At 33.1% G+C, this 50,151-nt stretch carries 51 protein-coding genes and 1 tRNA gene; 13 read left to right on the top strand and 39 right to left on the bottom strand.

What is annotated here, in order from left to right; translation table 11 throughout:
• Positions 1-164 precede the first annotated feature (164 nt).
• Positions 165-1,637 carry an endonuclease gene (locus KZH69_RS18515; RefSeq protein WP_255558502.1) on the bottom strand — a complete coding sequence of 491 codons (1,473 nt, stop codon included), beginning with the start codon at positions 1,635-1,637 and terminating at the stop codon, positions 165-167.
• A gap of 13 nt (positions 1,638-1,650) precedes the next feature.
• Positions 1,651-2,007 (bottom strand): endonuclease, encoded by a 357-nt coding sequence (locus KZH69_RS20605; protein WP_255558501.1) that lies wholly within the window; start codon positions 2,005-2,007, stop codon positions 1,651-1,653.
• A 415-nt stretch (positions 2,008-2,422) separates the two neighbouring features.
• Here KZH69_RS20605 and KZH69_RS18510 point away from each other — a divergent pair, with 415 nt between their 5' ends.
• Positions 2,423-4,513 (top strand): response regulator, encoded by a 2,091-nt coding sequence (locus KZH69_RS18510; RefSeq protein WP_219318962.1) that lies wholly within the window; start codon positions 2,423-2,425, stop codon positions 4,511-4,513.
• Between the two features lie 41 nt (positions 4,514-4,554).
• Here KZH69_RS18510 and KZH69_RS18505 read toward each other — a convergent pair whose 3' ends face one another.
• Positions 4,555-6,066, bottom strand: coding sequence for a right-handed parallel beta-helix repeat-containing protein (locus KZH69_RS18505; RefSeq protein ID WP_219318961.1), 1,512 nt, complete (start codon positions 6,064-6,066; stop codon positions 4,555-4,557).
• A 118-nt stretch (positions 6,067-6,184) separates the two neighbouring features.
• On the opposite strand from KZH69_RS18505, the gene KZH69_RS18500 reads away from it, so the two are divergent.
• The 5 genes from KZH69_RS18500 (at position 6,185) to KZH69_RS18480 (ending at position 9,035) form a co-directional block, all read left to right on the top strand.
• Positions 6,185-6,613: a PaaI family thioesterase gene (locus KZH69_RS18500; RefSeq protein ID WP_219318960.1), complete on the top strand. Its 429-nt coding sequence runs from the start codon at positions 6,185-6,187 to the stop codon at positions 6,611-6,613.
• 1 nt (position 6,614) lies between these two features.
• Positions 6,615-7,673, top strand: coding sequence for a chorismate-binding protein (locus tag KZH69_RS18495; RefSeq protein WP_219318959.1), 1,059 nt, complete (start codon positions 6,615-6,617; stop codon positions 7,671-7,673).
• 54 nt (positions 7,674-7,727) lie between these two features.
• A complete protein-coding gene (gene bshB1 / locus KZH69_RS18490) occupies positions 7,728-8,444 on the top strand; it encodes a bacillithiol biosynthesis deacetylase BshB1 (RefSeq protein WP_219318958.1) in 717 nt (238 codons plus the stop codon).
• A gap of 77 nt (positions 8,445-8,521) precedes the next feature.
• Positions 8,522-8,595: transfer RNA gene (locus KZH69_RS18485), tRNA-His, on the top strand.
• Positions 8,596-8,705: 110 nt separating this feature from the next.
• Positions 8,706-9,035 (top strand): YegP family protein, encoded by a 330-nt coding sequence (locus KZH69_RS18480; protein WP_219318957.1) that lies wholly within the window; start codon positions 8,706-8,708, stop codon positions 9,033-9,035.
• An 83-nt stretch (positions 9,036-9,118) separates the two neighbouring features.
• On the opposite strand, the gene KZH69_RS18475 is transcribed toward KZH69_RS18480, so the two are convergent.
• From KZH69_RS18475 to KZH69_RS18455, 5 genes are all read right to left on the bottom strand, one after another.
• Complete coding sequence (locus KZH69_RS18475) at positions 9,119-10,222, bottom strand: PAS domain-containing sensor histidine kinase (protein WP_219318956.1); 1,104 nt, start codon at positions 10,220-10,222, stop codon at positions 9,119-9,121.
• Between the two features lie 239 nt (positions 10,223-10,461).
• Positions 10,462-11,478: a M28 family peptidase gene (locus KZH69_RS18470; protein ID WP_219318955.1), complete on the bottom strand. Its 1,017-nt coding sequence runs from the start codon at positions 11,476-11,478 to the stop codon at positions 10,462-10,464.
• A 16-nt stretch (positions 11,479-11,494) separates the two neighbouring features.
• Positions 11,495-12,274, bottom strand: a complete 780-nt coding sequence (locus KZH69_RS18465) for a dienelactone hydrolase family protein (RefSeq protein WP_219318954.1) — start codon at positions 12,272-12,274, stop codon at positions 11,495-11,497.
• 192 nt (positions 12,275-12,466) lie between these two features.
• A complete protein-coding gene (locus KZH69_RS18460) occupies positions 12,467-14,668 on the bottom strand; it encodes a penicillin acylase family protein (protein ID WP_219318953.1) in 2,202 nt (733 codons plus the stop codon).
• A gap of 236 nt (positions 14,669-14,904) precedes the next feature.
• A complete protein-coding gene (locus KZH69_RS18455; protein ID WP_219318952.1) occupies positions 14,905-15,357 on the bottom strand; it encodes an Lrp/AsnC family transcriptional regulator in 453 nt (150 codons plus the stop codon).
• A 240-nt stretch (positions 15,358-15,597) separates the two neighbouring features.
• On the opposite strand from KZH69_RS18455, the gene rocD reads away from it, so the two are divergent.
• The 5 genes from rocD to KZH69_RS18430 all read left to right on the top strand — a co-directional run bounded on the left by rocD (position 15,598) and on the right by KZH69_RS18430 (position 20,675).
• Entirely contained in the window at positions 15,598-16,848 is a 1,251-nt protein-coding gene (gene rocD, locus KZH69_RS18450) for an ornithine--oxo-acid transaminase (protein ID WP_219318951.1), read from the top strand.
• A gap of 73 nt (positions 16,849-16,921) precedes the next feature.
• Positions 16,922-17,884, top strand: coding sequence for an arginase (locus KZH69_RS18445; protein ID WP_219318950.1), 963 nt, complete (start codon positions 16,922-16,924; stop codon positions 17,882-17,884).
• 184 nt (positions 17,885-18,068) lie between these two features.
• Entirely contained in the window at positions 18,069-18,881 is an 813-nt protein-coding gene (cobA, locus tag KZH69_RS18440; RefSeq protein WP_219318949.1) for a uroporphyrinogen-III C-methyltransferase, read from the top strand.
• Complete coding sequence (locus KZH69_RS18435; RefSeq protein WP_219318948.1) at positions 18,878-19,114, top strand: MoaD/ThiS family protein; 237 nt, start codon at positions 18,878-18,880, stop codon at positions 19,112-19,114. Before cobA ends, KZH69_RS18435 begins: the two co-directional genes overlap by 4 nt.
• A 256-nt stretch (positions 19,115-19,370) precedes the next feature.
• The gene (locus KZH69_RS18430; RefSeq protein ID WP_219318947.1) at positions 19,371-20,675 is read left to right on the top strand and encodes a M20/M25/M40 family metallo-hydrolase; all 1,305 of its coding nucleotides are present in this window, start codon (positions 19,371-19,373) and stop codon (positions 20,673-20,675) included.
• A gap of 78 nt (positions 20,676-20,753) precedes the next feature.
• Here the strand turns inward: KZH69_RS18430 and KZH69_RS18425 are convergent, their stop codons facing one another.
• The 15 genes from KZH69_RS18425 to KZH69_RS18360 all read right to left on the bottom strand — a co-directional run bounded on the left by KZH69_RS18425 (position 20,754) and on the right by KZH69_RS18360 (position 35,054).
• A complete protein-coding gene (locus tag KZH69_RS18425; protein ID WP_219318946.1) occupies positions 20,754-21,689 on the bottom strand; it encodes a polysaccharide deacetylase family protein in 936 nt (311 codons plus the stop codon).
• Positions 21,690-21,733: 44 nt separating this feature from the next.
• Positions 21,734-22,669 (bottom strand): IS3 family transposase, encoded by a 936-nt coding sequence (locus tag KZH69_RS18420; protein ID WP_369410686.1) that lies wholly within the window; start codon positions 22,667-22,669, stop codon positions 21,734-21,736.
• Positions 22,639-23,064: an IS630 transposase-related protein gene (locus KZH69_RS18415; protein ID WP_219318945.1), complete on the bottom strand. Its 426-nt coding sequence runs from the start codon at positions 23,062-23,064 to the stop codon at positions 22,639-22,641. The genes KZH69_RS18420 and KZH69_RS18415 overlap by 31 nt, the downstream gene beginning before the upstream one ends.
• A gap of 208 nt (positions 23,065-23,272) precedes the next feature.
• On the bottom strand, positions 23,273-23,860 hold the full coding sequence (locus KZH69_RS18410) for a hypothetical protein (RefSeq protein WP_219318944.1): 588 nt from the start codon (positions 23,858-23,860) through the stop codon (positions 23,273-23,275).
• Between the two features lie 210 nt (positions 23,861-24,070).
• Positions 24,071-24,370 carry a type II toxin-antitoxin system RelE/ParE family toxin gene (locus KZH69_RS18405; protein ID WP_219318943.1) on the bottom strand — a complete coding sequence of 100 codons (300 nt, stop codon included), beginning with the start codon at positions 24,368-24,370 and terminating at the stop codon, positions 24,071-24,073.
• Positions 24,370-24,615 (bottom strand): type II toxin-antitoxin system ParD family antitoxin, encoded by a 246-nt coding sequence (locus KZH69_RS18400; RefSeq protein WP_219318942.1) that lies wholly within the window; start codon positions 24,613-24,615, stop codon positions 24,370-24,372. The genes KZH69_RS18405 and KZH69_RS18400 overlap by 1 nt, the downstream gene beginning before the upstream one ends.
• Before the next feature lie 103 nt (positions 24,616-24,718).
• A complete protein-coding gene (locus tag KZH69_RS20600; protein ID WP_255558499.1) occupies positions 24,719-25,561 on the bottom strand; it encodes a transposase in 843 nt (280 codons plus the stop codon).
• 35 nt (positions 25,562-25,596) lie between these two features.
• A complete protein-coding gene (locus KZH69_RS20595) occupies positions 25,597-26,091 on the bottom strand; it encodes an IS110 family transposase (protein ID WP_255558498.1) in 495 nt (164 codons plus the stop codon).
• Between the two features lie 1,249 nt (positions 26,092-27,340).
• Entirely contained in the window at positions 27,341-27,508 is a 168-nt protein-coding gene (locus tag KZH69_RS18390) for a hypothetical protein (protein ID WP_219318941.1), read from the bottom strand.
• Positions 27,492-27,668, bottom strand: a complete 177-nt coding sequence (locus KZH69_RS18385; RefSeq protein ID WP_219318940.1) for a hypothetical protein — start codon at positions 27,666-27,668, stop codon at positions 27,492-27,494. The genes KZH69_RS18390 and KZH69_RS18385 overlap by 17 nt, the downstream gene beginning before the upstream one ends.
• 617 nt (positions 27,669-28,285) lie before the next feature.
• Entirely contained in the window at positions 28,286-30,793 is a 2,508-nt protein-coding gene (locus tag KZH69_RS18380; protein ID WP_219318939.1) for a DUF7619 domain-containing protein, read from the bottom strand.
• Positions 30,794-30,982: 189 nt separating this feature from the next.
• Complete coding sequence (locus KZH69_RS18375; RefSeq protein WP_369410685.1) at positions 30,983-31,822, bottom strand: IS3 family transposase; 840 nt, start codon at positions 31,820-31,822, stop codon at positions 30,983-30,985.
• Complete coding sequence (locus tag KZH69_RS18370) at positions 31,819-32,229, bottom strand: helix-turn-helix domain-containing protein (RefSeq protein WP_219318930.1); 411 nt, start codon at positions 32,227-32,229, stop codon at positions 31,819-31,821. Before KZH69_RS18370 ends, KZH69_RS18375 begins: the two co-directional genes overlap by 4 nt.
• Before the next feature lie 191 nt (positions 32,230-32,420).
• Positions 32,421-33,236 (bottom strand): HNH endonuclease, encoded by an 816-nt coding sequence (locus KZH69_RS18365; RefSeq protein ID WP_219318938.1) that lies wholly within the window; start codon positions 33,234-33,236, stop codon positions 32,421-32,423.
• Between the two features lie 174 nt (positions 33,237-33,410).
• Positions 33,411-35,054 carry a S41 family peptidase gene (locus KZH69_RS18360; protein WP_219318937.1) on the bottom strand — a complete coding sequence of 548 codons (1,644 nt, stop codon included), beginning with the start codon at positions 35,052-35,054 and terminating at the stop codon, positions 33,411-33,413.
• A 226-nt stretch (positions 35,055-35,280) separates the two neighbouring features.
• Here KZH69_RS18360 and KZH69_RS18355 point away from each other — a divergent pair, with 226 nt between their 5' ends.
• Positions 35,281-35,805 (top strand): hypothetical protein, encoded by a 525-nt coding sequence (locus KZH69_RS18355; RefSeq protein WP_219318936.1) that lies wholly within the window; start codon positions 35,281-35,283, stop codon positions 35,803-35,805.
• Between the two features lie 686 nt (positions 35,806-36,491).
• On the opposite strand, the gene KZH69_RS18350 is transcribed toward KZH69_RS18355, so the two are convergent.
• The 15 genes from KZH69_RS18350 to KZH69_RS18280 all read right to left on the bottom strand — a co-directional run bounded on the left by KZH69_RS18350 (position 36,492) and on the right by KZH69_RS18280 (position 48,107).
• Positions 36,492-37,082, bottom strand: a complete 591-nt coding sequence (locus KZH69_RS18350) for a tetratricopeptide repeat protein (protein WP_219318935.1) — start codon at positions 37,080-37,082, stop codon at positions 36,492-36,494.
• A gap of 166 nt (positions 37,083-37,248) precedes the next feature.
• On the bottom strand, positions 37,249-38,169 hold the full coding sequence (locus tag KZH69_RS18345; RefSeq protein ID WP_219318934.1) for a DUF6438 domain-containing protein: 921 nt from the start codon (positions 38,167-38,169) through the stop codon (positions 37,249-37,251).
• 149 nt (positions 38,170-38,318) lie between these two features.
• Entirely contained in the window at positions 38,319-38,615 is a 297-nt protein-coding gene (locus KZH69_RS18340; RefSeq protein ID WP_219318933.1) for a hypothetical protein, read from the bottom strand.
• Positions 38,616-38,617: 2 nt separating this feature from the next.
• The gene (locus tag KZH69_RS18335; RefSeq protein WP_219318932.1) at positions 38,618-38,911 is read right to left on the bottom strand and encodes a hypothetical protein; all 294 of its coding nucleotides are present in this window, start codon (positions 38,909-38,911) and stop codon (positions 38,618-38,620) included.
• A gap of 181 nt (positions 38,912-39,092) precedes the next feature.
• Positions 39,093-39,467: a hypothetical protein gene (locus KZH69_RS18330; protein WP_219318931.1), complete on the bottom strand. Its 375-nt coding sequence runs from the start codon at positions 39,465-39,467 to the stop codon at positions 39,093-39,095.
• A 158-nt stretch (positions 39,468-39,625) separates the two neighbouring features.
• Complete coding sequence (locus KZH69_RS18325) at positions 39,626-40,465, bottom strand: IS3 family transposase (RefSeq protein ID WP_369410685.1); 840 nt, start codon at positions 40,463-40,465, stop codon at positions 39,626-39,628.
• Positions 40,462-40,872 carry a helix-turn-helix domain-containing protein gene (locus tag KZH69_RS18320; RefSeq protein ID WP_219318930.1) on the bottom strand — a complete coding sequence of 137 codons (411 nt, stop codon included), beginning with the start codon at positions 40,870-40,872 and terminating at the stop codon, positions 40,462-40,464. Before KZH69_RS18320 ends, KZH69_RS18325 begins: the two co-directional genes overlap by 4 nt.
• Positions 40,873-41,075: 203 nt before the next feature.
• Positions 41,076-41,774 (bottom strand): endonuclease domain-containing protein, encoded by a 699-nt coding sequence (locus tag KZH69_RS18315; protein WP_219318929.1) that lies wholly within the window; start codon positions 41,772-41,774, stop codon positions 41,076-41,078.
• A gap of 375 nt (positions 41,775-42,149) precedes the next feature.
• The gene (locus KZH69_RS18310) at positions 42,150-42,563 is read right to left on the bottom strand and encodes a hypothetical protein (RefSeq protein ID WP_219318928.1); all 414 of its coding nucleotides are present in this window, start codon (positions 42,561-42,563) and stop codon (positions 42,150-42,152) included.
• Positions 42,564-42,649: 86 nt separating this feature from the next.
• Positions 42,650-43,309 carry a hypothetical protein gene (locus KZH69_RS18305; RefSeq protein ID WP_219318927.1) on the bottom strand — a complete coding sequence of 220 codons (660 nt, stop codon included), beginning with the start codon at positions 43,307-43,309 and terminating at the stop codon, positions 42,650-42,652.
• A gap of 76 nt (positions 43,310-43,385) precedes the next feature.
• A complete protein-coding gene (locus KZH69_RS18300) occupies positions 43,386-44,006 on the bottom strand; it encodes a hypothetical protein (protein WP_219318926.1) in 621 nt (206 codons plus the stop codon).
• A gap of 337 nt (positions 44,007-44,343) precedes the next feature.
• Positions 44,344-44,988: a hypothetical protein gene (locus KZH69_RS18295; RefSeq protein WP_219318925.1), complete on the bottom strand. Its 645-nt coding sequence runs from the start codon at positions 44,986-44,988 to the stop codon at positions 44,344-44,346.
• 285 nt (positions 44,989-45,273) lie between these two features.
• Positions 45,274-47,349 (bottom strand): tellurite resistance TerB family protein, encoded by a 2,076-nt coding sequence (locus tag KZH69_RS18290; protein ID WP_219318924.1) that lies wholly within the window; start codon positions 47,347-47,349, stop codon positions 45,274-45,276.
• Positions 47,350-47,410: 61 nt separating this feature from the next.
• On the bottom strand, positions 47,411-47,632 hold the full coding sequence (locus KZH69_RS18285; RefSeq protein ID WP_219318923.1) for a DUF6140 family protein: 222 nt from the start codon (positions 47,630-47,632) through the stop codon (positions 47,411-47,413).
• A 280-nt stretch (positions 47,633-47,912) separates the two neighbouring features.
• Positions 47,913-48,107, bottom strand: coding sequence for a helix-turn-helix transcriptional regulator (locus KZH69_RS18280; RefSeq protein ID WP_219318963.1), 195 nt, complete (start codon positions 48,105-48,107; stop codon positions 47,913-47,915).
• Between the two features lie 123 nt (positions 48,108-48,230).
• On the opposite strand from KZH69_RS18280, the gene KZH69_RS18275 reads away from it, so the two are divergent.
• A complete protein-coding gene (locus KZH69_RS18275; protein WP_219318922.1) occupies positions 48,231-49,265 on the top strand; it encodes a DNA cytosine methyltransferase in 1,035 nt (344 codons plus the stop codon).
• On the opposite strand, the gene KZH69_RS18270 is transcribed toward KZH69_RS18275, so the two are convergent.
• A complete protein-coding gene (locus tag KZH69_RS18270; protein ID WP_219318921.1) occupies positions 49,239-50,003 on the bottom strand; it encodes an HNH endonuclease in 765 nt (254 codons plus the stop codon). The two genes, KZH69_RS18275 and KZH69_RS18270, sit on opposite strands and share 27 nt — an antisense overlap.
• Positions 50,004-50,151: the final 148 nt, after the last annotated feature.

Here is a 50,151-nt window from a genome sequence, read left to right as displayed (position 1 = left end):
CTTAGCAAACAAGCGATTGAGAATAGAATTTCCTCTATTCAACAATCGCTTGTCTTTTAAATCTTCAAAATGTCTTGTCTGCATTTTTTTATCTCAAAGATAAAAAAAGTTGTGTCCAGACGGTAGCATAATTGTCGCTTTTTTTAATAGTATTAAACTTTTAATTAGTTGATTATTATCTTTTTATTGATGGATTTTGAATCATCAGTTATTTTAACCAAATAAATTCCTTTTGGAAGATTAGTTATTGGTACCGAAGATTGCTTAATATTTTCTTTGAGAAATACCGTTTGGCCTAGCATAGAAACTATTTCGATAGCATATGTTTTGTTGGAATTGTTATAATAAACTGTAAATTCACTAAATGAAGGATTTGGATACAGAAAAAAGTCATCGGTTTCTGCAACGATTTCTTCTCTTACTGTTTTTGTACTTATTTTACTTCCAAGATTATTACAGGTATCAGTTGTAAAAGAATCCCATTGGGCCGTTAGATTAAATATAGTGCTCGGCGACGTGATGGTAGATTTTCTTCTCAAAGTTACATCGGCAGCGAAGTTTGCGGTTCCGCCATTGAAAGTTCCAATAATATCAATAAGTACTCCATTTTTGAATAAACCCACTGCATCGTTTCCATTAAACGTCAATTCGGTAGCAGTTGTAGAAATATTAGCTGAACTTGTTGGGTAACAAGTTGAAGCAATCGAACTGTTAACAATGGTAAATTTGCTGCCACTATTCAATGTTCCGGATAAAGTCAAACCGGTACTCCAAGCACCTGCGCCATTGGTTTGTTTTTTAACGGTGTAAGTTGATAAATTAACTGATGCTCCAGTATTATTTGCAATTTCTAAGGCTTTATTATTGGATGAGCCTTCTATATATTCAGAGAAAAGAACCTCTGTGGCAGTTCCTCCACCGCTGTTTGTTGTTGCAGATACTGTAGTGCTGGATCCTGATGTATTTCCTGCGGTATCTTTCGCCTTTATATAAAATGTATAAGCTGTTGTGGCTGTTAATCCTGAAATGGTTGTTGTTAATGTAGTTACTGTCGTTTTCAAAACTGAATTCATATAAATATCGTATCCGCTCACCGCGATATTATCTGTAGAAGCCGTCCAGCTTAATGAAACTGATGTAGAGGTTTTGGTTGTTACCGCTAGATTTGTTGGTGCAGTTGGCGCTTGTGTATCTGAAGAAGTTGAACCCCAAATGGCTTGAACATATTCCGGATGATCAATATAAGGATTTCTGTTATTTTGTTTTGCGTAAATGGCATTATTTCTAGTAATTTCTCTTGCACTTACTGGATCTTGAGCGCTCCAAGTCAATAACATATTTAAAAAAGCAGTGGTAAACGCTTTGCTGCTTGAACCATCAAACATCGGATAGGAGTAAGTGGCTACTGTATTTTCATAACGTGTTGCAAAATAGAAATACATTCTGGCAATGTCTCCCTTGAACTCATTTATCGGTTCAAAAACGGTTCCTGCATATCCCGATACCGAACTTGAACCTAGTTTACTTCCATTTAAGGATGTCCATGTTGCAGTCCCTACGGTACCGTGTGGATAGTTGGAACGTTGTCCATTTACTTTTCCATCTGTTGGTGTTATAAAATGAGCATCTGAGACCATTGGAGTAGCCGAATTAAATACGGATTGCGGTATGATATGCTCTCTTGTTGTAGCAATCCCCTTCGGTAGTATAGGTGCCGCATCTTTGAGTTGATCCCGAACTATAGTTATAGGGATCCGTTCCTGATGGTTTTTCGGAATACATATCTAATATAGTTCCGTCATTTTCATAAAAATTATCGATATCGGAAGATTGATAGGTTGTGTATAAACCAGCATAACCATTATCGGCATGACCTTTTATGATATTGTAAAGTTGCGTTTTCAGAGTATATCCCGAACCTGTTGCTGAGCCATAATAGCCACTCGGAATTTGTCCTATTCCAATTGTAAAGGACATTAAAAATAATAAGGAGTAAATTTTTTTCATAATTTAAAAGATTAAGGCTTTGTAGTTTGGGTTAAATTAGAGTCTAAATCAGGTTTGTAATTTTAAATTCAAGCAAATTTATATTTTTTAGTATTTTTAAAGGTTAAGAGAATGTGATAAAATTATGTTTTTTCTTATATTTTCAGGAGCTCACCCTTCTTTCTAGAGTTATTTGGAGATTCCAGTTATGTATTGCGACTATTTATTTTTAAGTGTTTTAAATACATTTAAGTATTGTAACAGAATTGTTTATATATTTTATTTTTTAGGAATTGATAAATGAATACTGAATATATTTTTTACTATTTTTAGCGCCGCACTTTCGATGAACTTATGGTGAATTTTGTCATCATTTGTTATTTGTTTAATTTATAATGTATTCCCTTTCTTTTTAGTCATTTCTCAATCTCTCATCATGAATCTTAAAAAAACAGTAAATGCATATTGGAGATTTTTAATTTTGTTAGGCATAACGATTTTATTTGCTCTACTTTTTTCTTATGTTCTTGATTTTTATTTAAATGATAATACAGATAAGGTTTATGAAATCACTTCGAATAATTTTAAAAAAGAAACAGAAACTATTTTTCAGCAAAACTCAAAAAATCTAACAGATTTAATCAGCATTCTTTCTAATTCAGATGAATTGGTTGATGCAGTCAATACCAAAAACACAAAGTATTTCGATAGTAAAATGACTAAACTATTAGAATACAATAGGGTTTTTGTAGGCGCGTATAATTTAGATAAGAAATTGATTTTTTATGGGAAAAAGAGAATTAGAATAATTGATTTTGTTCCTGAAAAAAAATTTTCGGAACTTTATATCAATAAACATATTCGCTATTATGTAAAAAATGAAGATGGTATTTTCGAAGTTTTTGGTACTATTTTGAATGCTTCAAATGATCCTGCAAAAGAAAAAGCGCCTTTAGGCTATCTGTTTTTGGTTCGAATTTTAGATCAAGGATATGTTGATTATATTGGTAATTTGACACATTCTAAAACCCAATTATTAACTGATAATGCGAGTTTACCGGATATTAGTTCTAAATCGATTAGGGTTGAAATTAATATAAAAGATACTAATAATAAAGACATTGCGAAACTATTTTTTGAGAGAGATTTTGATTTGAATTTTTCTTTGGGACTTAAAAGCCTTTTAATCGTATTACTTTTGTCAGTGCTTAGTGTTGTTTTTTTAGGTTATTTATTGAATAAATGGTTTTTTGATCCATTAAAAATAGTGACTTCTTTTCTTGAGAATGGAGATAGAAATGCAATCAATAAATTAAAGAAATATGGGGGTGAGTTTCGATATATCAGTAAACTTTTTCAAATTAATATTCGACAAAAAGAACAATTAATCTTATCGAGAAACATTGCAGAAGAAAATGGAGAACTTAAGTCTGCTTTTTTGGCTAATTTATCTCATGAAATAAGGACTCCCATGAATGCTATTGTAGGATTTAGTGATTTGATAAGAAGTCAGAATATAAGCGATGCAGAAAGAGATGAATATTTGACAATTATTAATAAAAGCGGACATGATTTAGTTTTTATTATTGAGGATCTTATTGAAATGTCAAAGATTGATGCCAATCAAGTTACACCAAAAATTGGTGAAGTTGATGTAGATAAATGCTTTAAAGAGTTGCAAGAATCTATTGCTATCACTATACCTAGAAATAAAAAAATAGAGTTGCATATCATTCCTAGCACAAGTCCACCGACCCAGCTGATTTTGACTGATGAAATTAAATTAAAGCAAATTATGCTAAATTTAATAGGTAATGCTATCAAATTTACTGATTTTGGGACTGTTTCTTTTGGATATGAAATCAGTAAAGTTGATCAAACAATTAAACTTACCGTTAAAGACTCTGGTAAAGGAATAACCAAAGAAGGTTTGCAATATATTTTTGACCGTTTTCGAACTGTTGATTCAAATTCTACCTCTAAATCAAGTGGACTGGGATTAGGGTTGGCAATTTCTAAGGCCTATATCCAGCTTTTGGGGGGCACTGTAATAGTGGATTCAGTTGTTGGATTAGGAACGATGTTTGTCGTAACCCTTCCTTTTGAATATGCTGCCCCAAAATCAATAGCTTTGCTCGAAAATAAAAATGATGTACCTGTTAGTTTAGGAAATGAAATCATTTTGATTGCAGAAGATAACGATATTAATTTTATTTTATTTAAGAAGATTTTAAATGCAAGAAATTACACGATTCTTAGAGCAAAAAATGGACAGGAAGCCGTAGATATATGTAATGGAAATCAAGAAATCAATTTAGTTTTTATGGATATTGAAATGCCAATAATGGATGGAATTAAGGCTTTTGAAAACATAAAAAAAATTAAACCTAATTTGTCTATTATTGCTCAAACTGCACATGCGTCGATAGAGGATGAAGAACGAATATTATCATTAGGTTTTGATAGTTATATTACTAAACCTTTGAAAAAAGAAAAAATATTCGAATTGTTAGACGATTTATTGTAGTAATGATTAATTCAAATGAGTTAATGATTATATTAAATACTTTATTTAGGAAACGGCTTGCTTTGATAAGCTCCTAAATCCGGCGGTAATGTTCGGGTAATTCCTAGTATATCAAGTGGAATTAAATATACTGAATTCCCTTTTGCAAAAGCGGAAGACGTGTCGTCGATATTGAAATTATTGATATTTGGATTAAAGAATTTAGGATCCTTGTTGAGGATAATAGCATTGTAATGTATTGGATCAGTATCAAATTGATAGTCGGCATTTTTGGTATTGCTGAACTTAATCAAGCAATTGTTGAATTGGTATTCGAAAGCGGCTCCTGTTTTCTTATCCAAAAGCATTTCGTTCGAATAGGAACCATAAATGATACAATTGTTGAATGTCGCTTCACTAAGAGCTTTGACTTCTGGAGTGGCACCAACTGAATAATTGCTAATGTATAAAGCTACCTGTTCTGGACTCGACCAATCGTTGTTGAAGGTACAATGTGTAAACTTGTAATTTCCTCCATAAGTACAGGCTAAACTGGCTTGTCCTGTATAGTTGATAATGATGTTCTGTCCTTCAATTAATGCGTTTTTGGCTTGAATTCCGTAATGAGTGCAATTGTAAATCTGGGTGTTTTTTATGGATGCTGTTGTGCCATTATTGCCTTCGATGAATAGCCCAATTGTAGCATTTTTTAGTGTGAGATTTTGAATGGCATTATTGGTGCTCCCATTTTGTAACCATATCGTCCCCCATTGTCCCGGAATATAATTAAAGTCGGGTTGCTGACGATCACTGCTGAAAATAACTTCGTTTTCCAGTTTATCGGAGGTCGAGGTTGTCCCATTAATATGTATCGAAGAATTTTTGGGTACGATAAGACCAGAATCGGCGTGGAAATAAACTCTTGAACCTGATTCAAAAGTGACAGTTTCTCCTTCGGGAACGGTTGCATATCCATAAATTACATAAGCCTTTTTATTGGTAAAAAGAAGTTCGTTGCCATGAATGGGATCATTTTTATCCAAATAAAAGCCCTTTATTTTTTCATTTCCGATAGGAAGTGTTTCTATGGTTCCGTCAGCATTTCGGTTAGGGTATAATAAAATGGCATCTTGTATCAACGTTACTAACTCAACTTTTTGAAGATTAGCGCCACCGTCAAATTCAATTTGATCAGTGTATAGAAACTCAGTAGGAGTAGTGTTGTCGCTTTCTACGGTTGTTTCTATAAAAATATACAGACTGTCTTTGGCTAATAAAGTTATATTTTCGAACATTTTACCTTGATTTCCTTGGGAGCCATCAACACTCATGCGGTATTTTGAATTGAAACCTTTGGCGAATTTGATAAGAGGTATATTGATATCGTTTTTGGAATGGTTGTACACTTTTAAAGTATAGGTACTTGAACTTAAATTGGTAAAGACCGTGTCCAAATAGACGGTGTCTTTTGAAAAACTTAAATCACCTGTGCTGGGTACAGTTTCAAAATCAGAACGGCAAGCGCATAATGAAAGTAGTATTCCGGCCAATAGTAGTAAGGTGATGCGACGCATTTCGTTTTATTTTTTGTAAAAATAGCAATAAATTAGATTTTTAGTTTCTTTAGCATTCTATTTATTTCTTTTTTGAATTATCAATTTAGCGTATTTTTACAATCTTTAAAATTAAGATATGGTAATAGATAAACATAAAATGCTCGAATATTGCAACGAATTTTCCAAGAACACGTTGATGGAAACACTGAAAATCGAGTTTATAGATGCTGGGGAGGGATTTCTGGTGGCCAAAATGCCAGTTAATTCCTCAGTTCATCAGCCTATGGGATTGTTGCATGGAGGAGCCTCGGTGGCTTTGGCAGAAAGTGTTGGGAGCGCCGCTTCTCATTTTTTTATTAATGATAAAAATCAGGAAGTACGTGGCATCGAAATTTCGGCCAATCATCTAAAAAGTATTCGTGAAGGCTTTGTTATTGGTACCGCCCGTATTATTCACAAAGGGAGAAGTTTGCATCTCTGGGAAATTAAAATTACAGATGAACAAGGGAATTTAATTTCGCTGTGCAAATTGACGAATATGGTTTTGACGAAAGAAATTAAGTAATATGAGCGTTTTTTTTGAAAAAGTAATGCAGCAACAAAAGCAAAAACTTCCTTTTGTTTTGTATTGCAAGCCCAATTCGGATACAATAATCGGGATGTTTCAGCACAATGATACGTTGTTTGATGTTATTGATTTTACGGAGAAAGGATTTGTATTTGCTTCTTTTGATGGAAATTGCATTCATTTAATTCCCGAAAAGCAATCGGAAACACTTGGTGTTATTTGGGAAAGGGAAGAAATTGAGATTTCAGGAACAAAACAGGAACTTTCGAATGTATCAGAGAAAAATAATTTTGAAAGCATAGTTGCTAAGGGAATTCAATCCATAGAAAATCAAGAATTAAAAAAGGTAGTTCTTTCCCGTAAAGAAATAATCGAACTGGACAATTTTGATTTGGTTGCCACATTCAAAAAAATGGTGCAATTATACCCTACTGCTTTTGTGTATTGTTTTTGTCATCCCAAAGTTGGAATTTGGATGGGTGCTACACCAGAGCAATTGGTAAAAGCCAATGTCAATGTGTTTGAAACAATGGCCTTGGCTGGAACACAAAAAGATTATGGTTCGGAGGAAATTGTGTGGGAGAAGAAAGAAAGAGAAGAGCAGCAATACGTTACAGATTATATTGTGGATCAATTGAAAGAGGTGGCGTTGGAGGTGTCGGTTACGGAACCTTACAGTGTAAAAGCGGGGAGTGTTTGGCACTTAAAAACCGATGTTTGGGGTGTTTTAAATGAAGGTTTCAGTTTGAAGCAAGTCGCTTATCTATTGCATCCAACTCCAGCAGTTTGCGGATTGCCAAAAGAAGTTGCGAAAGCCTTTATTTTGAAAAATGAAAATTACGATCGTACTTTCTATACTGGATTTTTGGGTGAATTGAATACGAGTTTTGCTTTAGATTCGGTTAGTTCGGCTTTATTTGTCAATTTGCGATGTATGCAAATCCGTGGTTCGCAAGCGCATTTGTATATGGGATGTGGCATTACCAAAGACAGTATACCGGAAAATGAATGGATGGAAAGCGTCAACAAGTCCATGACGATGAAAAAGGTATTGTAGAGAAGAGATTTAGAATATAGAAATAGAGTTTAGGAAACAGAAAACAGAAAATAAATGAAATTAGATATACTAGCATTTGGTGCACATCCAGACGATGTAGAATTGGGTTGTTCCGGAACTATCTTAAAAGAGATTTCTTTGGGTAAAACCGTGGGGATTGTTGATTTAACTAGAGGCGAACTGGGTACTCGTGGTTCAGCCGAGATTCGGGATCAGGAAGCGAATGACGCTGCAAAGATATTAGGGGTTTCTGTTCGGGAGAATCTAAATATGCGTGACGGTTTTTTTGTCAATGATGAAAAGCACCAATTGGAGGTCATAAAAATGATCCGGAAATACCAACCTGAGATTGTGTTGTGCAATGCGATAGAGGATAGACATATCGATCATGGGAAAGGGAGTAAATTGGTTTCGGATGCATGTTTTTTATCAGGGTTACTGAAAATTGAAACGGTTCTTGATGGTGAAATTCAAAAACCGTGGAGACCGAAAGTAGTGTATCATTACATACAATGGAAAAACATAGAACCTGATTTTGTTATTGATATTACTGGGTTTACTGATACTAAAATCAAAAGTATTTTGGCTTACGGTTCTCAATTTTATGATCCTAATTCCAAAGAGCCGGAGTCGCCCATATCGAGTAAAAACTTCTTGGAAAGCCTGAATTACCGTTCTAGGGATTTAGGAAGGCTAACTGGGGTAGAACATGCCGAAGGTTTTACTGTTGAAAGGTATTTGGCAGTCAATAGTTTAGGAGATTTGAAGTAAAAATGTTGAATTTTTTTTAATTTTTTGTTTGTAGAAGTAAACATTTGTTCTATATTTGCAACCGCTAAGAGCAAATGGTGGTTGTAGCTCAGCTGGTTAGAGCATCGGTTTGTGGTGCCGAGGGTCGCCGGTTCGAACCCGGTCATCCACCCAAAAAGCAAAAGCCTCGAAGAAATTCGAGGCTTTTTTTGTGGGATTAAGTTTTCTTAGGAAATAAATTTTTATTAAATTGCTAATAATTAATCAATTCAATAAAAATCTATGGGAACATTTTTAGTTAGCAAAAGAAAAAATGATGAATTTCAATTTGTGTTAAAAGCAGGTAATGGGCAAATTATTCTCGCAAGTGAAGGTTATTCGTCCAAAGCAGGCTGTGAAAACGGAATCGAGTCTGTGAGAAAGAATTCTCAAGAGAATGAAAGATTTGAGAAATTGGAAGCCAAAAACGGAAATCCTTATTTTAATCTTAAAGCTAGTAACGGTCAAATTATCGGTACTAGCGAAATGTATGAATCTATTGCAGCACGTGATAACGGAATCGAATCCGTTAAGAAGAATGCTCCCAATGCTGATGTTAAAGAAGATTTATAATCAATTATAATTTTACTAAAAAAGCTTCGAAGGAATTTGAAGCTTTTTTTAGTATGATGAATTTTTGAGATAATGATATTGGGTTATTTTGTAGATTCTTTTTTAAAGGAAATAGTGAAGGTTGTTCCTTCGTTAATTTTACTCTCGACTTCAATTTTACCGCCTAAACTGGTAACATGGTTGTTGACTAAATAAAGACCAATTCCTTTGCTGTCAATATGGTTGTGAAATTTTTGGTGCAAACCAAATATTTTATCTTTTACAATTCCCATATCGAAGCCAATTCCCATGTCCGAAAAAATCAATTGATCAAATCCATTTATTTTTTTAGAATGAATAGAAATACTCGGATAATTTCCAGGTTTTGCATATTTTATGGAATTGGTTATTAAATTTAGAAATATGCTTTCTAAGTAGGATTTATTAAAATCTATTTTTTCAACTTCAGAAAAATCAATTTGTATAGTGGCCTTTGAATTTTGTATCAAAGAATTTATGGAACGCATTACTGTATTTAATGAATCATTTAAGTTCAATTCTTCCACCTGCTCGGTTACATTGTTTTCAAGAATTAAAATGTCTAAATAATCGTTTAAAGCCTGTTTTAAATTTTCGGTTGTTAGTTTAAGCATTTCAATAAATTGCAATGTTTCAGCATCATCAATTTTTGAAACATCCAAAAGACTGAAGATTGAAAGCAAATTATTTACAGGAGCTCTTAAATCATGTGAGCTTGTGTAACTTAACCGCTTAATGTCGTTATTGACTTTTGTAAAATTAGAGAGAAGTAGATTTCGTTCTTCTTCCATTTTTTTGTTGTGAGTGATGTTTTTAGCAATCGCATACACTAATTTTTCATCGGCTATTGGCATTGATGTCCAAGAGAGCCATACGATCTCCCCCTTTTTTGTTATATATCGATTTTCAAAATTCAACAACGGTTTATTATTGAGTAATTCTTTTCGAACTTTAGCAGTGTAATCCCGGTCTTCAGTATAAACGAACTCATTTATAGGGTTTGAGAATAATTCTTCTTTGGTGTAACCTAATAATTCGGTAACTGCTGGATTTACTTTTTTGAAAAAACCATCAAATCCTGCTATGCATAATAAATCAGCTGATAGTTCGAAAAAGTGTTCGAATATATAGTTGTCTGAAGCCAAAATTGAATTACGTTTTTCTATCATTATTTGGAGCTACGATTGTTAGTGCTACTGTTTTTTATTGTAATTGGCTGAGTAATTTTCGTTTTATTATTATTCTGTTTTATTTTGAGTAACATATTCTTTGGGGCTAATTTACATATCCTACCAGAGAACACCAAATTTATTGACTTTGTTTTGGTTAAGTATAATCTATAAAAAAAAAAGAGGTCGTTAAAAAAAAGAGCTTCAAATTTTTTCGAAGCTCCCTCTTAAACGGATGTTTATTGAATTGCTTTATCAACCACAATTCGTTCAGGTCTGTTGGCCAAATCCCAAGCAATTACAAAAGCCAGTTGCGCTCTTTTTGCTAAAGCATCATATTCTATTTTGTTAGGCTCATCTGATTTTTGGTGATAATCGGCATGAACTCCGTTGAATAGGAATACTGCTGGAATTCCGTTTTTGGCAAAATTATAATGGTCAGAACGCTCGTAGAAATGATTTGGGTCCTTTGGGTCGTTGAATTTGAAATCCAAGTCTAAATGCGTGTATTTGTCGTTTTGCGCAACGGTAATATTATGTAAATCGGTAGATAGTCTATTAGCACCAATTACATATACATATTTGTTGGTATTGGTATGTTCTACATCGCGACGGCCTATCATATCAATATTGATGTCGGCTACCGTATTGGCTGTAGGAAATAATGGGTTTTCAGAATAGAAACGAGAGCCGTGTAAACCATGTTCTTCACCAGTTACATGAAGGAATAATATGGAGCGTTTAGGTCCATGACCCGCTTTTTTAGCTTTTTGAAAAGCTTCAGCAATTTGGAGAACGGCAACAGTACCAGAGCCATCATCATCTGCACCGTTATAAACCTCACCATTTTTTATACCTACGTGATCATAATGCGCTGAAATAACTAGAACTTCGTCTGGTTTCTCAGAACCTTCAATATACGCCCAGATGTTCTCAGAATCTGGCAAGTTTTCATTACGTTTGGCATTTAGGTAGGCAGCAGGAATTGGTTGGTAATAACTAGTAGTTCCTTTTGGGTATGATATTTTACTTTTTTTGTATTGGTCTATAAGGTATTTTCCAGCCTTTTTTTGGCCTTTGGATCCGGTGTCACGGCCTTCCATTTCGTCAGAAGCAACAATGTAGAGTCTGGTTTTTAGTTTCTCTGCCGTTATTGAATTCATAAATTTCGTTGGGTCATCGTTGTTGACAGTATTATTTTGAGCAAAACTGGAAAGTGTTGTAATAAACACTAAAAGGGCTAAGGCTTTTTTCATTTAGAGATCGTGGTAATTAATTATTTTTTTTTAATACTTCGTTTAAGAATAATTTGAAATGCTCGAAAGATCGTTTAGCGGCTTTTTCATTATAGGCTGCACCTTTTGAATTATCATTTCCGGATTCTGGATTGGTAAAGGAATGAACTGCATTGGCATAATAAATCATTTGCCAGTCGGCTTTTGTGTCTCGCATTTCTTTTTGAAAAGCTAAAATTTCTTCAGTAGATTCATAAGGATCATCGGCTCCATGGCATACTAAAATTTTTGATGTAATAGGTTCTGTAGGTCGTAAATCGTCTTTGCCTAAACCACCATGAAAGGAAACTACTCCTTTTACATTGAGATGCCCGCGAGCAGCTTCGAGTGCTCCAGTTCCTCCGAAGCAATAACCAATAACTGCAATGTTGTCAGGATTTGCTCCAGCTTTAATTAATTGTTGTAAGGCTAAAGAAATTCTTTTTTGATAGGCTCCAAAATCTTTTTTATAAGAACCTGCAATTTTCCCTGCTTCGTTATTGTCTTTAGGATAATTTCCTTCGCCATAAATATCAGCTATAAAGGCATAATATCCCATTTTTGAAAGTTTGTCGGCAGTGTCTTTGGAGAGTTTATCAATACCTCGCCAAGCCGGCAAGATTAAAACTCCTGGTTTTTGAGTGCTCTTGTTTACAGGAGCAATTTTAAAACCATTGAGGATTTGTGTTCCATCTTTGTATTGAACTGGTTTTAATTGTGCAAATGTTTGACCACCAAATAATACCATTCCGAAAATTATAAATTTTAAGTTTTTCATATTTAGATATTTATTGTTTTTATCGGTCACATGTAATTCGCATTTCTTTATTAGTGTTTATTACCAATTTAGTGTTATGCTCATTTCATGGCTTTATTTTTTACAAATATCTGAATAATAATGATATAAAAAAAACCTCAAAAGTTACTTCTTTGAAGGTTTTTCATAAGTGTCTTTACTGTCTTTTATTTATTATTCTCCTGGATGGTAAGTGCGTTCGGCATTTTTTACAATATCTTCTTTATAAAATAAAACGTCTTTGAATTGGCCTTTTTGATACATTTTGGCTTGGTCCATAAAATGTTTCGATTTTGGATCGCCATTATTTCCTCCAGCTAAAAGTGATTTGGCTTTTATTTTTGGTCCAAATTCAACTGCACAAACAAAACTGTTTCCACTGTAGCCATATCTTTTTTTAGTTCCAATTTGATAGCTACTTTTATAAGCGGGTAAGCATCCCCAAATAGCGGCACTATTTCCTATTGGTAAACTTTCAAATGCATCATTATAGCTCAGATTGATGTCGCCCGAAAAGCGTTGAAATCTGTTGAGATCTCCCCATGGGATTTGCCAAGTGCCAAATTTTGTTTTTAGCTCGGATACTACACTTTGTAATTGAGGGATAAGTTGCTCTGCAGTTGCTGTTTTTGCAAATTGGATGGTATTTTCAACTTGATCCATTTTACCTTGGTCTATATATGATTTTTGAATAGTAGGATTCAATTTATATCCCCATTCATTTGCTAAAGTTGTGGCTACAGAACTTTCATTGGCATAATAGTCCCATTTTTTTAGTACTGTAATGGGGCCTATTAATTCATTATAAAGAGGATTTTCGGCCTGTATGTTTTTTTCAAAACTGGAAACCAAGGCAGGAATTAATACTTCAAAAATGGAAATTTTTGTGTCATATCCATCAGCAATTACTTTATCCAATGTGTAATTAGTGCCTTTACTTAATAGGCGAATTGCATTTACTGCTCTAAAGTTCTCCCCATCGGGAGCCATGTAGGGCAAATAATTTTCTTTTTTTGGGCTATTAATTCCAGCAACACTGTAAGGAGTCGAATTGCAGTTTTGCAGCCAACCGTTTTGTGGATTGAAGAGATGCACCGTTTCGGATGGATTGTGCAAGCCTTTCCATTGGGTTGTCGAAGTAGTTCCGTCTACAACTTTTGCCCAGTTTAAGTTTTTATCACGAATAGGAATAAAATTGCCATGCCAATAGGCAATATTCCCTTTATTGTCTGCATATACTGTGTTGTTGGAAGTGTTGGCTTTCAATTCCATTACTTTTTTATAGTCATCAAAGTTTTTGGATTTTATTCGCAACCAACTTTGTTCCAAACTTTTCATCGAGCGATTATTGGATTTTAGGCTGATCCACTTATCGTCCCTTTTGGCCATAACAGGACCGTTATTTGTGAAATAGGTTTTGAATGTCCTGGGTATTAATTTGCTGTTTTCCAAATAACTGACAGTAACGGTTTTTTCGATAACCGGAAATAATTTTTGATCGTATTCGTAAAATAGTTTTTTGTTTTTGGTAACTATTTTTTCGGCGTACAGGTCTGCCACATCAACATTGGAAGATGTGTGCATCCAACCGCAGTTTTCATTAAATCCCTGATAGATGAAAAATTGTCCCCAAGTTACCGCTCCATAGGCATTCAAGCCTTCTTCGCTGTTTATCTGTATTTCGGGTCTAAAGTAAAAAGTGGTATGAGGATTAATGTACAAAATAGCATTTCCATTGGCTGTTTTTGAAGGCGCAATTGCAAAACCATTAGAACCGGTTTGCATGTCTTTTACTTTTTCGACATAAGCAAATTTGTCATCACTTCCGTAAAAAGATTTTAATTCTGAGTTTGATAAATCGGCTGTGTTTATTGCTCCAATACTGCCGTCTGTCCAAAGTAAAGGATACCAGGGTTCAAAATGTGATAACATTAATGGTTTAACTTCTGGGTGTTTGTATAAATAATAGTTGATGCCGTCAGCATAACTATTTAATAATTTTTTCAACCAAGGAGTTACATTTTTGTAATCAGCTTTGGCTTCATTTTCATTTATCAATAAACGAGTTTCCAAATCATTGTACAAAAAGGCTTTGCCTTTTATTTCGGCAAGGCGTCCTAGTTTGTCTATATAATTCATTTCAACTCTCTTGAAATCGTCTTCGCATTGTGCATATAGCATTCCAAAAACAGCATCGGCATCCGTTTTTCCGTAAACATGTGCAATTCCCCAGTTATCTCTGATTATAGTGACTTGTTGAGCCAATTTTTGAAGCCGATTGATTTCTTTACTATCTAGCTTTTGGGCTGTAGAGGCATTGTTGAAGCTAAATACGATTAACCAGAATATGGTAATTATGTATTTGAAGTTTTGCATATTTTTAAGTTTAAAACTTGAAAATGAACGCTATATTCTAAGATAAACAGTATTTATTTTAACCATATGAGTCATCTAAGTCTTTTTTAAAAAGCCTGTCAAGTTGATAAAAAGTGCAAATAAGTTAAACATTTTTTTTGAAGTTATGTAGTTAATCTTAAATGAACTTTTGACTTTGCTTAACTTTTTTTAAATAATTAACTTATATGACTTATATGTTTTAATACATAGGCTATTTACAAACTTATGTTTCGTTTAAAAGCGCAGCCCAATTCGATTAATGAATCGGTTTTTGCAATTCCGGGTATGTTGTCAATTTGTTCGTAAAGCAGTTTTCTCATATGCTCATGATCTTTGGCGATCATTTTTATGTAAAGGGTATATGAACCTGTTATAAAATAGCACTCAGTGATTTCCGGTATTTTTTTTAATTCATCTATAACTCTTGCTGAGTCATGGTCTTTTTTTAATGTAATTCCTGTGAAAGCTCCCCAATCGTAGCCTATTTTTTTTTCGTCTAAAGTAGGCTTGATTCCGGTTATGATTCCGTTTTCCAATAAACGGTTGATACGTTGGTGTACCATCGTATTTGATATTTTTAAATTGGTTGCAATTGCCGAAAAGGCCATTCTTCCATCCTTTTCTAATTCTTTTATAATATTGATGTCAAATTCATCTAATATATCCATTTTTATGTTTTTTTAAAGTTAAAATCACTTTTTTTAGCGTTATAAAAGTAATTATTTTTTTGTTTATATTTTTTGATGAAAACCTGCTTAAATGTTAAATTAAAAATATGACTTAATTTTTATTTAAATAAAATAATTATTCATTTAAAATAATATTTTTAAGTCAAAAATAAGTTTTTTTTATTAAAAAATAAAAATTTTAATTACTTTTGTTTTTGAAAATTAAAAAAATAAAAAATCATGGCACATACAACGCAAGAACTTTCTTCCAAATCGGAAGTTTTAATAGAAAAAGAAAATAAATATGGAGCTCATAATTACCATCCATTACCAGTTGTTTTAGAGAAAGGTGAAGGTGTTTATGTATGGGATGTTGACGGGAAAAAATATTTTGATTTCTTATCGGCTTATTCGGCGGTGAACCAAGGACACTGTCATCCAAAAATTGTTGGAGCGATGATTGAACAAGCACAACGATTGACATTGACTTCGCGTGCATTTTATAATGATCAATTAGGGGTTTATGAAGAATATGTGACCAATTATTTTGGTTTCGATAAAGTGTTACCAATGAATACCGGTGCAGAAGCTGTGGAAACAGCTTTGAAATTGTGTAGAAAATGGGCGTATGAAGTAAAGGGAATTTCTGAAAATCAAGCACAAATTATTGTATGTGAGAATAACTTTCACGGAAGAACAACTACAATTATTTCTTTTTCAAATGATGAAGGAGCTCGAAAAAGCTTCGGTCCTTTCACTGAAGGATTTATAAAAATCCCTTATGATGATACAGAAGCCTTGGAAAATGCTTTGAAATCATCAAAAAATATAGCTGGATTTTTGGTAGAACCTATTCAAGGTGAAGCCGGAGTTTATGTTCCTAGTGAAGGTTATTTGGCGAAAGCCAAAGCACTTTGTGAAGCACATAATGTTTTGTTTATTGCAGATGAAGTTCAAACGGGTATTGCCAGAACAGGTAGATTATTGGCGGTACATCATGAGAATGTGCAACCTGATATCTTGATTTTGGGGAAAGCTATTTCGGGAGGAGTTTATCCAGTATCGGCAGTTTTGGCCAATAATGGAATCATGAATGTTATCAAACCAGGTCAGCACGGATCGACTTTTGGTGGAAACCCTATTGCGGCTGCAGTTGCCATTGCAGCTCTTGAGGTAGTGCGTGAAGAAAATTTATCTGAAAATGCAGAAAAATTAGGAATCATTTTGAGAAAAGGCCTTAATGAAATTGCAGAAAGAAATCCTTTAATCGAATTGGTTCGTGGAAAAGGATTATTGAATGCCATTGTGATTAACAGTGGGGAAGATTCAGATTTGGCTTGGGATATCTGTCTTCGCTTTAGAGATTACGGATTGTTGGCAAAACCAACTCATGGTAATAAAATACGTTTCGCACCACCATTGGTAATTACTGAAGCTCAAATTCAGGAATGTCTTTTCATTATTGAAAAAGCGTTAAATGATTTTAGGTAAGACTCTAAGTTTCGGAGATTCTAAGCTTCTTCGTGACTTAGGTTCTTAGTAACTATTAAACAATTTTTATTTGATGCAAAAAGTTATAAAAATCATTAAAAACCGATCTGATATTGGGGCGGGAACTCGCGGTTCTGATATGGGGATCGATGCTATAGAAATAGCAGCCATAAATAAGAACAGTGAGTATTTTAACGAATATGAATTTGAAGATGTAAAAACGCATAACGAATCCATATATGATAAATACCGCAGTTCTGTTGCCAAAAGAATAGAACATGTTGTTGAACAATGTACTCGTGTTAATAATGCGGTAAAAAATAGCTTAGCAAATAATTATTTCCCAATAGTTTTATCGGGAGATCATTCTTCTGCTTTGGGAACCATTAGCGGTATAAAAGCGGCTTATCCCAAGCAAACAGTTGGTGTTATATGGATTGATGCACATGCCGATTTGCATTCGCCATACACAACTCCATCTGGGAATATTCATGGAATGCCATTAGCTGCTGTACTTGGGGATGATAATTTAGACTGTCAGGTCAATGACGTTGCTAAGGATACCCAAGAGCATTGGAATGAAATGAAAAATATAGGTATTGATGGACCTAAAGTATTGGCTGAAAATTTAGTCTATTTTGGTGTTCGGGATACCGAAGAAGCAGAAGATAAGCAAATCGAAAAACTGCATATTCGAAACTATAAAGTAGATGAGGTTCGTTATAGAGGATCGGAAATTTGTGTTGACGAAGCATTGGCTAAACTAGCACACTGTGACGTATTGTATATTTCATTTGATGTAGATTCCATGGATTGTGATTTGATCTCGTTTGGTACAGGAACTCCTGTTTCAAGAGGATTTGATCAATATGAGATTATTGACATTGTCAATCAAATTATTCAGTCGAAGAAAGTGGTTTGCATTGAGGTTGTTGAGGTAAATCCGCTTTTGGATACTAAGGGAAACAAAATGGCCGAAACCGCTTTTCAGGTTTTGGAAGCGATAACAGCTACTCTTGTTTTGCCTATTGAATAATTAGTTTAAGAATAATAATTTGCCCAAAATCTCAAGTTTTGGGCTTTTTTTTGTCTAATAGTCAAAAGTGTTTTTTTTTGAGAAAATAATAAGTAAATTTTGTTTTGTCAATTTTTTAAATACTTACATTTGTATAAGTATTAATACTTAGTTTTTCAAAAGTAAAACATTTATACCTTAAATCATGATACAAGCAAATAAGCCAAAGTTAACAATTGTAGGGGCTGGACCAGGAGATGTTGAGTTGATTACCCTTAAAGCAATAAAAGCATTAGAAGAAGCGGATGTTGTTTTGTATGATGCCTTGGTCAATGAAGAGCTATTGCAGTATGCCAAACATGCTGAAATTATATTCGTCGGAAAACGTTTTGGATGTCATGCGTACAGCCAAGATCAAATTAACGATTTGATTGTGTCAATGGCCAAAAAGTATGGTCATGTTGTTCGCTTGAAAGGGGGAGACCCTTTTGTTTTTGGAAGAGGAAGTGAAGAAATAGATTTTGCGCTGCAATTTGGAATAGAAACTGCCATTGTTCCTGGAATATCATCTGCATTGGGTGTGCCAGCTTCCAACGGAATTAGTTTGACACAAAGAAAAGTAGCCGAAAGTTTTTGGGTAATTACTGGAACAACTTCGGATCATAAATTGTCGAAGGATGTTGCCTTAGCTTCACAATCTTCGGCGACTGTTGTCATATTGATGGGGATGAATAAACTGGAGGAGATTGTTGCTTTGTACCAAAATAACAGAACCGATGATTTACCGATTGCGATTATTCAAAACGGAACCCAAAAGTCACAAAAGAAAGTAATAGGAACAATTAGTAATATCAGTGCATTAGTTGAAGAAAATCAAATTGCTTCACCGGCGATTATTGTAATAGGCGAAGTGGTTAAAAATGCATCAATTTTAACTTCGTATATGAAAGCGGAAATGTTTTCGGATGCATTTTTGGAAGAAGAATTTATTTTACAAAATTTAAATGTTTTCGAATGATTGTAATTAAATATTTTGGTGGTTTAGTGGAGCGCACCAGATGCCGTGATGAAAAAATAGATTTTTCGGATTTGCCATTAAGTAAACTATTGTCCGAATTGGAAATAAAATATCAACTGGGGCAATTTCCGTTTAGTGTGGCCGTAAATCAAAAAATAATTGATAAAGTCAGCAACCTGATTCTGAAAAATAATGATGTTGTGGCTTTATTGACTCCTTTTGTTGGAGCATAATTGCCGTTTTATTTTTTAAATGTTGGTAAAAAGGTAGAATGCTAATCCTTAGCCCCGATAGCAGTGAAAATCCTTATAAGCCGGGGTTCGGCTTATAAGATTGAAACGAATAGCGGGAACAATGCTTCCAAAAAAGCCAAATCTTTCTGCTTCAAAATCAGAATTGAATTCAGGTGAAAACACCCAAATCATTACTCTTTTTTACAAATAAAAAACTACTTTTGGTTTTACTAACCTGTATTTGTAAAAATAAAATATGAGAAAAATTATTGTAAGCGCATTTGTTTTAAGTCTGTGTATTAGTGCGCATGGACAATCGATTGATAAAATTATTACTTCCAGCGAAGTAATGCGAATTGAGAAAGTTCTTGCTGCGGATGATATGCAGGGGAGAAGAACTTTTACTCCTGGCATTGATAAAGCGTCGGCTTTTATAGAATCTGAATTTAAAAAAGCAGGATTGCAAACCTTTATGGGAGCTGCCAATTTTAGACAAGAGTTTGCTATGACAGAGTCTAAAGCAACTGCGTCGAAAATAATCATTGATGGAAAAGAAATCGATAATTCAAAAGTTGTTACATTTTCATACCAACCCAAAGTTTCTTTAACGGAGAAAAGTGATATAGCCGTTGTTAAAATCAACAAAGGAGATAATCTTGGTCAAAAATTTAATGAGTATTACAACGGGACCAAAAGTTATTTGGTACTGGTTGATGCTTCTTTCAGTAAAGTGTTACCGAATATTCAACATATTGAGAGAATTAAGGCTAATCCAGAAAATAATACGGTTTTATTTGTTTTTGGAGTTCCAGAGGCGACTACTTTCGCAATTGAACTAAGCAATACAATCTCCAAAAAAATGCTGAATAATGTGGTTGGAGTTTTACCGGGGAAAAGTAAACCAGATGAGTATGTTATTTTTTCGGGACATTATGATCATCTTGGTGTAGGTTCTCCAGAAGAAGGAGCGCCCCATACAGCAACGGATTCCATTTATAATGGTGCGAATGATGACGCTGCAGGAAGTACTGCAGTTATTATGTTGGCGAACTATTTTAAAAAACAAAATAACAACGAGCGAACTATCATTTTTACCACATTTGTGGCTGAAGAATTGGGAGGTTTTGGTGCTAAATATTTCTCGAAACAACTTAATGCAGATAAAGTTATTGCTATGTTCAATTTGGAGATGATTGGAACCGAATCGAAATGGGGAAAGAATTCCGCTTATATTACGGGGTTTGAAAAATCGAATATGGGAGAAATTTTGCAAAGAAACCTAGCAGGAACTGCTTTCAAATTTTATCCTGATCCTTATCCGCAGGAGCAATTATTTTACCGTTCAGACAATGCAACTTTGGCTAAATTGGGAGTTCCGGCACATACCATTTCGACTTCAAAAATGGATAGCGAGCCGAATTATCACACTGCGGATGATGAAATTGAAACATTGGATATCCCTAACATGGCGGAAATTATTAAAGCAATTGCCTTGAGTTCATCATCAATTATTAGCGGAAAAGATACTCCAACAAGAGTCGATAGTTCTCAGTTGAAATAATTGTAATATCAATTATTAAATATGAAAAGCCCCTAATTTGTTATGATTCGGGGCTTTACCTTTTTAATATAATCTTCATTATTCGTTTGATAAAGCGATTGTCTTCCCTGGCAAAACGGAATAGGTTTTTCCATCTTTCTTAAAAAAGACTGTCAATGAACTTGGATTCATAATCATACTTTTGTTTACAGAAATTTTCAGATTGTTAAAAGCATTGATGTAGTCAACAACATCAATTTGCTTTGCGTAATAAATGCTGGGATTATTGGAAACCATTTTGAAGAATTTCTCCGTTTCATTCCATTTTTTTTCGTCATTTCCAATTTCATAACTGTGTCCCCAAACATCCATTAATGCTAAATTTTTGGTTTGAAGAAATTCGTTGATGGTTTGATAAAAATGTTCTAATTCTCTCCTGTCATTTTCTGGGTTATTAGGTTCTGTATATGCTTTGCCAAATTGGTGCATAGTTGGTCTCCATTGAAGAAAATCTTTGGGGATGTCAAAGTTATATGAATCATAAACCGTTCTGGCATACTCAATGCCCAATCCTTTGATAGTCTCAATTAAAAAGTCATTATAATTGCCAAATGGATAGGCCATTCCTCTAACGGGATAGTTGACCAATCGTTCCAATTCTTTTCTGTCTTCGGCAATTTCATAAACGATATCAATTTTGGACAAAACGGTTAAATTAGGATGATTTGCTGAATGAACCGAAACTTCATGACCACCAAAAAGTTCTTTTATTTCAGCTTTGTTGAGGTAATTAGTAAGGCCCAGTTTATTTGAATTGATATGAAAAGTTCCTATTAGTCCATATTTGTTCATTAGTTTTACCAATCTTCTGTCTTCAGAGCGTCCATCATCGTAGCTCAAAATTAAGGCTTTGGATTTTCCTTCCGGAAAAATCATCTCTATTGGAACTCCGATTTTGGTAATTTCAGGATTGACTTGAGCGTGGGCTGAGTTGAGGAAGATAATTAGAATAATGGATAATAATGATGTTTTCATTTGTGTGATGTGTTATATTTCTTATTTAGAATTTGTTCTCCAGTTTAGATTTGGTTTATCCACCAGGCATCTGTTACCGAATGATTAGAACCGAATAATTCCCCCATTTGTGGTAAACAATACTTAAGGTTTTTACTGGTAGCTTCTAGGATAAAACGTTCTACCGGTTCACTCCAAGTATGTTGGGCCAAAGCAAAACCAGCCCAGTGCACCAGCATCATGTTTTTTACATTAGTGTCTATTGAGGCTTGTATACTTTCTTCAGGATTCTGCATTACCATCTTTTGTGCTAATGTTTTGTTTGGGATAGTTTGATTGAGCTCAAATTCATATTTCATAGTTTTATTCAAGCGTTCTGCAATTGCATTTTCATATGGATCATATTTTTCAGTCATACTAATAAGAATTTCATTGTCTTGAAGCAATTTTACGTATTCTGGCCAACAGTAATGGAATCCTCTGTCAGAATGATGTATTAGTTTTCTTTGAGGGTATTTTCTATTTTTTAAAGCCATTTTTAAAGCTTCTATTGATAAGGAAGCTTTCATATTTGTAGCTATATAAAATCCCTTTATTTGTTTGGAGTAGGCGTCGGTTACTAATGCTAAATAGGCATTTTTTCCATTCAATCTTAAATAGGTGATATCACTAACCCAAAGTTCTTCAGGTTGATTTGGCACTTTGTTTTGCACCAAATTTTTAAATTTTCTGAAGAGATGATTAGAGTTTGTGGTTCTAGTAAAGGTACGTTGTTTAGGCACTAGTAGGGAGTGAGCTCTTAGAAAATCGAAGAAATTATCACGCCCCATTTTGATATTCTCCTGTATCATTTCATCTTTTAGAAGTTGGTATAACTTGCGACCTCCAGTTGCTTGATTGATTTCCCCTCTTTTATCAATAACCATTTTTACGAGTTTCTCATTATCAGTTTTTTGTTTTTTACACAGATTCATTTTTTGGTAGAAGGCTTGTCTAGAAATCCCGAAGCATTGGCAGATCCATTTGATTTTAAAATGGCTTTTTTCTTTAGTTCCACTTCTTTGGCTAATGATTCGGGTAGCGACTTTTTTGCGTAATCGTTACCAGTTTCAATCTCGGCTTCAGCGATTATCATTTGTTGAAAGTCTTTAATGAATTCGAGTTCTTCGATCTTCTCTTTGAGCTTTTTAATTTCGTCTTTATTTGACATTCCCTTTTGTTTTTGCTCTAAGGTAGCAAATTTTTGCAACCAATAATAAATTGCATTACGTCCAACTTGGTATTTTACCGACGCGTGATTGACTGAAATTTGTCCGTTGCAAATTTCTTCAATGATTTTTAATTTTAAGTCAAATCCAACGGATTTTTTTTGACAGGGGAGTTTCTTTTCTTTCATATTGTCCTATAAATAGTTGTTGATTTTTTGTCAACCTATTTCAGGATTATGCATTTTTTAAGCTTGCACACAAAGTTCTGGTACTACAGCGGGTTTGGGACTAAAGTAAGCCCATTCTTCGGATTTACCAAATCATTCCAAATACAAAACCATTTTCCCATTAAGCCAATTGCCCAAATCCGTTGTAGTAGCTGTTATAAGCCGTATTCTATTTTGATAATATTGATGTAATCCCAATTGCAAGAAAAGCTGAGATTACTGTACTTAGAAAGCTAGCAATAAAAACGACTGCATTATTCCTAGATTGCTTTGTTAAAAATTTAATTGTAAAATAACAGATTATATAGACGCCAACTAATGGAAAAAAAACTAGTCTTCCAATAAAGGAAATAGCCAAAATTAAGAATATACTGCCTAATATACTTCCTAGAATCATCCCCAAAATACTTCTGAAAATAGTTTTAGAAGTAATTGTTCTATCAGCTATAATGGCTTGATGTTCGACTAATTTCTGCTCAATTAAATAATCTAGTTCGTCTTTAGATAAAATGTCTGACTGCAATGAATCTTTAATTGCATTTTTATCTAGTCCGTTACTATTCAACAAACGTATCTCTTTTGTTATTCTTCCTATTTCTGTTTGATTAATCTTCTGAATCTCAATTTGTCTCAAAAATTTTTCCAAACCCCCTCTGCTTTCAATTTCAGTTAGAAGTTCTGAATTAGCTTTTCCTGAATAATCCATCATTGTTGAGTAAGCTTCCTTCAAATCTTCATCAGAGAATTTTTTATACATATCAGTTAATCATTTTTTGAGCAATATTATGAAAATGTTCTTCTTTACGATAGATGTAGCTTGTGCATAACTTTCCCTTGCTACTAGTGGTTTGGGGTTAAATTAAGCCTTATTTTCGGATTCACCTAAACATCCCAAATACAAAATCATTTTCAAATTAAGCCAATTGCCCAAATCACTATTAGCAAGTGTTAGCAGTAGCTTTTTTATTTATTCCGCTAATCGGTTTTCAATATCCATTCTTTCGTGTAAAATTCTAACCACTTCAATTTCATTTGCTTTGTCTTTTTTAAAGAAAATTAAGTGTGATTTTACTTTTGAGTATCTATATGATTTTCTAATTTTTCCAAAGTCACGAGCCATATCTAAATTATCGACGATATATTCAATTTCGTCAATGATTAAGTTATAATATCGATCTGCTTGTTCAACAGACCAATTTTCCGCCGTATAAATCCAAATGTTGTTAATATCTTCTAATGCCTTTTCACTAATTATATACTTTGGCATTATTTTTGAAAATTAGCTTTTAGCATTTCAAGATTTTTATTACGGTCAAAATTTCTGATTTTACTACTTTTTTCACCAATTTTTAGTTCGTTGATTAGAGATTTTGCTTTAGTTTCTTCTTGCTCAAAAACTCTTAAAGCAGTTCTAACAACTTCACTTACTGAACTATATTTCCCTGTAGATATTTGTTCATTAATAAAGTTTTCAAAATAGTCTCCTAATAATATTGATGTATTACGTGCCATAATTTTAATTTTTACCAAAGATACCAATAATTGGTATTAAAGTCAAATTTTTTCGATTTTTTGAGCAAAAGTTCTAACTAACTTTTTTGTAAATATTTAAAAACTAAGTTGTTATAAAATTGAAATCATCGACTTTGAATTGATGTTTTTCCATTTGTTTTTCCATTTGTTTTTGTATTCTTTTTTGCACCGCTAGTTTTCTTTTTTCGTCTAAATATAAGTAATTTTCTGCATTATAGTATGAGGTATTTTTTACAATCATATTCCAAATGATTATACCTAATTTTCTTGCTGTTGCGCTTATGGCAGATACTCTTCCTTTTCGGAAATTAATTCGATGAAAAAAGTCTCGCAACGGAGTTGATTCTTTCAAGTTTCCGATGGCATTGGCGGCATTTCGTAAAGCTATTTTCAAGCGATTACTTCCTTTTGGCACACGACTACTGAGTACTTTTCCACCACTTATTTTATTGTTTGGAGTAAGTCTAAGCCAACTGGCAAATTGCTTGGCTGTGCCGAATTTTTTGATCCCTTCTAAACCCACTTCGCTCATTAATGTAAGTAGGGTTTGATGGCTAAATCCTTCAATTTTCAATAAATCTACTCCTTCGAAGTATTGATAACCAATCAGGTTTAAATCAATATTTTTAGGTGTATTTTTATTGACTCTTTTGTATACTTTCGGATCTGTGTAGTGTTGCTTTTTATTGTTGTCACTATCAATCTGGTCTTCGAGTATTTTTTTTATTTCTATATCGCAATCTTTGATTTGATTTTGAAGATTTTGATACATCTGGTATTCCTGCTTTAGAGCAAATAGATAATCTTTACGTCCATTGCTTTGGAGTGCTTTTTGCATTTCATCTTCACTTTTTTTACAGTTTCCATTTCTTAAAGAAGCTAATTTTTGGGCATCTGTTTCTCCATTGCAAATTGCTTCTATCATCTTAAGTCCAGTCAAACCACAAATATCTTTAACAATTACATCCAAACGAAGATTGAGTAAACGAAGGTGTTTTGCATTTTCTTGCTTGTGTCAGCAGCGACATCGATCAAGTTTGCGCGGTGTCTACAATAGGTTCGGAGCTGTTCGGTTTGTAAATCAGGCAAAAAACTTCCTGATAATAGACCAATGGAATGTAATTTTTGTATCCATTGAGAGTCTTGAACATCGGTTTTTCTGCCTTTAATGTTTTTGGTAAATTTTCCATTGCACAATATTACCTGAAAACCGTCACTGAGTAAAACAGCATACAAGGCTTGCCAATAAGTACCTGTACTTTCCATTGCTACAGTTTGGATGTCATTTTCTTTGAGCCAATTTGATATTGCTTTGAGGTCTTCATTATAAACACCAAATTCTCTCACGTGTTCTTCTTTTTGACCAACAGCTACAAAATGGCTTCTGCTTCCGATGTCTATTCCAGCGGCTTTAGGATTGACAATATCCATCGAAATTTGATCTTGTTCTTTCATTTTTAAACTTTTAGAGTTAATAAAATGCTCAAAGAGGAAGCTCTTTCGGATAAATAGAATATTCTAATCGGGGTTACAAAAAAATTGTACCACCACTGGAGGTTTCACACACTTCCCAACCAGGATTACTCTCGTGCTATTACGCAACAGTTTTTAATCGGCCTTGCAATGAGCATAGCTAATTTAAGTTTTTTTACACAAGGATCGTTAGCTTCGGGAGGTAAGGCGCGCGGACTATGGGGGATTCTAACTAACGTTTTTATAATATTTTGAAAATCAATTATTTGCAAAGCATTGTTTTTCTTTAAAAATTCATTCCCTTTTCCGCTTTCTGTCGTTAGCTTCGGGAGGTAAGGCACGCGGACTATGGGGGATTACCGCTAACGTTCTGGTACTACAGCGGGTTTGGGACTAAATTATGCCCATTCTTCGGATTTGCCAAATCATCCCAATTACAAAACCATTTTCCCATTTAGCCTATTGCCCAAATCCGTTGTAGTAGCTGTTATGCAATCGGTTTTTTATTTACCAATCGGGCTTCCAATTTGTCAAATATTCTTTGGGAATTATTTGTTTTATATATATGTTTCCGTGATTTGAATTATCTTTTAAAATTATAGTATCTCCTTTAATTTCACCTTGCTTTTTACTAATAAATAATGAACAGTCACCAATTGTTGATATTTTAGTTTTAATGCTTTTAGAATTAATATAGTAATATCCTATTTTGGCTCTAACTGGGTTGAAATTTTCTCTGCATAAATTTAAAGTATCAGCTTTCGGAATTATAAATAACCCCACTTTATTATTTGGGTAAAATTTCAAAAAGCCTACATACGGATATGTATTATTATCTACTTTTTCATAATAGACATATTCTTTATTCAGGGAGTTATAGCAAAACTTATTTTCGTTTTATAAATGGCTAAGGTGTCACTATTCTCAGTTGAAATACTTTTATTTTCGAAACCTCTGATTTTTTTTCTGGGCAAACCATTTTCAGAAACTATTCCGTGATAACAACAACTTACAAATAGTAAACTTATATTAATTATAAAACATGCTTTTTTCAAAATACTAAACTTCATTATTTCTGCTTTAGGTGCTTGCTTTAAACTGTTGCATAACGTTCTGGCGCTTGGCGAGGTTGGGGATTAAAGATGCGGGATTTTTCGGTTAAACACAAATTTTTCAAATACAAAACCATCTTTAAATTCAGCCTAAAACCCCAATCTCGCCAAACGGCTGTTTATTCATCGATATCTTCAAATATTAGTTTGTTTTCTTCTTTTACGATTTCAATTGTTCTCCAAATTGCAGCATACCCTTCGCCTTGTGGTTCAAAAAGCTCTCTTACAAAATGGGTCTCCCGTTTCGTGATTTTTAATTCTTTTCGGGCCTTAATAATAGTCTTCAAGATTGCCAAAATACGATTGGGTTTCTTTGTCTAGATTAAAGTTTTTAGAACTTTTGATTTCGTTAATTATTCTTGTTTTGTCTTTTTCAGAAATCTTTAAAGTAAAAGTGTGATAATAATCTCCGATTGACGACATCGATTTATTTTCTAAAATCTCCATTACGTCTTTAAGTTCAATATTTTGCTCCTTTAAAAGTTCTTTTGCTTCATTTTTTGTAAATAGTTCATCTTCAAATATTTACATTAAAATTATTACCAAGAAAGATAATGCAACCAAAATGGATAGATATTTTCCAATTTTTGGATAACCTAACTTTTTGGTAACCAATAGAAAATAAAAATTGTTCCTACTACTACTACTACTATTATGATAATTAATAAAGCGATAAAATGTACTTACATTTTTTATTCTTTGTCAACTAGGTTTTCTGATTTCGTTCTGGTAAAATAGCCACTAACGGTTCGCTGTTTCTCGTCAGTGGCGCAATTTTTCTCACTGAACCATCATAAATATACCGAATGTTTAAAAACGAGAGTTGTTTGTGATAAAAAACATTCTCACTTAACAGTTCTGATAAATCCCAACCCTAGCCATTGAGAGGGAAATGAAAATAAAAAGCTGGAGGAGGGAATTAAAGATCGCCTTAAGAAAAACCATTAATCCTGATTTAGACTTTTTGACGTTTTAGCGACAAGCAGTTAGCTTACATAACCCCTGCAAAGATCCTATTGTCATCTCGTTGTCATCCCTTAGGTACCACCAACTACGCCCAGCACCTACTTTTTAACAAATCGCATCACACCATCGCCCAGTTCCGTCCTCGCCCGCATTACATAGTTTCCATTAGCAAGTGTTGTAACATTGACATCACCTTGGGGTCCGGGTGTTACATTTTCAAGTACCGACTGCCCTAAAAGATTATACACTGTTACCGACTGAACATTAACTTGTCTGGGAATACTGATGAATACCATATCGCCAGCAGGAACAGGATAAAGCATCAATTCAATGGTTTCAAATGATATAGTATGCAAAGACGTCTGCACCGTCACGACCGAAGTATTCGTCACAATAGGGAGATTGTAGTCAAAATAAATCGAAGCTGTATTCTCTAGTACAGCACCTTCTGCAAGCGAATTCAATGAACGAATTTTAAAAACCAAATAGCCATCATTATTATCAGCAGCAAACCCAAGCTGTATGTTGTTGAACATAAACTCGACCTGATTACCTTGTATCACGCGGGTAGTAAAAGGATGGCTACCGTCTACTGGACTCAAACTAGCGATATCAAATTTAGTGGTATCAATTATATCGGTCACCTTAATGTTTTGCGCCGATGCCGTACCCAAATTCTCGAATCGGATGCGGTAATACATATAATCACCTACTTGTTCCGAGCGCACATAGTCGCCTCCGAGGCAAATCTTATCATTAGGATCAAACGAATTTACTACCGTTTGCTCCAATGTCGCTTCATTATTCGTCGCAACTTCGTCTTGAGCAATGGTTGCCACTGCTGTAAATGTCAATACATCATTGCCATTCAGTGGTGGCGTATCGGTAGGGGTGTTCAAGTTCAGTTTTACAATATATTCAACTTCAGATAACGGCAATAAACCCTCTACATTCCATGTCACCGAGCCAAAACCTGCGCTTGCGGCCGAAGGGGTACTTTGGAGGTATTCCGCCGTAGCGGCATCGTACGCAAATTGGACAGTACCCGTTGCTGTTTGATTGCCATTGTTCCTAACCAAAACTTTATAATAGGCGTCAAAACCTGGTGTCGCTCTGTCAATTGGCACTATTACAACCGACAAATCATGGTGGATTCCGACTGCGGTCACACAGAAATTCTGGTTTGCATAATTCGTTGCCGATGGCATATTCAGACTGATACTTGATGGTGAAACGCTGAACCAAGTCGGATTGTCAAGTATAGGCGTGATAACACTTGTGCCATTTTTGAGCATTACGCCATGGTAACCATTGGAACTGGAATAATAAGAACTTTGGTTCGTACCGTTCACCAGTTTGTACTTAAGATACGTAAATCCGGGATCGGCATCGGTACACCCATCATTTTGCATGTCAAGTCGGGTATAGCCGTTTACAAGGTAGCTATCAGTACCGAGCAAGCGAATCATGCTGGTCCTATTAGACTGACCTCCAATATTTCCATAATCACCACAGTGCAAGATCATACCGTTAGGTTGCTGCACGACCCTGCGCACCTCCGAGTATTCTGTAATCGTAACGCTAGTACCAGCCGTCGATGGCGAAAAAGAATAAGTTACTGAACCGTTTGGTAACAGCATAGCAATACCATAAATACTGCTCGCGCTAAAATTACCTCCAATCAGGATATTGCCGTTAGGTCGCACCAAAATGTCATTTATCACAGGATTTGTGTCATATATTGGGGATGTAAACGTGTTGTCATAACTTCCGTCGGGGTGCAGCCGTGCTAAGCTCTTAGAATTGTTGCCGTCGCAAGAATCGAACCTTCCGCCCACCAGTATTTTTCCGTCAGGCTGTAATGCCAATGAAGACGTATAACCATTCCGACCTGTAAAACCGGCGTTGATATCAAATGTTGGATCTATTGTGCCGTCGGCATTTAGTTTTTCAAGATGGAGGGACGTCCCCACCCCTCCTGGGTCCGGCATGCGTATTGAGCCGGCTACAATCAACTTGCCATCTGGCAATACCAATACGGCAATACACTGCTCTATTTCGGGATGCTCATCATAAAAAGTGGTATCTAAAGCACCATCGGCGGTCAGGCGAAGCAGTTTTTTAGAAGAGTCATTTCCAACTAGTAGCTTCCCGTCTGGCAACAAGGTCAAACAGTAGATATAAGAAGACGCTGGCAAAGCTGGCGTGTCGAAGGTTGTATCAATACTACCGTCGGTGTTCAGCCGAATCATAGGTTTGATTACACCTGCTACGGTAAATTGGGAGCCCAATATAATTTTGCCATCGGACTGTATCAGTATAGGACATTTATGCGAATTTGCCGTATTATCGGTCAATACTCTAAAAGCAGCATCACTCGAACCGTCTGCATTGAGTCGTTCTATGGTTCGCGTCCATCCCGTATTGTAATTATATTGGGTAGCCTCAATGACAATTTTGCCGTCGGACTGAAGTGCCATATCGTTTACTTGTTTTTCATAATTATTCCAAACCGTAGCAGGAATAAATCCCGGATCGGCACTAGCTGCATTTTGCGCTTGAAATAAAGCAGGAAGCAACAACAGTAAAAGTAATAGTTTTCGCATGTTTCAGATTTTGGCCAAAGATAGTAAAGTAATGATACCAAACGCATTTAAATTGCAACTGTCTTGTCCTGATATAGGTTGATTATTTTTGGTTGTTTTATAATTTCAAAAATAGGTGATTGTAGCCGTAATATTGATAAGTTTAGAAAAAATCTTTGAGGGGATTTTTTTCCAAACTTGTCAACATTACTACGCAACTAAAATAGGAATTTTATTCTTCTTATATGATTTGTATTTGTGAATTTGATTCACGTGTGCAAATTCAGGTGTTTTCATTCCTAGAGAGCAATGTCTACGCTCATTGTTGTAAATTTCTATTGCTTGTTTTACCATTTTTTGAGCTGTTTTTAAGTTTGGAATTGTTTTATTTAAGCCAAATTCGTGTTTTAATATTCCATTAATTCTTTCTGCAACTGCATTTTCATATGGGCTGGAATTTTGTGTTGTGCTTAAAATAATGTTCTTAGATTTGGCAAATTCAGCAAAATCTGGACAACAATATTGCATCCCTCTATCGGAATGATGGATTAGATTTTCATTGATATAACGTCTATTTTTAACAGCCATTACTAAAGCATCTTTAACAAGTTGTACGCGCATATTTGTGTCAATTTTATAACCCATAATTTTCTTTGAATAAACGTCTGTGACTAGGGCTAAATAGGCATGCTGAGAGGCAAGTTTAATATAAGTTATATCACTGACAAATACCTGTTCTGCATGTTTAATTTCAAGGTTAACAAGTAAGTCTTTTGATTTATAAAACCCGTGCCTAGAGTCTGTTGTAATATGATAAAGCTTTGTTTTTCGTATTAATAAATTATGATATTTTAAAAAATGCATGAACTTGTCTCTACCCATTTTTATGTCATTTTTTTCAAAATCATCTTTCAGGTCAAGGTATAGTTTTTTGGCTCCATATCGAGCCATTTTTTGACGAATAGGAGTGATGAGTTTTTTGATTTTTAGAGTTTCTAAATCCTCAATTTTCTGTTTATTAATTCGTTTGTAATAAGCCTGAGTGCTTATTCCGAAACACTTGGAGAACCATTTGATTTTAAAAGGTCTTTTTTCTTTTTCTCCACTTCTTTTAGCAATGCTTCGGGTAATGACTTTTTTGCAAAATCAAGATTAGTACTTACTTCAAAATCAGCAATTATCATTTGTTGAAAATCTTTAATGAATTCCAGTTCTTCGATACGCTCTTTAAGTTTTTTTAGTTCTTGGTTCTTGCTCATAGTTTTGGAGTTTTGCTCAAAGGAACGCAATTTTTTCATCCAATACGTTATTGAAGAGCGAGAAATTCCATGCAACTTTGAAGCATGATTTAGGGAAATTTGACCGTTTGAAATTTGGTCAATGATGGAAAGTTTTAAGTCAAAACCGATTTTTTTGTACTCAATTTTTGGACAGTGTCCTTTTTTTGTAGGTTCCATAGTTTACTAAAAGTGTTTAATTTTTAGTCAACCTATTTCAGGATTTGTCATTTGGCGAGCTTGCCACTAACGTTCTGGCACTACAGCGGGTTTGGGGTTAAATTAAGCCCTATTTTCGGATTTGCCAAATCATTCCAAATACAAAACTATCATTCCATTAAGCCCAATGCCCAAATCCGTTGTAGTGGCTGTTAGTGGCTGGATTTATTTTCTAGGTATATTTTCCTCATTTCCTCTATGCTGTATGCTTTTTTTCTTTTATGTATCATAGAATGACAATTAGGACACACTGGAATTAAATCTTTTAATGGATCAACTTCATAAGTTTTACCAATATTTGCTATTTGGCTGATATGATGAACGTGTATAAAATCTTTCCCAATTTCTCCGTAAGTTTTTTCAAAATTTAGTTTACATACTTGGCAAGATAATCCAAAATGTTCAATACATTTTTTTCGGGCATATGGGTTTCTTTCATATTTTGTTAAGCGAACTTGATTCGGCGTGCCTTCTGTATAAGTTTTTTGATTTTCACTATCAGAATTTTTAAAAGGATTAAACCTTATCTTTTGAGTTGTTAAAAAATCAAACCAAACAGATTCTAGTTCTTCAGTTACTTCATTTTTTATTGAAATACCAGAGGCTTGAGTTGACCAATGCTGACTGTTTAACTTCCCTTGTTTTAATAAATCAATTGATAGTATGGAATCTTCTTTTGGATTTAATAAAGCTTCAAAATCTACAATAACTCTAGGAACCATTTTTCCGCTACCGCTCCAATGTGGTGATAAAAATGGAGAAGTAGCAACAAATCCAGCTCCAATTATTCCACGTTTTCCTTTTCCCAATTTTATTAAAAAAGCTCTATCACCTATATTTATTGATTTGTGACTAGCGCAACTCCACATTTGAGTAACCCGTCCTGTTTTTTCAAGTTCTTCAATGTTTTGTTCAAGATTTGTCCAATCCCATTTTTCAGGATTCCAAGCAAATAAAAATGTATTCATATATTCTATTATTCTCGATTCTGCGCGCATCTAGCCACTAACGTCCCCGCGCTACAAGCAGTTTGGGACTAAATTAAGCCCATTCTTCGGATTTGCCTAATCTTCCAAATACAAAACCAATTGCAAATTAAGCCTAATACCCAAATTGCTTGTAGCGTGTGTTGGCAGATGTATTTATTTTCCGTTTTCAATGAATTGTAAAGCGCGATCTAAAACCTCGTCTTTCCCTTGCTGAATACCAAGTATAGTTGGTTTTACTTCAATATCCGGAATGATTCCGATTCTTTGTGTTTGACGTTTGTCAGGATAGTATACTCCAATTCCTGAAAATTGTGTAAAAAAGGCTTTAATAATTTCAAAACGACTTACATTTCCATCTGCGCCACCGGTTTGACTACCAATAACAGTTGTATCATCAGCGGTTTGAAAGCTCATAGTCATTTCTTCTGATTGGCTTACAGATTCCCCATCAACCAATACAACGACCTTACCTTTGTAGTTATTTTTATTTTCAGTACCGCAAGGTCGCGGCCCTATCCATTTGAATCTTCCGACATAAGTAGAATCTGGTTTTGTAAACAAAATATCTTTTCTTTCTTTAGAATTCAAAAAATTCGATATATCTTGACCTGTTCCATTTGGATAATTTCTAATATCAAAAACAATTGCTTTAGCAACATTGAGTTTTTCAATCATAACAGGAATATCTTTAACTTCTAGAGTACCCATATTGACATAACCAATATTGTTTTCTAGCATTTTAAATTTTTCCTCTTGCTTTACTTTTTTATCCTCGTTTTTGTTTACAGTTTGATAATCATACCTATTTACAGTTCTTGTGATGGTTTTTCCTTCCTTAAGAAATTCTAATTTAGCGGTGTCTGAATATCCATAAAGACCAAATCTCATCAAAATACTAAGATATGAAGCTTCATTTGACCCATTAATTAAATTCCTGTTTTCTGCAATAAAATCCTTAATTGTTTTATCGTTGTATTTAATAATAACATCCCCTATTTTTATATCATCTACTTTTGCAAGTTCATCTGATGTAATTTCTGTAACAATCATTTTTTCATCAATTATTTTACATTTAAAAGGGAAGATATACTTTTGTTTTCCACCATATTTATAAAATACAGCATGACTATCATTAAGTTTAACCGTTAATTTTTGGAATGCTATATAGAAAGCCTCCTCATCTTTGGCTTCGATGAAAGCGGGTAACATTTCGTCTAAAGTTTTATCCCATTTTTGATCCATCAAATATTTGTCGGGAAAGAAGTATTCTATCACATTCCAATATGTAAATAAGGCTAGAATTCTTGAATTTTTTTCACTATAATTAAGTTTGTCAAAATTCTCATTTTTCAATATAACATTTCCACCTCTGCCAAATGTCACGTAATGTTGCTCTCCTTGGAATCTGTTATTTTCTATAAATTCTAACTTCTTCGAAAGGGATGTAGAAAACAATTTATTGCTGTTAATCCATGATAGATCAAAGTTCTTGTCGAAAAACTCAATATCTTTTGGCACAGCGATTGGAGCAATTTCTTTTACTTCTCCTAGAGAATCGATCCAGTTTTCTAGAACTAATGAAAATTCTTCTTTAGTATTTGCTTGTTCAATTTTTGGCAAGACATCAAAAAGCTGTTTGTCCCAGTCTGTTTTACCGCCGGCAACTTGAGGATGGTAATATTTTAAATAACCCCAAACTTTACAAGTTGCAACCAGTTTTTGGGTTTCAGTAAGTTTGGTTTGTGCAAAGATGGCTTGCGAAAGTATTAAAAGGAACAGTAATGTAATTTTTTTCATTTATATTTTAATTATGTTAGTTTCTGACTTTTTGTGGCAATATATCTGCCAACGTTATGCTGGTAGGCGATGTGGTGGACTGATAAGCCGAAACCTTTCAGATTTACCAAATATTAGCAAGTATTCACAATCATTAAATTAAGCCGAGTGCCACCATATTGCTTACCAGCGGTTATGCGTTCGGCTTTTCTTTTCACAACAATATTAATCAATTAAACATAAAATTATGAATTTAGAATTAAAACATTTAGCACCATATTTGCATTATAAAATAATGACTAAAAATAACGACAATCTTGAAGTTATGTTATTGGGCGGTTTGTCAGGCGACACAGCCGAACTTCTACAATTAGAAGGAATAGGAACTGATAACGAATACTGTAGATTATCAGGGTTCGAAGAGTTCAAACCTATCTTAAGACCATTGAAAGATTTGTCTAATGAAATAACACATAATGATAAAAAATTTTATCCATTAGCTTGTTTACTTATTTCAAAATATCCAAAATGGTTTGTAGACCATTTTGACAGTGAAAAATATAAAAATATTACAATTGATTTTACAGGAAGATATGCAGAAGCATTTATAACCTATCAAGCAACTCATTCTATTCAATTAGATTCTACTTATATTTTAAATGAAAGTTTTAACATAATTCAAAAATTACTTGAATGGCATTTTGACGTTTTTAATTTAATTGAAAAAGGTTTAGCGATTTCTATTCACGATGTTGAGCAAGCTGACGCATAACGTCCCGCTACTACAGCGGGTTTGGGACTAAATTAAGCCCATTCTTCGGATTTGCCAAATCATCCAAATACAAAACCATATTTAAATTAAGCCAATTACCCAAATCCGTTGTAGTAGCTGTTACAGGATGGTTGTTTCTGGCCGATATTCCTAATTATTAATCAATTTTCAGCCTTGTCTTGGCAGATTTAAAACCCAATTCTTGCCCAAATCTCGGCTAAATTTCATTCCCTTTTTTCGTTTCAATTTCGCAATCAAAACGATTGTTTTTATTCCCAATGAAACTTCAATATTTAAGTTTCAGTTTTCGCAATCTAATTTAAAACTCCAATTTTCAATTTCCGTTTTTCAGATTCAGTGTAGAAATCCCGAAATTCAAGTTTGTTTTTCAAGTTCTGCTTTTCAGATTCAGTTTGGAAACTCCAATATTTAGGTTCGCTTTTCAAGTTCTACATTTCAAGTTTTGTATTTCGGTTTTCTGCGCAACTAAATGTTTTTAAAAACGTGATTTTAACTGAAATGCTCTTTTTCAACTATCCTGTAACGTTCTGGCACTACAGCGGGTTTGGGATTAAATTAAGCCTATTCTTCGGATTTGCCAAATCAACCCAAATACAAAGCCATCTTTCCATTAAGCCAATTGCCCAAATCCGTTGTAGTGGCTGTTATGCATCGTTCTTTTATACTTATAGATCTACCCATACTTTTACATTGCTAGGTGGACGTCTTGTTTTTTTTCGTTCTACGTATTCTTTAATTTTTGATGCATCTTCTGCATTTGGTTGAAGTCTTAAATATTCTTCAAAACATTCAAACATTCTGTCTGTTTCAGCATAAGTCAACCCGTCAGTTTTTAGAAGATTGGAATAACCTTTTCCTATGAACCAATTAGCAGAATAATATTGTGGACTTTTTTGGTCAAGTAATGTTAAGGCTTTTTCAAATCTATTATTTGCTTGTTTGTATTCAGTATTGTAAAAATATCCGATTCCACTATACCAAATTGCTCCAACGTTTTTATTATCTATTTTAAGAACTTCGTCAAGTATTTTTTGTCCATCAGAATATTTTTTTGCTTGAATTAGAGTCAGTCCAAGTTGACATTGATAGATTAGATTTGTTTTGTCGGATTTAATAGCTTCTCTAAATGTCTGTTCTGCTTTGTCAAATTGTTGGCTATTCAAATATGAATTTCCTTTGTCCAAAAATTCGTTTTGCGCGAAAGTTGTCAAAATAGTTGTCAAAAATAATAATACTGTGAATGTAGTTTTTTTCATTTAGTCGTCGTTTTAGTAGAATGATGCATAACGTTCTCGCGCTACACGCAGTTTGGGGTTAAATTAAACCCATTTTTCGGATTTGCCAAATCATCCCAAATACAAACCAATTTTTCCATTAAGCCAATTGCCCAAATTGCTTGTAGCGTGTGTTACCAGCAGTATTTTATTCCCATTCAGTTTCTGTTCCCAATTGGGTTAATTTTGAATAAAGAGCACTTAATCCATAAGTTCCGCTTAATCCGTAATCTTTAATTTTCTTAATTGAACCATCTTCAAAAAAAATGTCAAGATTTGCTGTTGAAGCATCAGTATAATTAACTTCGTAGTAATCGTTTAATTTCTTAATTTCTATGTAATTTATTAAGTCAAATATTTCGTCAACAATTTTTTGGTTTAACTGCTTTGTCGATTTTCCTTTAAACTTAGTAAATTCAATACCATCAAACTGAGCAACACCATTTTTGTTAATTGTTAGTTTAAAAACAGGACAATCTCCAAAGCAGAAATTTGTTTTAATCTCTATGGATTTAATTTTATTATCAATGATTACTTTGTCGTTAAGTTCAATAAAAGAATCATACTTATATGTTAATGTGTCTATCTTGATGTATTTTTCAATGTTATCATCAAAGTCAAAAGGTAAATTTACTTTTCGAATTCGTAATTGATTTTTATCTTGAATTTTAATTGGTTTAATGTATTCACATTCATCAAAATTAATAATGTTTCTAATTAATTTGAATTCGTTTTTTCCTTTATCAATTATTACATTTTGCGTGTAACCATAAAAGTGAGAAATGAATATCAAATCTGTTAATCCGTCGTTGTTAATATCAATTTTTTGCCAATTTTTGATTTCATCTATTCTGAATATTTCTTTGCATTTTAATTGACTATAAATAGAGTCTGTAGAATTAATGTCAAATATTCCATATTTAAAGTCTTTATACCTTATTATCCCATATTCTGGATAAACAGTTTTTACAAACTCAATAACATCTTTTGTTGTTTTAAGATTGTCAATTTTATTTCCAAAAACTATATTTGAAAATATAAATGTTAATATAATCGTGAATTTTGTCATAATATTGCTGGTAACGTTCTGGCACTACAGCGGGTTTGGGATTAAATTAAGCCCTATTTTCGGATTTGCCAAATATTCCAAATACAAAACCAACTTTCCATTATGCCAAATGCCCAAATCCGTTGTAGTGGCTGTTGGCGGTAGTATTTTTAATCTTTATCGTTTCTTCCTAATTGCTGACACCAACTACAAAGTCCACCATTATCTTCGGCACCAGACATTTCGCTCCACGGAATTTCAAGACCACATCTTTTACAATCACCAAAAACGTAATGACTTATTGATTCTTCAAAAACAAATTTTTGTTTGTCTGTTAAGCTTTCAAAACCTTTGTCTATAACAAGTTTCGCAATTCCTTCTTCTTTACTACCATTTAATCTTTTGTTTTCAATAAGTTCCTTTACAAATTCATTGAATTCTTCTCCAGAGTATTTTTGATCACTCATAATTAATTTTCATTTGGTTTTATTTCGCTTGTTTTATATAGTTCTTTTAAGTTTAGTGAAGGATGCGAATTTTCAATTTCCGCATTAACAGCATTCGGAGATAATAATTCCCAAGCATATAAAGAAATTAAGCCTTCTTGTTCAAAAAACTCATTTACTCTTTCGAGTTCAGTAATTAATATTCCTGTTAGACTTGCAATTGTTACATTGTAAATTCCATTTTCTTTTCTGTTCTTAATAGCTAAAACATTTATAAAATTAGCTAAACCTTGTATCGATGTAATATTATTTTCCATTTTAATTTCGTTAATTTTTTAGTTGTTTATCGGGCAATATTACCGCCAACGTTCTCGCGCTACAGCGGGTTTGGGATTAAAAATGCGCAATCTTTCGGTTATGCCAAAACTTCCAAATACAAAACTAACTTTCCATTAAGCCAATTGCCCAAATCCGTTGTAGCGTGTGTTAGCAGTTCGGTTATTTTCCTTTTAAACATTCCGTTATATCAAAATAAACGGATGTCATTTCATTTTCAATATTAGCATCCTTTTTTAATATTTCAATATGAATTAAGTTGTAAGTTTTTCTTTTGACTTCGTAAAATTCACTTCCAAATGGTTTCCAACCTACATTTATTAATCCATACTTATTTTCCAAATATTTATTTTCGGCGTCAATTCCTTCTTCTTTATTTTTAGCATTTTTAATTTTAATAGCACTTTCAAATATTTCTCCATTACCAACTTCATATACAATTCCGGGTGCATTTGGAATTGTAACAATAGTTTTTTCTGCCTTCTGTGCGTTACAAATTGAAATTGTAAATAATAAAATTGCTAATATATTTTTCATTTAATTTTTCGGTTTTCTCCGTTTTTGTTGTCTTGTCCTGATATAGGTTGACTATTTTTGGTTGTTTTATAATTTCAAAAATAGGTGATTGTAGCCGTAATATTGATAAGTTTAGAAAAAATCTTTGAGGGGATTTTTTTCCAAACTTGTCAACATTACTACGCAACTAAAATAGGAATTTTATTCTTCTTATATGATTTGTATTTGTGAATTTGATTCACGTGTGCAAATTCAGGTGTTTTCATTCCTAGAGAGCAATGTCTACGCTCATTGTTGTAAATTTCTATTGCTTGTTTTACCATTTTTTGAGCTGTTTTTAAGTTTGGAATTGTTTTATTTAAGCCAAATTCGTGTTTTAATATTCCATTAATTCTTTCTGCAACTGCATTTTCATATGGGCTGGAATTTTGTGTTGTGCTTAAAATAATGTTCTTAGATTTGGCAAATTCAGCAAAATCTGGACAACAATATTGCATCCCTCTATCGGAATGATGGATTAGATTTTCATTGATATAACGTCTATTTTTAACAGCCATTACTAAAGCATCTTTAACAAGTTGTACGCGCATATTTGTGTCAATTTTATAACCCATAATTTTCTTTGAATAAACGTCTGTGACTAGGGCTAAATAGGCATGCTGAGAGGCAAGTTTAATATAAGTTATATCACTGACAAATACCTGTTCTGCATGTTTAATTTCAAGGTTAACAAGTAAGTCTTTTGATTTATAAAACCCGTGCCTAGAGTCTGTTGTAATATGATAAAGCTTTGTTTTTCGTATTAATAAATTATGATATTTTAAAAAATGCATGAACTTGTCTCTACCCATTTTTATGTCATTTTTTTCAAAATCATCTTTCAGGTCAAGGTATAGTTTTTTGGCTCCATATCGAGCCATTTTTTGACGAATAGGAGTGATGAGTTTTTTGATTTTTAGAGTTTCTAAATCCTCAATTTTCTGTTTATTAATTCGTTTGTAATAAGCCTGAGTGCTTATTCCGAAACACTTGGAGAACCATTTGATTTTAAAAGGTCTTTTTTCTTTTTCTCCACTTCTTTTAGCAATGCTTCGGGTAATGACTTTTTTGCAAAATCAAGATTAGTACTTACTTCAAAATCAGCAATTATCATTTGTTGAAAATCTTTAATGAATTCCAGTTCTTCGATACGCTCTTTAAGTTTTTTTAGTTCTTGGTTCTTGCTCATAGTTTTGGAGTTTTGCTCAAAGGAACGCAATTTTTTCATCCAATACGTTATTGAAGAGCGAGAAATTCCATGCAACTTTGAAGCATGATTTAGGGAAATTTGACCGTTTGAAATTTGGTCAATGATGGAAAGTTTTAAGTCAAAACCGATTTTTTTGTACTCAATTTTTGGACAGTGTCCTTTTTTTGTAGGTTCCATAGTTTACTAAAAGTGTTTAATTTTTAGTCAACCTATTTCAGGATTTGTCATGTGGTTAACTGACTGCTAACGTTCCCGCGCTACAAGCAGTTTGGGACTAAATTAAGCCCTGTTTTCGGATTTGCGAAATCTTCCAAATACAAACCAATTTTTCCATTAAGCCAAATGCCCAAATTGCTTGTAGCGTGTGTTAGTGGCTGGCTCTATTTAATCCATTTGTTAATGTCCGTAATTATTTTTTCACAGTTTTCTTTTACTTCTTTTCCCGTGTAGCGTAAAACTTGAAATCCTAATTCTTGTAATTTTCGGTCTATATTTCTATCTCTTTGTGCTTGTTCTTCTGTCCTTTCGTGGTAAGTATGTCCATCAGTATAAATACAAAGTTTTGTTTGTCTTTTCTCTATGTAAAAGTCAACTACTGTCAATACTTCTTTAAAATTATTTTGACAATCTCCATAAGTTTTACCTTCTATTGATATGTTTTGTCCATACCAATTTAATGGATATTGAGTTTGGAATTTAAGATAGGATTTTGAAAGTTCTAGATAAAGTTTTCTTTCTAATGGGCTTTGTAAAACGAATAAACATTCTTTACATTTATATGTGAGTTTATAATTGCAATTTTGACATAATTCATCCGTTTTGTAATGCTCGTCAATGATTTTGGCTTTGTCATTTGTGATTTGTAAAACTTCTGCTGTTGTTGTTTCTTCTATAAGTTTATCTAATTCATTTCTTAATTTTAAAAGGTCATTTCTGTCACAAACAAATGTCTTTTGCCATTGTTCTCCTTTCTCTTCAAGTGTAAATAAATATGACACCGTTTCGCTTACTTCTGACTGCAAACTTCTTCGTGAATTGTCTATTTTAATTTTCTTTATGCTAATTGGTATTCTTCCCATTTATATTCGTTTGATTTTTTTTGAGTTCTGCGGTGAGCTAGCCACTAACGTCCCCGCGCTACAAGCAGTTTGGGACTAAATTAAGCCCATTCTTCGGATTTGCCAAATCATCCAAGTACAAAACCATATTTAAATTAAGCCAAATACCCAAATTGCTTGTAGCGTGTGTTACAAGAGGTTTTTGTTTTGAGTAATGAACTTTTATAGACAATGATTTAATTTAAAAACCACCAATCTTTCGAAAGGTGGTTTTTGATTTTATTTCAAATCACTATTGAAAATTTGTTTTATGAAATTTACTGAATATCATTTGTTCTAATCCACTCCTAAAGACAATGACAATACTTCAATATCTTTGACTAAATCAGTAGAATTTTAATACGAAAAAAAACTTGCTTGGCCTTTTTCTTTTATTAATAAATTAAAAGATACTATTTTGGTTTTATTAAGTAAAAAATATTGAACTATTTTTTCTCCTTTTGAATCCAATAGAACATATACATTTTCTTTTATTTTGTCTATTCCGTTAATTATCAAATCGCTTTTATTTTCGTGAATTTTATATGAAAATACTTTTGGGTTTTCGATATTTTTTATTGAGTAATCAGGATAAAACCATGGGCTAAACGTCCCTTTTCTTGTTTCCTCAACTATACCTATAGCCATTTTTTTTCTTTCTGATAAAGAAAAAGAGTTCGTTTTGTCGGGTCTAATATCAATATATTTTTCTACAACTTTTAGTGCTGAAATATCATTGTTAAACAAATCAACGACAAAATGTTCTATCATTTTTTCTCTTTTAGAATTTTGACAAAGAGTAATGTTAAAAGATAAAAAAGCTATTATTAAAACTGATGTTTTCATGTGCTATTTATTTATTTACAATTTCCTTTTGATTGGGGTGATTTATTACTTGATTTATTTATACTTAAAACACTTGTACTATTCATACTTCTTATTTCTTGACCTAGTTTTCCTGGACTTCTTCCTGAATAAGTAAAACTAGATACAGTAGTCGATTTTAGGGACATCCCTCCAATGTTCCCAACATTTATTGCAAAATCTGTGCAAGCATAGGAGTTTACATTGTAAGTTTTTGGATAGTTTTCTATGTAGTTAATAATCGAGTTTAATTCACTAGAATTAATATTTTTTGAAATACTAACATGATACAAATAATTATTATTTCCTCTAATCTCTGAATCATATGTTTTGCCTACCGCAACCAAAGCAGAATTAGATGATTGGATTGGGTAAAAACCTAGTTGACGAACAATACCATTTTGTTCAATACCAATAAAGGCATGTCCAACAGAATTAGCTCCTATAATATCTTCTGAATTTTCATTTGGTTGCTGTACATATATTGTAAGAGTTGCTCCTGAAGTTTTGTTAAAGCATTTAAGTTCTTCTTTTGGATCAACTTTTTTCGTTAATAAATCTAAAACAAAATTCATTTCTGGAGTACCACCTCCTGAATTACCACCTCCTTGAGGACTATGTATAAAGCTACCTGCATTACTACTATCATTCAAACCATTGGAAACCCCTACTATTGTAACAGAGATATTGGGTTTAGTACCAGAACTCTGAACTGTTACATTTCTTAATTCATTTGTTCCAGTAAATGTAAAAGGATCTCCTCCTCCGCTCCCCCCCTAATATACAATCTTCATTCCGGCATGGCGGAATGGTTGCTTGTCTTCCTGTGATGGAGGTATGAATAATAGATTTGGTATTTATAACTTTTATATTTATCACATTAGTTGATAAACTATTGTCAAATTGAAGACATTTTGAAGAACCGTTTACCAAATCCCAATTGATGATGTATCCATCAAAGTTGTTTAAATCAAAATTATTCTGCTCATTTTTATTTGAAATAAGTTCAAATAAAGCAATCTTAAAATCTTTTGTATCTTTTTGAGGATAAAGATAAAGGATTTTTTTAGTATTATTTTTTGACGTTGTTGTGTTTTCTAATACTGGCACAGCTACCGCCATTGAGCCGTCCGTAAGTTTGGTAGTTGCGGCATTGTTCCAATCATATGTTAAATTTTTAAAAACAAAGTAAAAATTCTGTTTAGACTCATAATCATTAAACCAACTTTTAGCACTTGAAATACTGGATGTAGTGTTTACCTCTGTTGGATTTTCATTTTCACAACTGGAGAACACAATAATAAAGTAAAATAGAATTACTTTTGAAAATGTCATTAGTTTTTGTTTCATTACTTTTTTGTTTTTTACCTATTCATTTTGCAAAAGCTGGGTAGAATAGGATTTATTTAGCCCCACGTTATTTTATGATTTCATCTTAAAAACTGTTGTTTTTTAGCAGTATTTTTCGGTAAAATCTCTTGTAACGTTCCCGCGCTACAAGCAGTTTGGGATTAAGGAAGCGTAATCTTTCGGATTTGCCAAATCTTCCAAATACAAACCAATTTTTCAATTAAGCCAAATGCCCAAATTGCTTGTAGCGTGTGTTGGCGGTTCGGTTTTTTCTCTCTATTTTGGTTTATGATAAAACAATCTTTTTTAATTTTTTATAATAATTATTATATGTTTTTTATTTTTTAACATAAAAGGTGTAAGTTTCTTTCTCTATAGCTTTTTTTCTTGCTTTTTTGTCAATAGTAAAACCACTTTCGTCTAGTAAATATTTTCGGTTACCGTCAGAGTCTCTATAAATATTTGGGTATAATTTTTTTATACGTTTTTTTTTACTCACCCAAAATGTCCAAACTTCTGAATTTTCAAATATAAATCTTCTTGCACTAAAATCGTATTTTAAAGAATCATAAGGCAAAAATCTAATTTGTTCTTTTCTTAATTTAACTTCTGTATTATTTGAATCTAATTTATAAAATACTATTTCATTATCTGTAATTCTTATGTGTTCAGTAAATTTGCCAGGATAAGGATCATAATTTAATTCTTTTAATTTCCAATCCCCTTTAAGTTCATTAATGATTTTTTTTTGAGCTATAGGTAAAATTGAGTCAATTTTCTTTCTAGCTACTTTTTTAATTATTGTATCAGAGCCATATTTTTCAGCCATATAAAATTGTGAAGTTGCAACTTCATAATTTTTCTTTTTTAAAAATTTCTCGCCACTTTCAAACCAATCCTTTTGAGTTAATGATTTTTGTGCCTTTAAATTCAAAGAGAAAAGTAATAGAATAAGAAAATTTAATCTGATAATGTAAATCATAACTAATTGTAATTTTAAAAGTAGTTTTCTTTATTATGGGTTTCGTTAAACTGACCGCCAACGTCTTGGCACTACAGCGGGTTTGGGACTAAATTAAGCCCTATTTTTCGGATTTGCCAAATCTCCCAAATACAAAACCATTTTTCCATTAAGCCAAATGCCCAAATCCGTTGTAGTGGCTGTTACCTGTGCGCCCTTTTGCGTTCAGTTCAGCCGTTTAGTTTGGGTCTGCTTCTCATAGATTTAGATTTGTTGTGATTTTCTTATACGTTGTGACATAGTCTCTTATTTTTCTAATTCTTTAATTCGCTCTTCAGAAATACCTAAACTACTGGACAAACGATTGAGCAATCGTCTTTCTCTCTCTGTAATTTCTCCGTCTGCTATTATGGCTTGATATTCTTCCAAATACTCTTTTTCGTTTTGGCTTAATTGTGTGATTTCTTCTTCTATCTGCTTGGCCTCTTCTTCTGAAAGCCCCAAATTTTTACGTAATCGTTCTAAAACTCGACGTTCTTTTTCGTCAATTTCGCCGTCATCTTCGAGCATAAAACATATTTCTTCAGCATACTGCTGATAACTTTCGTTCGAAGTTGTTTTATTTTCGATTCCAACAGTATTTTCATTAGAAACAACTTGTTGCAGATTGTCAATGTCTTCAAATTCTACGGCTATTTCTAATGTATAGTTTCTTTCTGTTACCGATTTAAAATCTATTTCGTTAGTATAACTACCCCCTGCTTTTGCTTTGCCCCAAAGAAAGGTAATTTCGGCATTGAGTTTTTTAATTTCATTGGTCGATAGAGTTTCAACTTGCTTGGTTGAAATAACTTCGGTATGTATTAGTAAATTTCCGTTTAGTCGTTGATTTGCCAAACGTTGCCACCCTAAATTAGAATGATACCAAACCAAATTATTAGGAATAAAAGGTGCTTTCTTAGGATTAAATATTTGATGAAATTTCACATTGAGTTCATGTTCTAATGAACCGTCTTCACTACTGTTTTTTTCGTAATCTCCTCTTGCAGAATTTATCTTAGCATCTAATGAAGCATTAGCTTGCATATTATTTTTTTGATTTTCAGTATTTACATTTCGTTCTTGGCTTGAAATATCTATTTTCTTGGCACCCAAACTACCTAAAAGCAACATTAGTTCGTGCAAACGGTCTGTAAATAACTCTTTTTCGAATTCTTTAATTGGTAAATATGCGTTTTTGTTAATAGGGTGACATATATAAACTTCATTTTCTTTTGGATGATTTAGTGGGAATTGTATATTTTGTGGCAAATTATCTTTTTTAAGTACAACCATTCCGTCCATTGAAGTGTGTAAAATATCATAACTTATAAAAATTAATTTCCTTTTATTATAGTCTATGTTTGAGAATCCATTTTTTAGTTCGGCGTAAGCAGTCGTGACATTTTCTTCCAATATAGATTTAGTTTCAATTTCAGAATTTTCTAAACTATATGCAAAGTTATTTACAGCTGATAAGTAATCTTTATTGTCAGCATATGCTTGTCCTATTAGATTTGTTATATCAATATCATAAGTCAAATTAGCATTGTCACATATTCGTTTGTATTCTTCAAAAATTTTTATTGCTTGAATAGATTTTTCTGTTGAGGCAATTTTATAATAATAATAAAAATCTGCATCAACATTAATGCTGTTTATATCTATGTAATCATTTTTAAACTTTTCTAAAAGGACAAAAGCTTTTTCTCGGGTATTATCTTGTTTTATTTTGTCTTCTGAAAATAAATTTTCAATTTCTTGTTTTAATTCGTTGTATTGATTGATGTTATCTTGCTCTTGATTGTTAACAAATTCTATAATTTCTAAAAATAATGACAACAATGTTTTAATCGTTGTTTCTTTTTCAGGCGAACCAAAACGTGTTAAATTCAAATCAATTTGATCTGTGCTATTCTTTTTAAAAAACCTAAAAAAATCTCCTTTAACTTCATCTACATACCAATCTATGTTTTCAATTTCTTTCCAAATGATAATATCGCATTCATCGGTTTTTTTTTCTGTGCCTTCTGTTTCTTCTGACCATAGTGCTACTAAAGCTGTCTCATCTAGTAAGGCTATGCGATAGTAATTCCTATCCATTCTAAACAATTTACCTGAATTATCTTCAAAATTTTCGCGCTTGAACCCTAATAACCAATCGGCATTTGATTCGAGTATTTGTTCATTAAAGTTTGAGTTTACCTTATCAATCATTTTGTTAAAAACTGCGCGGTCAATTTGTAGTTGGCCGTTATCGTCGGAAAAGTAAATATCTCCGTGAAAATTGTTTTTGTTCAGTTGAGAACGGTATTTTTTAATTATGTCTAAAATGGTGTTCATAGTTATTTGTTTCTATCTACGGATTTTGGTTAATTCTAAATTACTTTATATTTATTTGACTTCATGCAATCTTAACCACGTCTATGTAAGCAGAGGAAACAGCATTTGCCTTTTTAATATCTACGCCATATATGCGCATAAAGGCATTAATTACTTCTGTTCCGCCATTTACCAAAAGCGGGTTAGAAAAGTGGTTTGAAACGACTTCTACACTCATTCCTTTTTCAAGTCGTACTCCGTTAGTTAATCTGGAGTGTTTTACGGTTGCTCTGTACAATGGCATAATTATATAGTTTTATTTGTTGTGCCTACTCTCTGTGTTTTTTCGGCTTCTCCTTTTTTTTCTAAATATAAAATGATTTAACTTCAAATTATATCTGAAAAATCTATTTTCATTTTTTAATAGGGTGTCAGATTTTAGGGTGACAGGTAACGTTCTCGCGCTACAAGCAGTTTGGGATTAAGGAAGCGTAATCTTTCGGATTTGCCAAATCTTTCAAATACAAACCAATTTTTCCATTAAGCCAAATACCCAAATTGCTTGTAGCGTGTGTTGTGAGCAGTTATTTTTTGCTTTTTTCCAATAGTTCACATACATCAACGTCTAGAATTTCAGCTATTTTGTACAATAATGGGATACTTGGTTGTTTGTTATTGTTGCAATAATTTGTCACAACAACATAGCTTTTGTCTATTTGTTTTGCTAACCAAGTTTGTGTTCTTCCCTGCGATTCTAAAATGTCTTTAATTTTATTCACTATAATTTGATTGCGTATTTTAACATACAAATGTATCAATAAACGATATGTTAATAAAAAAATCTTAATAATATTTGATTATATTGTAAAACAATATATATTTGTGTCATTAAACAATAAAATATGAGTCATTCATTTACCTTTTCAGATTTATGTGCAGGAATAGGAGGATTTAGACTTGGTTTAGAAGCAATTGGAGGTGATTGTGTCTATTCTGCCGAGTTTAATGATGATTGTGAAAAGACTTATTCTGCTAATTATGGCGATAAGTTTGATTTTAAAGACGTAACAAAAATAGATGCGACTAGTTTCCCTTATGTTGATGTTTTTTGTGCAGGATTTCCGTGTCAGCCATTTTCTATAGCAGGGAATCAAAAAGCATTTAGTGACCCTAGAGGTGAAATATTTTTTAAGCTTGCTGAACTTATTCAGGTAAGTCAGCCTAAAGTTATTTTTCTTGAAAATGTCACAAATCTAGTTAAGGTTGAAAAGGGGAGAGTGATGCGAGATATCTTATCAATCTTAAATGAAATTGGATATAATGTTTCTTATGATATTTTAGATAGTTCAGATTTCGGAGTTGCTCAAGCAAGAAAAAGAGTGTACATAATTGGGAAAAGGAAAGATTTAGGGAATGAACCATTTTTATTTACAAGAAAGACTAAAGGCAAAGTAAGTTTCAAAACAATAATTGAAAAAGGAGATAATTCAATTCCAATTTCGGATAAATGGCAACAATATATTGATTTATATACCGGTGTTATTGATGAGAAACAGCTAGGTTTTGAAGTCCCAAAAACTAGAAAAAAACTTGAGAGAGCAGATATTCAAGCTGATTTGTTTGATTGCGTTTTACAAATTCGCTCTAGTGGAATTAGAGCCTTATCAATTGATAAACCATTACCGACTTTTGCAGTAAGTATAAGTGGTGGTGGTGCAATGATACCTGTTTATACAGGAGAAAGACGACATTTAAGTCTTGTAGAAATGAAGCGTTTAATGGGTTTTCCTGATGACTTTGATTTTCCTGTGTCTAGGACAAACGCAATAAAACAATTGGCAAATGCGGTTTGTCCTCCTGTAATTGAATCAATTGGTAAAGATATTTTGAAACAGATAGCTATTTATCCATTACTCGAAATCAGAGCGTTTGGCTAATAAGTCTTCGATATTTTCTTTTGTGGGACTGATGATTTTACTATTTTCTGGGAAGCATAAAGCACAATTAATATCGCAGTCAGGTAAAGTACAAATATTACAAATCTGCCATTTTGATTTGTTGCAGTAAAAGCATAAACCTTGGTAGTTTTCCAATTCACTATTTCCACCTTTTTCTACTGGGATTCTGTGGTCAAAAACTTCTCTTCTTCTGTCTTTTGCATAAGTTGTTTCTAGTAATTTATCTTTAGTTACAATGTTCGAGCCACAAAAATTACATTTGTTATTTTGGCTTTTTCGAATCTTTGTTTTTTGGACAGTATTTGGTGCTTTTCGAAATGCTTTTTTAGAGATTAAAAATAGTTTTAGGTGGTCTTCTTTTTTTAGCGTATATTTTTGACTTGAGCCAATTCTGCCTCCTTTTAAATTGTCAATAAATGTAAATCCTTCTTCATTCCATAATTCACTATATGGTTTATTTGCATCACCATAATAGTCTTGTACATAGTTTGATGGTAGTTTGTCACCTAAAATGGTTCTAATTTCATTAATAGTTGAGTTGCCCTGTGCAATATCTGATTCAGAGCCTTCACCGTTTTTAATTAAAACTAAAAGTGCAATAATGGTTCTTCTTTTTGTAATATGTATTTTTTTACCATCATTAAACTCAATGAAATATCCATTTATTTCTTTGTCTTTACTTTGGTATATTTCTTTAATGTCTGTTAGTTTTATCATATGTTTGTTTTAATTGCTCACAACGTTCCCGCGCTACAAGCAGTTTGGGACTAAATTAAGCCCTATTTTCGGATTTGCCAAATCATCCAACTACAAAACCATATTTAAATTAAGCCAAATACCCAAATTGCTTGTAGCGTGTGTTGGC

It is taken from the genome of Flavobacterium taihuense, from assembly GCF_019351435.1.
Classification (GTDB): Bacteria; Bacteroidota; Bacteroidia; order Flavobacteriales; family Flavobacteriaceae; genus Flavobacterium; species Flavobacterium taihuense.
The sequence above is the reverse complement of the archived record's forward strand: the minus strand, read 5'-3'. Positions and strand labels throughout refer to the sequence as shown.

Coding starts and splice junctions, on each gene's coding strand:
- KZH69_RS18330 (WP_219318931.1), bottom strand. CDS start 39,467: ATGAAAAATATATTAGCAATTTTATTATTTACAATTTCAATTTGTAAC.
- bshB1 (WP_219318958.1), top strand. CDS start 7,728: ATGAAATTAGATATACTAGCATTTGGTGCACATCCAGACGATGTAGAA.
- KZH69_RS18475 (WP_219318956.1), bottom strand. CDS start 10,222: ATGATAGAAAAACGTAATTCAATTTTGGCTTCAGACAACTATATATTC.
- KZH69_RS18495 (WP_219318959.1), top strand. CDS start 6,615: ATGAGCGTTTTTTTTGAAAAAGTAATGCAGCAACAAAAGCAAAAACTT.
- KZH69_RS18510 (WP_219318962.1), top strand. CDS start 2,423: ATGAATCTTAAAAAAACAGTAAATGCATATTGGAGATTTTTAATTTTG.
- KZH69_RS18445 (WP_219318950.1), top strand. CDS start 16,922: ATGCAAAAAGTTATAAAAATCATTAAAAACCGATCTGATATTGGGGCG.
- KZH69_RS18385 (WP_219318940.1), bottom strand. CDS start 27,668: ATGGAGATTTTAGAAAATAAATCGATGTCGTCAATCGGAGATTATTAT.
- KZH69_RS18460 (WP_219318953.1), bottom strand. CDS start 14,668: ATGCAAAACTTCAAATACATAATTACCATATTCTGGTTAATCGTATTT.
- KZH69_RS18310 (WP_219318928.1), bottom strand. CDS start 42,563: ATGATAGAACATTTTGTCGTTGATTTGTTTAACAATGATATTTCAGCA.
- KZH69_RS18295 (WP_219318925.1), bottom strand. CDS start 44,988: ATGATTTACATTATCAGATTAAATTTTCTTATTCTATTACTTTTCTCT.
- KZH69_RS18270 (WP_219318921.1), bottom strand. CDS start 50,003: ATGATAAAACTAACAGACATTAAAGAAATATACCAAAGTAAAGACAAA.
- KZH69_RS18470 (WP_219318955.1), bottom strand. CDS start 11,478: ATGAAAAAAGCCTTAGCCCTTTTAGTGTTTATTACAACACTTTCCAGT.
- KZH69_RS18435 (WP_219318948.1), top strand. CDS start 18,878: ATGATTGTAATTAAATATTTTGGTGGTTTAGTGGAGCGCACCAGATGC.
- KZH69_RS18410 (WP_219318944.1), bottom strand. CDS start 23,860: ATGTATAAAAAATTCTCTGATGAAGATTTGAAGGAAGCTTACTCAACA.
- KZH69_RS18345 (WP_219318934.1), bottom strand. CDS start 38,169: ATGACAAAATTCACGATTATATTAACATTTATATTTTCAAATATAGTT.
- KZH69_RS18350 (WP_219318935.1), bottom strand. CDS start 37,082: ATGAAAAAAACTACATTCACAGTATTATTATTTTTGACAACTATTTTG.
- KZH69_RS18370 (WP_219318930.1), bottom strand. CDS start 32,229: ATGGAACCTACAAAAAAAGGACACTGTCCAAAAATTGAGTACAAAAAA.
- KZH69_RS20595 (WP_255558498.1), bottom strand. CDS start 26,091: ATGAAAGAACAAGATCAAATTTCGATGGATATTGTCAATCCTAAAGCC.
- KZH69_RS18335 (WP_219318932.1), bottom strand. CDS start 38,911: ATGGAAAATAATATTACATCGATACAAGGTTTAGCTAATTTTATAAAT.
- KZH69_RS18320 (WP_219318930.1), bottom strand. CDS start 40,872: ATGGAACCTACAAAAAAAGGACACTGTCCAAAAATTGAGTACAAAAAA.
- KZH69_RS18300 (WP_219318926.1), bottom strand. CDS start 44,006: ATGAAACAAAAACTAATGACATTTTCAAAAGTAATTCTATTTTACTTT.
- KZH69_RS18430 (WP_219318947.1), top strand. CDS start 19,371: ATGAGAAAAATTATTGTAAGCGCATTTGTTTTAAGTCTGTGTATTAGT.
- KZH69_RS18515 (WP_255558502.1), bottom strand. CDS start 1,637: ATGGTCTCAGATGCTCATTTTATAACACCAACAGATGGAAAAGTAAAT.
- KZH69_RS18400 (WP_219318942.1), bottom strand. CDS start 24,615: ATGGCACGTAATACATCAATATTATTAGGAGACTATTTTGAAAACTTT.
- KZH69_RS18455 (WP_219318952.1), bottom strand. CDS start 15,357: ATGGATATATTAGATGAATTTGACATCAATATTATAAAAGAATTAGAA.
- cobA (WP_219318949.1), top strand. CDS start 18,069: ATGATACAAGCAAATAAGCCAAAGTTAACAATTGTAGGGGCTGGACCA.
- KZH69_RS18505 (WP_219318961.1), bottom strand. CDS start 6,066: ATGCGTCGCATCACCTTACTACTATTGGCCGGAATACTACTTTCATTA.
- KZH69_RS18365 (WP_219318938.1), bottom strand. CDS start 33,236: ATGAATACATTTTTATTTGCTTGGAATCCTGAAAAATGGGATTGGACA.
- KZH69_RS18315 (WP_219318929.1), bottom strand. CDS start 41,774: ATGGGAAGAATACCAATTAGCATAAAGAAAATTAAAATAGACAATTCA.
- KZH69_RS18360 (WP_219318937.1), bottom strand. CDS start 35,054: ATGAAAAAAATTACATTACTGTTCCTTTTAATACTTTCGCAAGCCATC.
- KZH69_RS18290 (WP_219318924.1), bottom strand. CDS start 47,349: ATGAACACCATTTTAGACATAATTAAAAAATACCGTTCTCAACTGAAC.
- KZH69_RS18405 (WP_219318943.1), bottom strand. CDS start 24,370: ATGCCAAAGTATATAATTAGTGAAAAGGCATTAGAAGATATTAACAAC.
- KZH69_RS18275 (WP_219318922.1), top strand. CDS start 48,231: ATGAGTCATTCATTTACCTTTTCAGATTTATGTGCAGGAATAGGAGGA.
- KZH69_RS20600 (WP_255558499.1), bottom strand. CDS start 25,561: ATGATAGAAGCAATTTGCAATGGAGAAACAGATGCCCAAAAATTAGCT.
- KZH69_RS18500 (WP_219318960.1), top strand. CDS start 6,185: ATGGTAATAGATAAACATAAAATGCTCGAATATTGCAACGAATTTTCC.
- KZH69_RS18425 (WP_219318946.1), bottom strand. CDS start 21,689: ATGAAAACATCATTATTATCCATTATTCTAATTATCTTCCTCAACTCA.
- KZH69_RS18415 (WP_219318945.1), bottom strand. CDS start 23,064: ATGAAAGAAAAGAAACTCCCCTGTCAAAAAAAATCCGTTGGATTTGAC.
- KZH69_RS18355 (WP_219318936.1), top strand. CDS start 35,281: ATGAATTTAGAATTAAAACATTTAGCACCATATTTGCATTATAAAATA.
- KZH69_RS18340 (WP_219318933.1), bottom strand. CDS start 38,615: ATGAGTGATCAAAAATACTCTGGAGAAGAATTCAATGAATTTGTAAAG.
- KZH69_RS18480 (WP_219318957.1), top strand. CDS start 8,706: ATGGGAACATTTTTAGTTAGCAAAAGAAAAAATGATGAATTTCAATTT.
- KZH69_RS18285 (WP_219318923.1), bottom strand. CDS start 47,632: ATGCCATTGTACAGAGCAACCGTAAAACACTCCAGATTAACTAACGGA.
- KZH69_RS18380 (WP_219318939.1), bottom strand. CDS start 30,793: ATGCGAAAACTATTACTTTTACTGTTGTTGCTTCCTGCTTTATTTCAA.
- rocD (WP_219318951.1), top strand. CDS start 15,598: ATGGCACATACAACGCAAGAACTTTCTTCCAAATCGGAAGTTTTAATA.
- KZH69_RS18465 (WP_219318954.1), bottom strand. CDS start 12,274: ATGAAAAACTTAAAATTTATAATTTTCGGAATGGTATTATTTGGTGGT.
- KZH69_RS20605 (WP_255558501.1), bottom strand. CDS start 2,007: ATGAAAAAAATTTACTCCTTATTATTTTTAATGTCCTTTACAATTGGA.